Genomic DNA, 41,142 nt, shown 5'->3' with positions numbered 1-41,142 from the left:
TTTATCTTACCACAGAGGAACTCGTTTGTCAAGAACTTTTTTCAAAGTTTTTTCGGAGTTCTTACTGGCCGCTTTCATCGGAACCGCTGTCCCTCAAGCGCTTGCATATAATATCAGACCATACTGTAAATGTCAACACCTTTTTTCGATTTTTTCGACAATTTTTTTCCTTGTCTTTTATGCGTCTCTCCCAAAGCACTCCTTGACGCCTTATGGTATACTCAACAGTAGTATTGCGCAAGGAGGTTCCCTTTATGACGGAACGTGAAAAATGCGACGCTGGTCTGCTCTACGACACCACCACGCCGGAACGGGCCGACGCCCACCATCGCTGTGCCGATCTCTGTTATGAGTTCAACCACACCCGCCCCTCCGATCTCTCCCGCCGGGAACAGCTGCTGCGGCAGATTTTCGGCAAGCTGGGCAAGAATCCCTATGTGGAGCCTACGCTCTTCTGCGGCTTCGGCTTCAACATCGAGGCCGGGGACAATTTCTTTGTCAACAACAACTGCGTCTTTGTGGACCCTGGAAAAATCACCTTCGGCCACAATGTCTTTATCGCCCCCCAGTGCGGTTTCTACACGGCGCTGCATCCGCTGGACGTGAAACGGCGCAACGCCAAACTGGAAGCCGCCTACCCCATTACCGTGGGCGACAACGTTTGGTTTGGCGGCGGCGTCCGGGTCCTGCCCGGCGTCACCATTGGCAGCGGCACGGTCATCGGCGCGGGCAGCGTCGTCACCCACGACATCCCCGCCGGTGTTCTGGCCGTCGGCAACCCCTGCCGGGTGGTGCGGCCCATCACTGAGGCGGACAAGCGCCGCTATGAGACGCCGGAATACCCCAGATAGCAAAAAACGGACGAATTCCCCAAGCGGGATTCGTCCGTTTTTCTTTAAATCTCCTGGCGGCCTTCCAGCGCCCGCAGCAACGTCACCTCGTCGGCGTACTCCAGCTGGGAGCCCATGGGAATGCCGTAGGCCAGCCGCGTCACCTGCACGCCCATGGGACGCAGGAGCCGCGACAAATACATGGCTGTGGCCTCGCCCTCCGTATCGGGGTTGGTGGCCATGATGACCTCCCGCACCGAACCATCAGCCACCCGGGCCAGCAGCTCCTTGATGCGCAGATCGTCAGGCCCCACATGGTTCAGGGGCGACAGGACGCCGTGGAGCACATGGTACACGCCACGGTATTCCCGGGCCCGTTCCATGGCAATGACATCCTTGGGTTCGGCCACCACACAGATCTGTCCGTGGTCCCGCTCCTCGTCCGCACAGATGGAGCACTGCTCCTGGTCCGTCAGGTTCTGACAGATGGGACACGTCTTCACCGTGGCCTTGGCGTCGGTGATGGCGGCGGCAAACTCCGCTGCCGCCGCGTCATCCATACTCAGCACATGAAACGCCAGACGCTGGGCGCTTTTGCCGCCGATGCCCGGCAGACGGGCAAACTGCTCCGTCAGCCGTTCCAGGGCAGCGGGAAAGTAGCGCATCTTACAGCAGGCCGCTGAGGGCGCCCAGGTTCATGCCGCCGGTCATCTTGGAAACGGCGGCGGAGGTGGCCTCCTCGCCCATGCGGGTGGCCTCGTTGATGGCGGCCAGGATCATGTCCTGGAGCATCTCCACGTCCTCGGGGTCCACAGCCTCGGGCTTGATGGACAGGGCCAGCACCTGGTGCTTGCCGTTGACAGTAGCGGAAACCATGCCGCCGCCGGCCGTGGCGGTGTACTCCTTGGTCTCCATCTCCTCCTGCATCTTCAGCAGCTCCTGCTGCATCTTCTGGGCCTGCTTGATCATGGACATACCGCCCATGGACATACCGCGAAATCCGCCTTTCGCCATGATAAAATCGCTCCTTTTCTAAGTTTGGCATCGAAATGCCGTCATTTGAATTCAACTATATCTGGATGCTGCCGTCCAAAGTCCGCGATGCGGCCGAAGCCGTCGGCTCCGTCTACGCTCCCCGGCCCCTGTACGGCCAGCTTCACTGCCACCGGCCGTCCCAGCAGCGCCGCCGCCCGTTCCCGGATGGCTTGCAGGTACGCCGGTTGATCCAGCACTTGTTTGCCGAAGCCGCTGTCCGCCAGCAACAGCAGCGTGTCCCCTTGCAGCTGAGGCTTCACCTGTCGGGCCAAAAAGCTGCGATGCCCCGGCTGTACCTGGGGCAGCACCGTCTGCATGAGGTCTGTCCAGAATCCGACAGGCAATTCCCCGCCGTTGGGCGGCTGTTGGGATGGCTGCACCGGTGGTGGCTGCTGGGGCCCCATGGGCTGCGGCTGTACCGGCTGCGCCGGTGCGCTCTGCTGCGGCGCGGCCACGGCCTGGACCACCACTTTTCCGCTGGACACGGCTTCCTCCAGCTTGGACAGGCGGGCGTTGAGGGACTGCACATCCAGTTGCAGCTCCGGCGCGCACAGCTCCACCAGACACAATTCCATGTCCAGCCGCCGGTCGGCGCTGCGGGCAAATCCCGCCGCCGTCTCCTGCAATCGGTTGGTAATACGCAGCAGCGCCCCTGCCGACAACAGCTCCTGTAATCCCGCCAATTCCTGATCGGTGCAGACGCCAGACAGCATGGACATACCGCTGCGGGGCGCTGTCTTGAGGATCAGCAGGTCCCGGGCCAGAGACGACAGTTCCCCGGTCATGGCGGCTACGTCCTTGCCGCCTGCGTAGAGGTCGGAGAAAATCTCCAAAGCCGCCGGCGTGTCGCCCCGGGCAATGGCCTCCATCAGGGCCGCCGTCTTGCGGTCTCCCGCCAGTCCCAGGCACTGATAGACCCCCTCCGCCGTCAGCGTTCCCGCCGTGGCGGAGGCGCACTGATCCAGCAGGCTCAAACCGTCGCGGAGACCGCCGTCGGCCAGCCGGGCCAGCAGAGAAACGGCCTCCGGCTCAATGGCAATGCCCTCCTGATAGGCCACATAGTTGAGCCGTCCGCCGATGTCCTCCGGCAAAAGCCGCCGGAACGAATACCGCTGGCAGCGGGACAGGATGGTGGCCGGGACCTTGTGGAGTTCCGTGGTTGCCAGGATGAACACCAGGTGCTCCGGCGGCTCCTCAATGATCTTCAGCAGGGCGTTGAAAGCCGCCATGGACAGCATGTGGACCTCGTCGATGATATAGACGCGGCGGCGCACTTCCGATGGTGTATAAACCGCGTCCTCCCGCAGGGTTCGGACGTTATCGACACCGTTGTTGGAAGCGGCGTCGATTTCCAACACGTCCATACAGCCGCCGGAATCGATGCTCCGGCAGGCGGCGCAACAGTTGCAGGGGTTGCCGTCCTGCAAATTCTCGCAGTTGACGGCCTTGGCCAGAATTTTGGCGCAGGAGGTCTTACCGGTACCTCTGGTGCCGGTGAACAGGTAGGCATGGCTGAGCCGTCCCGTAATCAGCTGATTTTTCAGCGTCTCGGTGATGCTCCGCTGCCCCACCACATCGTCGAAGGTCTGGGGCCGGTATTTTCGATACAACGCCTGGTACATCCCTTCGCCTCCTCATTTGTTGTCACACACATTGGATTCCCACAGACACAGGAATGTTAATAAATTAAACACAGGCAGGTCCGCGCCGCCGGGACAAGAGCGCCCGGCGAGCAATTTGGCACCACAAAAAGATGTGGGTTCGCAGGAATACTTTGTGTATTTCAAGAACCCACAGCGCATTTGTGGGGTCAAAGGGCCGTCGCGCGCCGCTGTCCCGGCGGCAAGGCCCTGCCCGAAAAGCATCGGCCCGTGACAAGATCGCACACCCGACTTTGAATCATGCGCTATATCCGTAACCCATACAGCCGGCTCAGAAACGGCTACCTCACGGCACACGAGAAGGTCCGCTTAATGCTGCTCGGTTCCCCGCCTGACATGGTTCACGGGTTCTCGTTGCGTAAGACCGGCTCCTCATCACCACTTGCATGGGTCAGACGATACAGTGCACACCCTCGGCCGGGAATTCATCCCCGCTGCAGCGGATTGCGGGTGACAGGGCACCGCTAACTCCCCGACTAGTGCGACCTTGTCACAGGCCGATGGCGTGTGACATACGTTTAATTTTACAACAAGCTGCCCCATTTGGCAACTGTGAATTTTAACCGGCCTTGCTCTCGGCGAAATCGGCCAGTTCGCCGACGGTGGTCAGCTTCTCCTCGGTCTCCAGCTCCACGCCCAGCTCTTCCTCCAGGTCCATGACCATTTCGACCATGTCCAGGGAGTCGATGCCCAGGGACTCAAAGGTGGTGTCCTTGTGGATGTCGTCCACGGAAATGTCCATCTGCTTTGCCAGATATGCGGCGATTTTCTCAAACATGTTGTATTCCTCCGAAATTTCAGTTTCGTTTCAATACGCACGGCCCCACGGCCAGTGCGGAACAGTCACAGATTATCATACGGATTTTTTCCCGATTGTCAAGGGAAAAGATTACAAAATGTTTTCAATTTAAAAAGTCTCGCAGCAGCTTGGACCGGGACGGATGGCGCAGCTTCCGCAGGGCCTTGGATTCGATCTGCCGAATCCGCTCCCGGGTGACGTTGAATTCCTTGCCCACCTCTTCCAGCGTATAGGGGCGACCGTCCACCAGGCCGAAGCGCATCCGCAGCACCGTGGCCTCCCGGGGCGACAGCCCTTCCAGCAGCTTTTCCAGCTGCTCGTGGAGCAGGTTGAACGAGGCCGCCTCGGCGGGCTCGGCAATTTTCTGGTCCTGGATGAAATCGCCCAGATGGCTGTCGTCCTCCTCGCCCACCGGCGTCTCCAGCGACACAGGCTCCTGGGCCATTTTGAGAATCTCGGCCACCTTTTCCACCGGCATGTCCATCTTCTTGGCGATCTCGTCGGCGGTGGGGTCCCGGCCCAGGTCCTGGACCATGGCATGGGCCGTCCGCAGGACCTTGTTGATGGTCTCCACCATATGGACCGGAATCCGAATGGTCCGGGCCTGGTCGGCAATGGCCCGGCTGATGGACTGGCGAATCCACCAGGTGGCATAGGTGGAGAATTTATAGCCCTTGGTATAGTCGAACTTCTCCACAGCCTTAATCAGCCCCATATTGCCCTCCTGGATCAAATCCAGCAGCTGCATCCCCCGGCCCACATACCGCTTGGCGATGGACACCACCAAACGCAGATTGGCTTCGGCCATCTGGTGGCGGGCGTCTTCATCGCCATCGGCCATGCGCTTGGCCAGCTCCAGCTCCTTCTCCGGCGTCAGCAGGGGAATTTTGCCGATCTCCTTCAGGTACATCCGCATGGGGTCGTCCATCTTGAAGGTCTCGGCCAGTGCGTTGGGGTCCTCCACCACCACCTCGTCGGCGGTGTTTCGCAGCTCCTCCTCCGTGGGCGTCAGCTCCAGGGGTTTGCCCAGAACCTCCATGACGTCGCTGACGTCGATCTCGATGCCAGCGTTCTCCAACTGCTCATAAATCCGGTCCGACAGCTCATCATCGGCGCCCATGGCGTCCAGTGTGTCAATGAGTACCTTGGAGGACAGTTTGCCCGCTGCCTTTCCCTGCTCCATCAGGGCGTCGATTTTCTTGCGCTGCTCGGGGGTCAGCTCCTGCAGGGGCTGCTTCTGTACGGAATCTGTCATTGTTCTGTCCCTCCAAAACCCTTTTTCCGGCGGAGCCGCTGTCCCATGGCCAGCAGGTCCTCTGTGTCGGCCACATGGGCCTTTTCATATTCCTCGTCGATGACCGATAGATAGTCGTCCAACGCCTGTTCGTTCACCAGTACGTCGCCCTTTTGGGCCACCGCCGTCAGATGGCTCATCTCCTGGGCCGTCAGCCGGTCGCCCAAGGCTCCCAGCTGCACCGTCAGCCCTTCCTCGTACTGCTGCCGCAGCAGGTCCAGGACCTTTGCCAGCAGCGGCGAGGAAAACCGCTGGGACACCGCTTCGGGACACCGGTCCAGCAGGGCCGGCTCCTTGAGGACCAGCTGCAAGACCCCCTCCTCGGCCCTGGCCGAGCGGACGTTGTCATACCGGATTTCCCGGACGCCGGGCTGGGCTGCGGCGGCAGGGGCCAGCGCTTTCTGGTCCCACTGTTTCTTCTGGCGGCTGCGCAGCTGTTTGGCGGCCTTCTCCGTCTCCAGCTTCATGGCCTCTTCGGAGATGCCACCCATCTGGGCGGCCTTGGCCCCGTAGATTTCCCGCTCCACGGCGTTGGGCAGGGAGGCCACCAGATAGGCAGCCTGTTTGAGAAATTCCACCCGCTGGTCATCGGCTTGGAGGTCGTATCTGCGCCGCAGACTGTCCAGCCGGTAGAGGACGTGGTTTTCCGACTGCTCCAACAGGAGCCGGAACCGGTCGGGACCGAATTTTTTCAAAAATTCGTCCGGGTCCTTGGCCCCCTGCATCCGCAACACCTTCACCTGGACGCCGGTCTTTTCCAGCAGGTCGATGGCCCGCCGGGTGGCGTTCTGTCCGGCCTCGTCGCCGTCGTAGGTGATAACCACCTGTTTCGTGTACTTTGCCAGCAGGTTGGCGTGTTCCTCCGTCAGGCTGGTGCCGAGAGACGCCACGGCGCAGTCGAAGCCGTACTGATGCAATGCGATGGCGTCCATATAACCCTCGGTCAGGATGATGCGGCCCTGCTTACTCTTTTTTGCCACGTTTAGGGCAAAAAGATTCTTCCGTTTGTTGAAAATCACCGATTCCGGCGAATTTAAGTATTTCGGCGTAGAATCGTCCAGGACCCGGCCGCCGAAGCCGATGACGTTGCCCCGGACGTCGATGATGGGAAACATGACCCGGTTGCGGAACCGGTCGTACAATCCGCCCTTTTGGGAGCGGACCACCAATCCCACCTCCAGCAGCTCCTCCTTGGAGTAGCCCTGGGCCGTCATGGCGTCGATGAGATTGGACCACCCCTCCGGGGCGTAGCCCAGGCCGAAGCGGGTGACGGTCTGGCGGGACAGGGCCCGTTTCATAATATACTGCTGGCCCGGCGTGCCCGCCGGGGAAAAGAGCTGTTCCCGAAAATACCGGGCCGCCTGACGGCACAGCTCCCGCAGCCGCTCCTGACGCTTGTAGCCGGACCCGGCGGCCCGGTCGTCGGGGACCTCCATACCAGCCCGTTTAGCCAGGTATCGGACGGCGTCGGGAAAATCGAGATTTTCCTGTTCCATGATAAACTGGACCACGCCGCCGCCCTTGTGGCAGCCGAAGCAATAGAAAATCTGTTTGTCCGGGGCCACGGAAAAGGAGGCCGTCTTTTCGGAGTGGAAGGGACACAGGCCGAAGAGGTTGGACCCCTTGCGGGTCAGGTTCACATACTGGCCCACCACCTCCTCGATGGGATTGCGGGCGGCCAGCTCGTCAAGAAACGCCGGAGAAAAGGCCATGGATTCCACCTCCTATGTACAAACTGGGGACAGCGGTCAGCGGACCTGCCAGCCCTGGGGAATAAACAGTTCTGAAAACTGGTCAATGGCATATTTATCGGTCATACCGGCGATGTAGTCGCAGACGGTGCGCTCCATGCCGTCAAAATCCATCTGGGGCCGGAAATGCTCCGGCAGCCGGTCGGGATGGGCCATATAGTAGTGGTACAACTGCTGCAAAATGGCCCGTGCCTTGTCCTCCTGACTTTTGGCCACGGGGTTGCAGTAGACCCGCTCAAACATAAAAGACCGCAGCTCGTTCATGGCGTCGGCCACCGGCGGCTCCAACCCCACCAGACCCGTATCCGATGTGGTGCAGATAAGGTTTTCCACCAAAAAGTTGATGCGTCCCTTGTGGGAATGGCCCAACACCGCCCGCAGATGGCGGGGAATGTCCGCCTCTGTCAGAATCCCGGCCCGAATGGCGTCGTCGATATCATGATTGATGTAGGCAATGCGGTCGGCAAACCGGACGATCTGCCCCTCCTGGGTCTCGGGGATTCTCGGGCCGGTGTGGCCCAAAATGCCCATGCGGGTCTCATAGGTCAGGTTCAGGCCGTCGCCGTCCTTTTCCAGCAGATCCACCACCCGCAGGGATTGCTCGTTATGGTGGAAGGGTTTCCCTAAAACCTCGCTCAAGGCCCGCTCCCCGGCGTGGCCGAAGGGCGTATGGCCCAGATCGTGGCCCATGGCGATGGCCTCGGTCAAATCCTCATTGAGCCGCAGGCCCCGGGCCGCCGTCCGGGCGATGCGGGCCACCTCCAACGTGTGGGTCATGCGGGTGCGGTAGTGGTCCCCCTCGGGCTTGAGAAAGACCTGGGTCTTGTGCATGAGCCGCCGGAACGCCTTACAGTGGAGAATCCGGTCGTTGTCCCGCTGGTAACAGGTGCGCACCGCCGATTCTTTCGTACCGGGACGCAGACGGCCTTTCGTCTCGCAGGCCTTGGCCGCCGTGGGCGCCAGCCGTTCCAGCTCCTCCCGCTCCAATCCCTGGCGAATGGTTTCTTCCTCCATACACAACACCACCTATTTAGTATATACGCAATTCCTTTCCCAAATCCTCTGTCAAATTTGTGAAAATTTTGTAAAGATTTCGTCAGCGCACAGGAAACGCCCGGAATTCCTCGCCGGTGACGGCGGCTTCGATACCGCCGTTGGTCAGTTCCGTCAATTCCGCCTGAAACGGTTCCAACACGTCCTGGGCGAACATGGCTTTCAAAATCACGTCGGCGCCGTACTCGGTGTCGGTGATAACGCCGCCCTGGGCTTCCACCAGGAGCTTGACGCGCTCATAGAGCCGGTAGGGGCAGGGCACATCCACCAGCTTCCACAGCCGTTTGACGGAGATGCCCGCCGCGTCCAGTCCATCCTTGGCCCCCTTGGCATAGGCTCGGGTCAGTCCTCCGGCCCCCAGAAGAATGCCGCCGAAGTACCGTGTCACGACGCAGAGGACGTTCGTCACGTTCTCCCGCTGGTAGACGTTGAGCATGGGCTGACCGGCGGTGCCCTGGGGCTCGCCGTCGTCGGAGTAGCGCTCCACGCCCCCCTCCTTTAACCGGTAGCACCAGCAGTGATGGCGGGCATCATGGTGCTTCTTCCGCACGGTTTCCAGAAGCGCCCGTGCTTCCTCCTCCGTCTCCACGGGGAACACATCGGTAATGAAACGGGAGCGTTTCTCCACAAACTCCGATTGCGCCTGCTGGGTCGGCACAAAATACTCCGGCGTCATAGGCCCTCCTCCTGGACGTATTGGCGCAATCTGCCGTAGAGGGCTTCGTCGCAGATGGCCTCCACCAGAATTCCCTCCCCTGCATAGTCCACATTCAACACCCGGGCCTGGGTGTGCAGCGTGTCCAGCTGACCGCCCATGCTGTAGGGCAGCAGCAGTTTCACATGGTGCAATCCCCGGTTGAGATTCTTTTCAATGAGTTTTAACAGGGCCTCCACGCCCTCGCCGGTCTTGGCGCAGAGGGGAATCCGGTTCTCACCGCGGGGCAGCAAGTCCGGGTCGGCCAAATCGGCTTTATTGTAGCACTCGATGACCGGCGTGCCGGGCTTTGCCAACTGGGCAATAAGCCGTTCCACCACCGCAATGTGGTCGTCCCGGTTGGGGTCCGACGCGTCAATGACGTGAATCAGCAGGTCGGCGTACTCCAATTCCTCCAGCGTGGCCTTGAATGCCTCCACCAGATGGTGGGGCAGCTTGGCGATGAATCCAACGGTGTCGGACAGCAAAACTTCCAGCGTGTCGGACACCTGAAGCCGCCGCGTGGTGGTGTCCAGGGTGTCAAACAGGCGGTTGTTGCCGGGGATGCCCGCACCGGTGACACAGTTCAAAAGGGTCGATTTTCCGGCGTTGGTGTAACCCACCAGAGCCACCACAGGGACGGCGTTTTTCTGCCGCCGCTCCCGCTGGACGGCCCGGACCTTGCGGACCTCTTTCAATTCCTGTTCCAGTCGGGTGATGCGGCTGCGGATGATGCGTCGGTCCGTCTCCAGCTGGGTTTCACCGGGGCCGCGGGAGCCGATGGCGCCCTCCTGGCGCTCCAGGTGGGTCCACATACCGGCCAGTCGGGGCAGCAGATATTTATATTGGGCCAGCTCCACCTGCAAGCGGCCCTCTTTCGTCTTGGCCCGTTGGGCAAAGATATCGAGAATCAAGGCGCTGCGGTCCAGAACCGTGACGCCCAGGAGTTTTTCCAAGGCCCGGTTCTGGGACGGAGACAGGTCGTTGTCGAAAATTGCCATGGTGGCCTCGGTGGTCTCCAGGAGCTGTTTGACCTCGTCCACCTTGCCCTCGCCGATGAAGCTGTGGGGGTCGGGGGTGTGGCGGTTTTGGAGCACCTTGGCGGTACACTGGCCGCTGGCCGTTTCCAGCAGCGCTTCCAGCTCGTCGAGGGTGGCGTCGGTGGCCGTCTCCTCCTTGGGGAATACGTCGGCGTTGAGACCCACCAGGACCGCTTTCTCGATGGCAGCCTGTTCAGATTTCAGCATAAAATACCTCCTTTATGGGAGTTTTTTCCGAGGTTTTTTGTCGTAAAATTCAAAAAAGCCCGCACCGAATCGGTGCGGGCTTTGGGTGCGGATTACTTGAGGCCGAACTTCTTGTTGAAGCGCTCAACGCGTCCACCAGTGTCAACCAGCTTCTGCTTGCCGGTATAGAAAGGGTGACACTTGGAGCAGATTTCAACCTTGATGTCCTGCTTGGTAGAACCTGTCTCGATCACTGCACCGCAAGCGCAACGAATCGTCGTCTGCTCGTAGTTGGGATGGATACCTTCCTTCATTTTGTTCACCTCTTTCTGGATAATCGTAAAAGGACATACAGCCCTTATCTTGTCATGCCTAGCTATGATAGCACAAGTATTCCCGTTTTGCAAGTGTTTTTTACAATCTTTTTTCGTACCAGATTCTGCCCCGTTCCTCCCCGCCCACGGGCCATTCCTCCGACGCAGCGAACAGGCTGTACAGGTCGGCGGCCCGGCACTCTATTTTATAATAGTCTCGGTCCGGCGGCGTGGACCCGGCGTTGCACAGGGGCAAGGTCCCCGTCTTCCGGGCCTTGCGCAGCACCTGCCGCCCCCGGTCGTCAAAGGCCAGCACTCTTGCATAGGGCGCAGGCCCCTTTAAATCCTCCGCCGTCAGCCCCAGATAGGCGCACAACACCATCCGCTGAATCCGGCTGTAGGCGTACCGTTTGGATTTGACGCCATTTAAAATCCCCGCCACCGTGGACTCCGTCTTGCAGGCCCGGGCCAATTTGCTCCACAGTCCCTCGGAGCCGTAGGGCACTGTCCGGAAGTCGTCGTATTCCATCCCCCGCAGCCGGGCCAGAACGGCCCGTTCTCCATGGGCCAGATCGTGGCACACCGCATCCCGGAAAATGGGTGCCGCCGCCGCCGGGATATACGGCGCAAGATCCTCCCCCGCCGCCAGCAGTCCCCGCAATGCCGTGGCCGATGGATGGTCGGGATGGGGCGCCGTATCGTGGTAGCCGCCGGGGCGGTGGACGGCATGGGGCGTCATGGCGCTGCCCCGCTTCACAATGGCCTTACAATATTCAATGGCCAGAATGTCGTTGGGCCGCCGCAGCAACTCCCCCCGTCCCCCCAATGCCTCCAGGGCCGCTGTCCGGGCGGCGGCATAGGACAAGCCCCGGTCCAGTTCCCGCCGCAGCAGGTCATTCATGGCCGGGTCCAGCAGGCGCTTTGCCGTCTCCAGCAGCGCCGCCGTCTCTCCGTCCTCGCTGCCGAAACAGAGGGCGTCCACGCAGCCCAGCCCGTCGGCCACGGCCACAGCGCCGTCGGCAAACCCCTCCGCCGAGGAAAGCGCCGCCGTCAGGGGCAGCTCCAGGACCAGGCTGGCCCCACAGGCCACGGCGGCCCTGGCTCTTACATATTTATCGTAGACCGCCGGTTCTCCCCGCTGGACGAAGTTGCCGCTCATAATGCAGACAATGGCGGCGTCGGCGCCGAACGCCTGCCGCACCAGCCGCAGCTGCCGGGCATGGCCCCGGTGCAGGGGATTGTATTCACAGACAATGGCCACAACCGCCGCCATAGTTCGCCTCCTATAAAAAAATCCGATGAAAAAACAGGAAAATGCCCTTGTGTATTTCCAAAACGTATTGTAGAATACTAAATGGTATGTAAGAGTTTAGCACAAACTCACGCAAAAGAAAACATTAGTTTTAGGAGATGTGACACCAATGAAGATTCTGGTTATCAATGCCGGCAGTTCTTCCCTGAAGTATCAGTTCATGGATTCTGTTACCGGCGACGTCTATGCCAAGGGCCTGTGCGAGCGCATCGGCATCGACGGCCGTCTGACCCACAAGGTCCCCGGCCGCGACAACGTGACCCGCGACATCGCCATGCCCACCCACGGCGAGGCCATCCAGGCGGTTCTGGATATCATGGTGGACCCCCAGTACGGTGTTATCAAGTCCGTCGATGAGATCGAGGCTGTGGGCCACCGCGTCCTCCACGGCGGTATGGCCTTCACCGAGAGCTGCATCATCGACGACGCCTGCATTGCCGCCATTGAGAAGTGCATTCCTCTGGGTCCCCTCCACAACCCCGCCAACCTCATGGGCATCCGGGCCTGCCAGAAGATCATGCCCAACACCAAGCAGGTGGCCGTGTTCGACACCGCGTTCCACATGACCATGCCTGCCAAGGCTTACACCTACGCCATCCCCTATGAGTACTATGAGAAGGACGACGTCCGCCGCTACGGCTTCCACGGCACCTCTCACCGCTTCGTCTCCGCCCGTGCCATCGACATGCTGGGCAATCCGGAGCACAGCCGCATTGTCTGCTGCCACCTGGGCAACGGTTCTTCCCTGTCCGCCTGCGTGGACGGCAAGTGTGTGGACACCACCATGGGCCTTGGCCCCCTCGCCGGCGTTCCCATGGGCACCCGCTGCGGCGACATCGACGCCACCATCCTGGAGTACCTGATGGGCCGTTATGGCTACGACATCAAGGAGATGCTGAACATTCTGAACAAGAAGTCCGGCGTTCTGGGTATTTCCGGCGTTTCCTCCGACTTCCGCGACCTGGAGAAGGCCGCCGAGGAGGGCAATGAGCGTGCCGCTCTGGCTCTGGAGAAGTTCCGCTACGAGGTCTGCAAGAGCATCGGCGCTTACGTTGCCGCCATGGGCGGTGTGGACGCCATCGTGTTCACCGCCGGTGTGGGCGAGAACGACGCCGGCCTGCGCGCCGCTCTGTGCCGGCAGCTGAGCTACCTGGGCATCACCATCGACGAGGAGAAGAACAGCAAGCGTGGTCAGGAGCTGGAGGTTTCCGGCCCCGATTCCAAGGTTAAGGTCTTCGTCATCCCCACCAACGAGGAACTGATGATTGCCATGGACACCGCTGCTCTTGTCGAGGGCAAGTAATTCAAAGTGTTTTTGGGGGTGTGCCGCAAATGCGGCACGCCTCTTTTTTGGACCACCGCATGAAAAAAGGCCGCCGTCCACCACCCGCCTTGGGGTGGGGACGGCGGCCTTACGGCTGACGCCGTGGGGATTGCGCCATCTGCGGATGGCGCTTTGGGACGATGGGGGATTTCGCCCACTGCGGCGGGCGGGTGTTTCGCACCGTGCGCGGCGCGGGAATTTCGCTGGCTGCGGCCAGCGACCAGAGGCAGCGCCTCTGGTCTCCGCGATTTTTGGAAAAAAAATCGAGTAAAACTTTTAATTTTTGGGCAGTTCAGCGTTTGGAGCCCAGGAAGAACAGGGCTACCGTACCGGGGCCGGAATGGGCGCCGATGACCGGTCCAATGGGATTGAGAATAATATTCCGCGTCCCCAGCTTCTCCTGAATCAGCTTTTTCACGTACTGGGCGTCCTCAACACAGTCGCCATGACTGATGAACACCGTCTGATTCTCCGGGTCCGTGGCCGTGGCCTCCATCTCCTTGACCAGCTGATTCAGCGCCGCCTTTCTGCCCCGGACCTTGGCCACGGGAATCAGATGGCCCTCATCATCCACATGGAGCACCGGTTTGATTTGCAGCATGGTACCCACCAGCGCCGCCGTGGAGGACACGCGGCCGCCCCGCTTGAGAAAATACAAATCGTCCACCGTGAACCAATGGCACAGCTGCAAACGGATGGACAAGGCGTACTCCTTCGTCTCTTCCAGCGTCGCGCCGCTCTGCCGCTTCCGGGCCACATGGTAGCAGAACAGTCCCTCGCCCATGGACGCGCACAGGCTATCCACCGCTTCGATTTTCCGGTCCGGAAATTCCTCCCGCAGCTCCTCCGCCGCCAGGCAGGCCGACTGATAGGTGGTGCTCAGTCCCGAGGAAAAGGCCAGAATCAGAATGTCCTTGCCCGCCTCCAGATGGGGCCGGGCCAGTTCGCTCCACTGGGCCGGATTGACAGCCACGGTGGTGGCCACCTGTCCGTCCCGCAGATTGTCATAAAACACCCGGTTGGACAGCTCCCGGTCATCGGGGTAGTTCTGGTAGTCCTTGCCGCCCAGATGGAACAGCATGGGGAACACATCCAGTTCCAGCTGGGTGATCAGCGCCGGCGACAGGTCGCCGCAGGAATCGGTAAGAATCTTAAAATCGGCCATAGCGCCACCTCGTTCCTTTAGTTGTTGTGTCTCTTGATCATAGTATGCCCTGGGGCATGGGGTTTTTCAACGGCAGATTTCACAGAACTCAATGCTCTCGCCGTCGGGGCCTTCGGTCTTGAAAAACCGGATGCCCTTGTCCCAGAACGGCAGGGACTCGATGCCGTTGGTGGTGATGGGATACCCGGCGTTTTTCACATCCGCATACAGTTCCTCAATGTTGACCGCGTCCAGGGCGATGTGGTCGATGGCGCCGGCCTTGCCCACGGTGTTGTCGTCCTGCCAGCACTCCAGCACGCAGCTGGCCAGCTTCAGAAAAATCACCGGCACCCCCTCCGGCGTAGCCGTGCGGTGGATGACGGAAAAACCCAGTCCCTCATAAAAACGGATGGTGTTGTCGATGTTTTTCACCGGCATACCGATGTGCTGCAATCCGGTGATATTGGATGTATTCATGTCGCATCCCTCCTATGGGCCAAGTATACTACAAATGGGTAAAAGATGCAAAAAATTTTCCGGCGGCTGCAACGTCCGCCGGCATTTTCCGTCTGAAGAGGTGAACGACCAAATCCACCGAAAGGAGATATGATCCATGAAAAAGCAATCTCGCTTTCTTGCCCGCTTCCTGTCTGTCCTGTTGATGCTCTCCACCCTAGCGGCCTGCGGCGCCAAGAGCAGCGACGCCGTCGCCACCGACTCCGCCCAGAGCACCGGCTCCGCCGCCATGGAAAACGGCATGGGCATGGACATGAGCACCACCACGGAAGCCGCGCCGGAAGCCCCGGCAGAAACCATGGAAACCACGGAAACCACCGACAGCGGTGAGGCCGGCGGCTCCACATCGGCCCAGCCGGACCTGTCCGAACAGAAGATCATCTACAGCGCCGACGTCACCGTGGAGACGCTGGAATTTGACAAGGCGCTGGACGCCCTGGACCAGATGATCACCGACCTGGGCGGCTTTGCCGAAAGCGCCAACGTCAGCGGCAACAGCCGGTACGGCAGCGACGGGGCCGTGCAGATCACCGACCGCGCCGCCTACTACACCATCCGCATCCCCGCCGACCGGTTCCGGGAGGCCCTGGACCGGACCGGCTCCATCGGCAATGTCATCAGCACCACCGAGGACGCCCAGAACGTCACCTCCCAGTTCATCGACCAGGAGGCCCGCCAGGCGTCCCTGGAGGTCCAGGAGCAGCGGCTTTTGGAGCTGCTAGCCCAGGCCGCCGATGTGGATACCCTGGTGACGCTGGAAGCACGATTGTCGGAGGTCCGGTACGAAATCGAGTCCATCGAACGCAATCTCCGCAACATGCAGAACCAGGTGGACTACTCCACCATTACCCTGTCCCTCTATGAGGTGGCCGTCTACACGCCCACAGCATCGGTCCAGCGGACCTTCGGCCAACGGGTGTCCGACGCCCTTTCCGGCGGCTGGTCCAATTTCACCCGCACCATGGAGGACCTGTTCATCGGTATCCTCTATTCCCTGCCCGCGTTGCTGCTGCTGGCCGTCATCGTGGTTGTAATTGTGGTGGTGGTCCGCCGCGTCCGCCGCAAGCGCCGCGGGAACCGGCTGCCCCCGGTGGACAAGGGCGACGGCGATCAGTCCTCCCAGAACTGACGGAACGCCGTAGGCAGTCCCACTTCCTCCCGGATTTCCTCCGCCGTGACCCATCGGAACGGCCCCGCCGGTTGGCCGCAGGTCAGATAGACCCCGGTCATGTCCCACCGGACATGGGTAAAGATGTGGGATTTCTCCACGATTTTCAATAACTCTTTGGGATGCACACCCCAGGCGGCCGCCTGATCCAGCGCCGCCTGGGGGCTTTGTTTGCCGTCCACATGGGGAAAGGCCCACAGACCCGCCAGCAGGCCCGTCTCCGGACGGCGGGCCACGGCATATTGATCGCCGCACCGCATCAGAAACACCGTTTTTTCCTCCACCCGTCGTTCCTTTTTGGCCGCTTTCACCGGTAACTCCATCTGACAGCCCGTTGCATAGGCCCGGCAGAAGTTCCGGCAGGGGCAGACATCGCAATGGGGCGCGCCGTTGGGGCCGCAGACCGTGGCCCCCAGCTCCATAAGGCTCTGGGTGAAGTCGCCGCAGCGGCCCGCCGGATAGACGGCGGCCAACCGGGATGCCACGGCCTTTTTCGTTTTGGCGTCGGTGATGGGGTCATAACAGGCGTCCACCCGGGACGTTACCCGTAATACATTCCCGTCCACCGCCGGGGTGGGCTGTTCAAAGCAGATGGAGCAGATGGCCCCTGCCGTATAGTCTCCGATACCCGCCAGGGACAGGACTTCCCTGTGATCGGTGGGAAAGACGCCGCCGTGGTCCTCGAGAATTTGCCGGGCGGCTTTCTGGAGGTTCCGCACCCGGGTATAATACCCAAGGCCCTCCCACAGCTTGTGGAGCAGGTCCGGCTCCGCATGGGCCAGGGCGTCCACCGTGGGCAAGGCGTCGAGAAACCGCAGATAGTACCCCTTGACCGCTTCCACACGGGTCTGTTGCAGCATGATCTCCGACAGCCAGACGTGGTACGGCTCCCGGTCCCGCCGCCAGGGCAGGTCCCGCCGGTGGGACTGGTACCAGTCGGGCAGCACCTGGGCCAGCTTTGCAAATCGTTCTTCCATGGACGCCTCCTATCCAAACCAAATCTTAACAGATTTCCTATATCCTTTTTGCACAGCATGGAGTATAATACAGACTGGCTTGGTATGACAAGACCTTTTTTATTTTTAAAGGATGGGTACGCTGTATGGCGGTTTTTTCCGGTTTGTTCTATGGGCTTTTGGCCCTGTTTCTTCTGTATCTGCTGCTGTTGCGGTGCAAGCGGCGGCTGCGCCGTTGGCCCCTGCTGACCCAGTACCGCTATGCCCATCGGGGACTCCACGACGATGCGGCGAGCATTCCGGAAAATTCCCTGACGGCCTTTCGCCGGGCCGCCGAGCTGGGCTACGGCGCGGAACTGGACGTACATTTGACGCGGGACGGCCGTCTGGCCGTGATTCACGACAGCGACTTGACCCGGCTGTGCGGTGTGGCGCGGCAGGTGGAGGAGATGACGGCGGCGGAGCTGTCCGGCCTGCGGCTGCGGGGCACGGAGGAACCCATACCCTTTCTGGAACAGGTGCTGCCCCTGTTTGCAGGCCGTCAACCCCTGGTCATCGAAATGAAAGTTGCACGAAACAGCGTTCAGCTGGTGGATGCCCTGTGCGCGGCGTTGGAGGGTTACACCGGCGATTACTGTGTGGAGTGCTTCGACCCCTGGGCGCTGTACGTTCTGCGGCTGCGCCGTCCCGACTGCATCCGGGGCCAGTTGTCGAAGAAGTTTTCTGGCGACAAGAACGTTCACCCGCTCCTGGGCTTTCTGGCTGGGAATCTGCTGTTGAATTGGCTGTCCAAACCGGATTTCATCGCCTATCGTTATCGGGACCGCCGGAATCCCAGTCTGCGGCTGTGCCGGAAGCTGTACCGAGTCCAGGAGTTCAGTTGGACCATCACCGACGCACAGCAGCAGAAGCAGGCCGAAGACGACGGGGCAACCATCATTTTCGAGGGATTTCTCCCCCAATAAAGTATCGGTATCATTATGATTGATGATTGAATTATATGCGGATGCTCTGGTGTTAATCTACAAATAGACCTTATGTGGTAGGTGATTCTATGAAAATTCTTTACGGAACTACCAATCAAGCGAAGTTACAAGCTATGCGCAATGCTATTGAAGCTCTTGACATCAGCATTATTGGTTTAAATGATATAAACAGTAAAATTCCAAAAGTTAACGAATGTGGAAAAACGCCGTTGGAAAATGCCGAACTCAAAGCAAAAGCATACTATGAGACATTTAAAATACCTGTATTTTCTTGTGATAGCGGTCTTTACTTTGATGAGTTAAAAGATGAAGAACAACCAGGCGTGTATGTAAGAAGAATACATGGCAAAGAGTTGTCGGATGATGAAATGATTGCATACTATTCGTCTTTAGCTAAGCGATATGGCGGACAGATAATCGGTCAATATCGAAACGCCATATACTTCATATTGGATGAAAATCACTGCTATTGGAGTATGGATCAATCCATTGCTACAGAACCATTTATACTATCCGCAGTTCCACACCCTAAAAGAGTAGCTGGATTTCCTCTCGATTCTTTATCCATTGATATTGCAAGCGGCCAGTATTATTATAATCTCGATTTAAAAGATGTCAGTTCTTCCGTAGAGGATGGCATAAAAGCTTTTTTTAAAGAATCTTTATCGAATTTCAGCAATAAGTGATTCTTCTGAAAAGGGTACCCTTTTCCTATACTTGTTTCCAACTTTTACAAGGAATGGAAAGCCCTTAGAAAGTTTCCATCTATAAAAACAATAAAAGTTTTACTCGATTTTTGGAAAAAATCGAGTAAAACTTTTATTTTGTGGTTAACTATTATTTTTCAACAGGCCGTACTTGATATCCCACAGCTTCTGAGACAAGTCCACATAATAATTATGAGGATTGTCAAACCGCTTGACCTCGTCCCACAGGGTATCCACCTGCTGGAGACAATAGGTCCGGATATCGTCCAGAGCCGGTTTTTTGTAAACCAACTCGCCGTTCTTGAAAATGGGCACCTGCAATTCCCGCGCCGTGAAATTGGTGATCTCCTTGGCCTTCCAGGTGGCGTCGGGGTCGAAGAGCCGCAGGGGTTTCGATTCGTCCACCGTCTCGTCGTACACCGTCAGATAGTCGGCAATGGCCTTGCCTGTATCGTTGCCGAACAGACGGTAGACCTTTTTAAAGTGGGGATTGGTGATCTTGCCCACGTTCTCACTGATCTTGATTTTAGGAATCACATTGCCCGCTTCATCCTCCACGGCGGCCAGCTTATAGACGCCGCCGAACACCGGTTCACTGCGGGCGGTAATCAACCGTTCACCCACGCCGAACAGGTCGATTTTCGCCCCCTGGCGCAGCAAATCCTGAATCAAATACTCGTCGAGAGAGTTGGACACGGAGATTTTGCAGCTCTCCCATCCGGCCTCGTCCAGCATTTTCCGGGCCTTGCGGGTCAGGTAGGCCATATCGCCGGAGTCGAGACGGATGCCGCAGTCCCGGATGCCCAGGGGCTTCAGCACATCGTTAAACGCCCGGATGGCATCGGGAATACCGCTTTTCAGCGTATTATAGGTGTCCACCAGCAGCACGGCGTTATGGGGATACGTCTCACAATACGTCTTAAAGGCTTCATACTGGGTGTCGAACATCTGGACCCAGGCATGGGCCATGGTGCCGCCGGCGTGGACGCCGAACAGCTGATCGGACACGGTGCAGGCCGTGCCGTGGCAGCCGCCGATATAGGCGGCGCGGGCGCCCAGAATGGCGCCGTCGGCGCCCTGGGCCCGACGGGAGCCGAATTCCAGGACCGTCCGGCCCTCGGCGGCCCGGACCACCCGATTGGCCTTGGTGGCGATGAGGCTCTGGTGGTTGATGGCCAGCAGCAGGAACGTCTCAATGAGCTGGGCCTGGATGGCGGGAGCCCGCACCGTCAACAGCGGTTCCTTGGGGAACACCGGCGTCCCCTCGGGGACGGCATAGATATCGCCGGTAAACCGGAACTCCTTGAGATAGGAAAGAAATTCCTCGTCAAGCAGCCCTCGGCCCCGGAGATATTCGATATCCTCCTCGGTGAAATGGAGGTTCTGGATATAGTCGATGACCTGCTCCAGACCGGCGGCAATGGCAAAGCCGCCGTTATCGGGCACACTGCGGAAAAAGACGTCAAAATAGGTGATACGGTCCTTATAGCCGTATTTAAAGTAGCCGTTGCCCATGGTCAGCTCGTAGAAGTCACAGAGCATGGTCAGGTTGAGATTGTCCCGTTTCAGTGTCATGGCGCACCTCGTTCGTATTCCCCTGCGGGGGCGTTCTTGTTCTCTATTATACTGCATTACAGTGAATTTGCAACGATTTTCTATTGACAGTCAGATTAACACCGTACTTTACAGTCCCTGGTGTCTCTTGACAGGGCCCGGTCCGTTTCTTAGAATGAAAGAAAATACTGCATTGTGAGGAATGACCATGGACCGACAACAACTGGAGCAGCGGCTGGCGGCGCTGCCCCTGTTTCAATATGAATGGATCGCGCCGGAGGAGCTGACCTTTTCCGACCGCATCCGCCATGTGTGCGAAAGCGAATGTCCCATGTACAATACCACCTGGGCCTGTCCCCCGGCGGTGGGAACGGTGGAGGAATGCAAAGCACGCTGTCTCTCCTTTCCCCACGCCCTGATGATGACCTCTGTAGCCGAGGTCCAGGATACGGCCAACATGGCCGAGACCCTGGCCACCCGCGGTCCCCATGAAGCCCTGACCCATCAGGTGGAACAGCTGCTCCGCGACTGCGGCGCGACGGAAACCTACGTCCTGTCCACGGAAGCCTGCGCCATCTGTGAACAGTGCGCCTACCCCGACGGACCCTGCCGCCACCGGGATAAAATGTATCCCTGTGTGGAAAGCCACGGCATTGTGGTCACCGAGATTGCCGAACGGTACGGCATCGACTTCCTCACCGGCTGCGCCGTGGTGTGGTTCTCCCTGCTGTTCTATCGATAAGGAGGGTGTCGTATGAACGAAGCGTTTTTACAGAATTTGTTTCGCATTGCCGAAGCGCTGTCCCAGGCCGGTTGGGCCGAGGCCAACGCCGGCAACATCTCCATCCGGCTGCGGCGCGAGGAAGCTCCCACGGACCCGGCGCCAGGTCCATGGCAGCCGCTGGCCATCGCCATTCCGGCGCTGGCCGGGGAGCAGTTCCTGGTGACAGCCAAGGGCTGCCAGATCCGCAACATTCCCCACTTTCCCCGCCGGGACTGCGGCGTGCTGGAGCTCAACGGCGACGGCACCGCCTACCGGGTGGTGTGGGGGTTGGAACGCAGCGTCCCCACCAGTGAATTTTTTGCCCATCTGCTCTCCCATGCCGTCCGCAAGGAGCGCTCCGGCGGCACGGAACGGGTCATTCTCCACACCCACCCGGTGACGCTGGTGGCCCTGTGCCATGTGATGGAGCTGGATTCGGCCAAGCTGACGCGGCTCCTGTGGAGTATGCACCCGGAGGGCGTGGCCCTGTTCCCCGGCGGCATCGCCTATCTGCCCTTTGCCCTGCCGGGCAGCCGGGAAATCTCCGCCATGACCTGCGAGGCGTTCCAGAAGTTCTCCATGGTGCTGTGGGAATATCACGGCGTCTTTGCGTCGGGCCGCGATCTGGACCACGCCTTCGGCATGGTTCAGGCGGCGGAGAAGTGCGCCAACATCTACAAGACCGCCCGTGCGCTGGGCGGTGTGACCCGAACCCTCCGCGACGACGACATCGCCGCCATTGCGGGGTTTCTGGGTCTGACCCCCGCGCCGGGGATTCTGCATCTGTCGGGAGGAACCAACCATGCGCTTTGACGCCCAATGTATCGACTGCCTTGTACGCCGCCAGCGGAATCTGGCCGACGCGCAGGGCGAACCGGAAAAAAGCTACCTGTTTATGCGGGACGTGCTCCAGGCCATACTGGACGCGCCGGAGGGCGTAGCAGCCCCGTATCTCATTCCCAAATTTGACGAGGCGTTCCAGAAATACTGGCCCGGCACGGACCCCTATGCCGCGTTGAAACGGGCATCCAACGACTTTATGATGGCGCGGCTGCCCAAGCTGCGGGCCATGGTGGAAGCGTCGGCGGACCCGGTGCGGACGGCGCTTCAGCTGGCCCAGGTGGCCAACTACATCGACTACGGCGCGCTGTCGGAAAACGTAGACCCGGAAAAGCTGGACCGGATGCTGTTCTCCGCGCCGGACAATCCGGTGGAGGAAACGACCTACCGCCGGTTCCTCGCGGACCTGGAGGGGGCGCAGCGGCTGCTGTACATCGGCGACAACGCCGGAGAGATCGTGGCGGACCGGCTGCTGCTGGAAGCGCTGATGCAGCGGTTCCCCCATCTGTCCATCACCTACGGCGTCCGGGGCGGCCCGGCCCTCAACGATGTGACCCGGGAGGATGCCGCCGCCGTGGGTCTGGACCAATTGGTGCCCATTGTGGACAACGGCACCCGGATTCCCGGTACGGAACTGACGCACATCGGGCCGGAACTGCGGCAGGTGCTGGAAGAGGCCGACGTGATTTTGTCCAAGGGACAGGCCAACTTTGAAACGCTGGTCACCAGCGGCCGGAACGTCTATTATATTTTTCTCTGTAAATGCGTCCGGTTCACGCGGCTCTTTGATGTACCCATGCTGACAGGCATGTTCTGCCGGGAACGGGACCTGCACATTGAAACGCCTTTTTATTGAGTTGAAAAGCAGAACAATCCGATAAAAGTTTTACTCAATTCTTTTCAAAAAATTGCAGGGGTCCAGGGGCAGCGCCACCGGTCGCCCGTCGCAGCGGGCGAAACACCCGCGCCGCGCACGGCGCGAACTCCCCCCATGGTCCCAAAGCGCCATCCGCAAATGGCGCAATCCCCGCGGCGTATGCCGCAAGGCCGCCGTCCCCACCCCATCGCGGGTGGTGGACGGCGGCTTTCTATTGTGTCCCGTTGAGTGGTGGCACGGTGTGCGGACCGACGCTCCAGGGTGTGCGCTTTTCCTCCAACAAGCCCACTGCCGGTGGGCACTCCATACGCCCCGGCCCATTGGGCTTCGTGGGCCATTGCGCAAATTGGTTTCTGCTGCAATCACTTTTTTGTATTAGGTGCATAAAATAAATCGAATATTTTTTACAGCCTTGACAATTTGATGGATTTCCGGTATTATGTAGCGTGCTACCGAATATACGTAGCGTGCTACATAAAAAGGAGGCGGTTTCCCATAGAACCGGTTAGCCGTGATGCCCTGGGGCTGCAAATCAAGATCGTCGCCAAGCTGCTGAAACAGGCGGTGTCCGACAAGATCGCGTCTCTCGATTTGACCAGCTCCCAATCCTTTGTGCTGGGCTACCTGTGTTACCACGCGCAGCAGGGCGAGGCAGTCTATCCCCGGGACATTGAAAAGCACTTCGATTTCACCCACCCCACCGTATCGGGTCTGCTGCAACGGATGGAGGCCAAGGGCTTCGTCCGCATGGAGCCATCGGCAGAGGACCGGCGCTGCAAACGCATCGCCGTCACCGACCGTGCCATGCAGGTCAATCAGCAGGTTCTGGAACAGCTGGACGCCGCCGAACGGCTGATGATCCGCGATTTCTCCGCCGAGGAAGTCGATCAGCTCCACAACCTGTTCGCACGCATGATCCACAATCTCTCCCCTACCACTGACGAAGGAGGCATAAACCCTTGATTAAAAAACTCATGCGAAGCATCCGGGAATATAAAAAGGACACCATCCTTTCCCCGGTCTTCGTCACCTGCGAGGTCATTCTGGAGGTTTTGATCCCCTTTCTGATGGCAAAGCTCATCGACAACGGCATCACCCCCGGCAACATGGGCTATACCATCCGCATGGGCCTGGTGCTGGTCGTCTGCGCTGCCGCCTCCCTGGGCTTCGGCGCGTTGTCCGGTCTGGCCGCCTCCCGCGCCTCGGCCGGTTTCGCCAAGAACCTGCGCAAAGATATGTTCTACCATGTCCAGCACTTCTCCTTTACCAACATCGACCATTTCTCTACGTCCAGTATCGTCACCCGTCTGACCACCGACGTGACCAACATCCAGAACGCCTTTATGATGGTCATTCGTATCGCCGTCCGCGCCCCCATCATGCTGATTCTGTCCATGTTTATGGCGTTCCAGGTCAACAGTGAGCTGGCGCTGGTGTTCCTGTGCGTGGTGCCGATCCTCGCCATCGGCATTTACTTCATCATGACCCGCTCCTATCCCATCTTCCACCGGGTCTTTGAGACGTACGACAAGCTGAACAATGTGGTGGGCGAAAACCTCCACGGCATCCGCGTTGTCAAGTCCTTCGTCCGCGAGGAAAAGGAAAAGCAGAAATTCGGCGACGTGTCCCAGGCCATCTATAGCGACTTCTACCGCGCCGAACGCATCATGGCGTTTATCATGCCGCTGATGCAGCTGAGCATCTACACCTCCATGATCCTGCTGTCCTGGTTCGGCGGCAAGCTGGTCATCACCACGGCCATGACCACCGGCGAACTGATGACCATGTTCTCCTACGTCATCCAGATTCTGATGAGCCTGATGTTTGTGGCCATGATTGCCACCATGGTTTCCATCTCCAAGGCCAGCGCCGAGCGTGTGACGGAGCTGCTGGAGGAGCAGAGCGACCTCCACAACGGCTCCAACCCCGTCATGGCCGTTCCCGACGGCTCCATCGAGTTCCGGGACGTCAGCTTCAGCTATGCGGGCAAAGCCGACAAGCTGTGCCTCAGCGATGTGAACCTGTCCATCCGCTCCGGCGAGACCATCGGCGTCATCGGCGGCACCGGTTCCTCCAAGTCCACCCTGGTGCAGCTGATCCCCCGACTCTACGATGCCACCCTGGGCAGCGTCCTCGTCGGCGGCATTGACGTCCGCGACTACGACGTGGAGACGCTCCGTAACGAAGTGGCCATGGTGCTGCAAAAGAACACCCTGTTCTCCGGCTCCATCAAGGACAATCTCCGCTGGGGCAACCCCAACGCCACCGACGAGGAAATGCAGCACGCCTGCCATCTGAGCCGGGCCGATGAGTTCATCGCCACCTTCCCCAAGGGCTACGACACCCACATCGAGCAGGGCGGCGCCAACGTCTCCGGCGGTCAGCGCCAGCGTCTGTGTATCGCCCGGGCCCTTTTGAAGAAGCCCAAGATTCTGATTCTCGACGACTCCACCTCCGCCGTCGATACCCGCACCGACGCCATGATCCGCCAGGCCTTCCTGGAGGAGATTCCCGACACCACCAAGATCATCATTGCCCAGCGCGTTTCTTCTGTTCAGGACGCCGACCGCATCATCGTTCTGGACAACGGCCGCGTCAACGCCGTGGGTACCCACGAGGAACTGCTGGCCTCCAACCCCATCTACCGCGAAGTCTATGAATCCCAAGTGAAAGGAGACGACGACAATGCCCCCGCTGCCCAATAAATCCTCCGGCCACAAGCCCAAGCAGGTCAAAACCACCGCCAAGCGGCTCATGAACTACATTGTAGGCCAGTACCGGGTCCGCTTTATCCTGGTGGTCTGCTTCATCCTCATGAGCTCCATTGCCAACGTCTCATCGTCTCTGTTCCTGCAAACCCTGATCGACGACTACATCACCCCCATGCTGGGTACCAGCGCCCCCGATTTCACCCCCCTGCTGAAAATCCTCGTCACCATGGGCTCGGTGTATGCGCTGGGTGTTCTGTCGGCCTTTGCCTACACCCGCATGATGGCCCGCATCTCCCAGGGCGTCCTCAAGGACATCCGCGACGAGATGTTCAACCACATGCAGACGCTGCCCATCCGCTACTTCGACACCCACTCCCATGGCGACATCATGAGCCATTACACCAATGACACCGATACACTACGACAGATGATTACCCAGTCCATTCCCAACGTCATCTCCTCCGGCTCCATGATTATCGCCGTCTTCTTCTCCATGCTGAAGATGAGCGTCTGGCTGACCATCTTCGTTCTGGTGTTCCTGATTCTGATGATGAACGTCATGAAAGCCATGGCCGGCCGCTCCGCCAAATACTTCATTAACCAGCAGAGAGCCCTGGGCGACGTCAACGGCTACATTGAAGAAATGATCAACGGTCAGAAGGTTATCAAAGTCTTCTGCCATGAGGAAGCCACCAAAGAGGAATTTGACCGCAAAAACGATGAGCTCTGCGCCCACGCCACCCTCGCCAACGGCATTGCCAACATTATGATGCCCGTTATGATGAACCTGGGCAATTTGCAGTATGTGCTCATTGCCATCGTCGGCGGTGCACTGGCCATTGCCGGTGTGCCCAACCTGACCCTGACCGGCGTCGGCACCATGACCCTCGGTACCATTGCTTCGTTCCTGACCCTGTCCAAGAGCTTCACCCAGCCCGTCAGCCAGATTTCCCAGCAGATGAACTCCGTTATTATGGCTCTGGCCGGTGCGGAGCGTATCTTTGAGCTGATGGACGAGGAGCCGGAGCAGGACAACGGTTATGTTACGCTGGTCAACGCCAAGTACGACGAGAACGGCGAGTTGACGGAGACCAATGAGCGGACCCACCTGTGGGCCTGGAAACATCCTCACCATGACGGCACCCTCACCTATACGAAGCTGACCGGCGACGTGCGGTTCTTCGATGTGGACTTCGGCTACACGCCGGAAAAGACGGTGCTGCACAATGTGACGCTGTACGCCAAGCCCGGCCAGAAAATCGCCTTTGTCGGCGCGACGGGCGCAGGCAAAACCACCATCACCAACCTGATCAACCGGTTCTATGACATTGCAGACGGCAAGATCCGCTATGACGGCATCAACATCAACAAAATCAAAAAGCCCGATCTGCGCCGCTCCCTGGGCATCGTGCTCCAGGATGTAAACCTGTTCACCGGCACCATCATGGACAATATCCGATATGGCAAGCTGGACGCCACCGATGAAGAATGTATTGCGGCGGCAAAGCTGGCCAACGCCCACGATTTCATCACCCGTCTGCCGGACGGCTACAACACCATGGTCGAGGGCGACGGCGGACGGCTGTCCCAGGGCCAGCGGCAGTTGCTTTCCATTGCCCGTGCCGCCGTGGCCGATCCCCCGGTTATGATTCTTGATGAGGCCACATCCTCCATCGATACCAGAACGGAAGCCATTGTTCAGCGGGGTATGGACCAGCTGATGCAGGGCCGGACGGTGTTTGTCATCGCCCACCGGCTGAGTACCGTCAAGAACTCCGACGCCATTATGGTGCTGGAGCAGGGCCGTATCATCGAGCGCGGCTCCCACGACGAACTGATTGCTCAGAAGGGCAAGTATTACCAACTGTACACCGGCGCGTTCGAGCTGGAATAACCCAAAGTAAAAGTTTTACTCGATTTTTTTCAAAAAATCGCAGGGGTCCAGGGGACAGCGTCCCCGGTCGCCCGCCGCAGCGGGCGAAATCCCCGCGGCATATGCCGCAAGGCCGCCGTCCCCACCCCATCGCGGGTGGCGGACGGCGGCCTTTTTTGCAACATTTTCCCGTTCCGGGGCATCCTAGTAGTCATACAAAATTCACAAATCTGTCCTTGCCTTTTCCGGGCGGTATGGTATGGTATAGACAGAAGCGCTGCACACGCTGGAAAAGGAGGCCCCATGAAACATCACCAGAAGCTCCATCTGCACATCGGTCTGCGGATGTTCAAAACCGCCCTGGCCGTCACCATCGCGCTGGCCATTGCCCGGCTCTTCCAGTCCTACAGCCCCATCTTTGCGGGCCTGGGCGCCGTGGTCGCCATGGCCCGGACGCTGCGGGAATCATTGGATGCCGCCAAAACCCAGTTTGTCGGCGTCATCCTGGGCGGCCTGGTCAGTATGCTGCTGCTGGTGGTGGACCCCAACCCGTCGGTGCTGCTCATCGGCGGCGGCGTCCTGGTGGCCCTGGTCCTGTGCGGTATGTTCAAGCTCTATTATGCCGTGTCTCTGACGGCAATTATCGTGCTGTCCGTCTGTGTCAACACCGGCGGCGATCCGCCGCTGGTGGCCCTGGGCTTCCGGCTCATCGATACGTCCATCGGTCTGATCGTAGCCCTGGCCGTCAATATGCTGATCAAGCCCTACAACAACCGCCACCGGGTGACCAATCTCCTGCACAAACTGGCCGATGCCGTTCCCGGCTGTCTGGAACAGCGGTTTGTCCACGACCTGACGCCGGACCTGACGCCCCTGGTGACGGACCTGCGGGCGCTGGATGTGGAACTGGACATTTTCCGCCGTCAGCACTTCCGCCGCCGGGAGGCCCATGACCGGGATGTTTGTTTTCTGCGGGGCCTGCTCCAGCTGGCCGACCGCATGGAACAGGAGCTGTCGGCCCTGTGTACCCTGGACCTGCCGGGCATCCCCGACGCGGACAACCGCCGCCGTCTGGAAGCGCTGGGTCTGACGCTGCCGGACAATACCGGCCGCAAGAGCACGGAGGAAATCGATTTTGTCTGCAATTACCACCTGAAAACCGCCCTACAGGCCCGGGACTATCTGCTGGAACTGCTGGAACTGCCGCCGGACCGGGATTGAGGGCTTGTAAAAGCGCGCAGAATATCGTATACTAAGGAGAATGTTGGAAACAGCACTGCGGCGCGCTGCTGCGCTGCAAGTTTTTGTCAAAGGGGTACCGATTATGAGCAAACTGACCATCCCGCAGGGATACCGGCCCCCGCTGTCCGGCTATGAGATGCAGCGGGCCATCGAATTCATCAAGAGCACCTTTCAGCAGAATCTCTGCAACGCCCTGAATCTGCGCCGCGTGTCCGCGCCGCTGTTCGTGGAGGAAAATTCGGGCCTCAATGACAATTTGAACGGCGTGGAACGTCCCGTGGCCTTCGACATTCCCGACGTCCACGCCAACGCCCAGGTGGTCCACTCCCTGGCCAAGTGGAAGCGGCTGGCGCTGCTGCGCTACGGCTTCCGGGAGGGCAAGGGCCTCTATACCGACATGAACGCCATCCGCCGGGATGAAGAGGTGGACAACCTCCACTCCATCTATGTGGACCAGTGGGACTGGGAAAAGGTCATTACCGCCGAGGAACGGACCATCCCCTATTTGCAGTCCACAGTGCGGGCCATTGTGGCCGCCATCTGCGACACGGCCGACTCCCTGGGCGTGGCGTTCCCCAGCCTTCACACCACCATCCACCGGGAGGTGACCTTTATCACCACCCAGGAACTGGAGGACCGGTATCCGGACCTGACCAGCTCCGAACGGGAAAGCGCCTTCGTCAAAGACCATCCCACCACGTTCCTCATGCAGATCGGCGGCAAGCTGAAGTCCGGCAAACCCCACGACGGCCGCGCCCCCGACTATGACGACTGGCAGCTCAACGGCGACCTGCTGGTGTGGAACGACGTTCTGGGCCGGGCCTTTGAGTTGTCCAGCATGGGCATCCGCGTCAGCCCCGAATCCCTGGATCGTCAGCTGACGCTGGCCGGCTGCGACGACCGCCGGGAGCTGCCTTTCCACAAGATGCTGCTGGAGGGCAAGCTGCCCCTGACCATGGGCGGCGGCATCGGCCAGTCCCGTCTGTGCATGCAGCTCATCGGCACCTGTCACATCGGCGAGGTCCAGTGCAGCCTGTGGGACGAGAAAACCCGTAAGGGCTGCGAAGCCGCAGGTGTGACATTGCTGTAAAAAATTATTACGAAAGTAAGGGTATATACTATGGAACAGTTGATTTCTGTCCGTGAATTATTTAAAAACACGGAAGCCTATGCCGGTAAGACCGTCAGTGTCGGCGGCTGGGTCCGCTCCGTCCGGGCCTCCAAGGCCTTTGGCTTTATCGTCCTCAGCGACGGCACCTTCTTTCAGCCGGTGCAGGTGGTATACCACGACACCATGGAGAATTTTGCTGAGATCTCCAAGACCAATGTAGGTGCGGCCCTGATTGTCCGCGGCACCCTGACCCTGACCCCCGAGGCCAAACAGCCCTTTGAGATTCAGGCCGACGAGGTGGTTGTGGAGGGCGCTTCCACCCCCGACTATCCCCTGCAAAAGAAGCGTCACACCCTGGAGTATCTGCGGACCATCACCCATCTGCGGCCCCGGACCAACACCTTCCAGGCCGTGTTCCGCGTCCGCTCCCTGGTGGCCTACGCCATCCACAAGTTCTTCCAGGAGCGCGACTTTGTCTACGCCCACACCCCCCTCATCACCGGTTCCGACTGCGAAGGCGCAGGCGAAATGTTCCAGGTGACCACCCTGCCCCTGGACCGTCTCCCCGTCACGGAGGATGGTCAGGTGGACTACAAACAGGACTTCTTCGGCAAGCCCACCAATCTGACCGTGTCCGGCCAGCTCAACGGCGAGACCTTCGCTATGGCGTTCCGCAACATCTACACTTTCGGCCCCACGTTCCGGGCGGAAAACTCCAACACCACCCGCCACGCCGCCGAATTCTGGATGATTGAGCCGGAAATCGCCTTTGCCGATCTGGAAGACGACATGCGTCTGGCCGAGGACATGATCAAGTTCATCATCTCCTATGTGCTGGAGCATGCTCCGGAGGAAATGGCGTTCTTCAACCAGTTTATGGACAAGGGATTGCTGGAGCGGCTCAACCATGTGATGAACTCCGAGTTCGGCCACATCACCTACACCGACGCCATCAAGATTCTCGAGGAGCACAACAGCGAATTCGAGTACCCGGTCCACTGGGGCAGCGATTTGCAGACGGAGCATGAGCGGTATCTCACCGAGCAGGTGTTCCAGCGCCCCGTGTTCGTCACCGACTACCCCAAGGAGATCAAGGCGTTCTATATGAAGCTGAACCCCGACGGCAAGACCGTGGCCGCCATGGACTGCCTGGTGCCCGGCATCGGCGAGATCATCGGCGGCAGCCAGCGTGAGGACAACTACGACGTACTGCTGGAGCGGATGCACGAGCTGGGCCTGAAGGAAGATGACTACGGCTTCTACTTGGACCTCAGAAAGTACGGCTCCGCCCGTCACGCCGGTTTCGGTCTGGGCTTCGAGCGGATGATTATGTATATGACCGGCGTGAGCAATATCCGCGACGTGCTGCCCTTCCCCAGAACTGTGGGAACGTGTGAGCTCTAAGGCATCCATGGGGGCGCTGCCCCCATACCCCCGCGATTTTTTGAAAAAAATCGAGTAAAACTTTCAATATAAAAGTTTTTAGTCAATTTTTTTACAAAAAAATTGTGGGGTCCAGGGGCAAAGCCCCGGTCGCCCGCTGCAGCGGGCGAAACTCCCGCGCCGCGCACGGCGCGAAATCCCCCATCGTCCCAAACCGCCATCCGCAGATGGCGGAACCCCCGGCCGCAAGGCCATGGCCCCCGGGCCCGCCCTTGTGGGGCGGTGTCCGGGGGCCATCGTCATTTTCCCCCCAATGAAAGGAGCCAATTCCATGCCCACCCTTGCCGAAATCCAGGAATTTTTCAAGGCCGACCGGTTCGCCTCCGAGGTCACCGGCGTGACCATCGTAGACGCCGCCCCGGGCCGGTCCGTCTGCCAGCTGCGTTTGGAGCCCCGCCACTGCAATGCCGCCGGAACCCCCCAGGGCGGCGCCATCTTCACGCTGGGAGACCTGGCCTTTGCCGTGGCCGCCAACAGTTTCGCCGAGCGGGTCACCATCTCCCTCCAGCACGATATTACCTATTTTGCCCCGGCCCGGGGCAAAATCCTGACGGCTACGGCCTCCTGTGTCCGCTCCGGCCGCACCACCTGCCACTACACCGTCGATTTCACCGACGATGTGGGCACCCATGTGGCCGCCATGACCGTCAATGGCTTTATTACCGAAAAAAAGACAGAGAATTTCTTTCCAGGCCATTGACTTTAGCAGGTAAATGTGATAAAGTCAATCTAATAGCAAAACGCAATGATGAAGCAAAGTACCCCTTCGGAGGACCGTCCAGAGAGCTGCCGTCTGGTGCAAGGCAGCCGGGAGCCGTTGGGGGAATACCCTTCGGAGCGGCGGTGTCGAACAGTTTTTCAGGTCAGTAGACGCCGACGGGTCGCCCGTTACAGCGCAGGGGCCTGCGGGGCTCCATGAGGCCGTCATGAACGGTAAATTGAGGTGGTACCACGGGATTTTCTCGTCCTCTGCTCTTGCGGCAGAGGGCGTTTTTTGTTCTCTGCCGGAACAACACTGGTAAGGAGACGAAAACTTATGGTCATTACGGAATTTTTGGAGCGAAACGCACGGCTCTACGGCTCCGAGGTCTCTCTGGTGGAGATCAACCCCTCGGAAGAACGGGACAAGGCCGTCACCTGGCGGGATTTCAGCCTGATCGAAAGCGCCCGCCCCGACGCCCCCTACCGGCGGGAGATGACCTGGCGGGACTTTGACCGCAAGGCCAACCGCTTTGCCAATCTGCTGCTGAGCCGCGGCTTGCAGAAGGGTACAAAAGTCGGCATTCTGCTGATGAACTGCCTGGAATGGCTGCCCCTGTACTTCGGCATTCTGAAAGCCGGGTGCATTGCCGTTCCCATGAATTTCCGCTATTCCAGCGATGAAATCCAGTACTGTCTCGATCTGGCCGACGTGTCGGTGCTGGTCTTCGGTCCCGAGTTTGTCAGCCGCATGGACCCCATCATTGACAACATTCCCGGCGTCAAGCTGCTGTTCTATGTGGGCCGGGATGTGCCCCAGTACGCCGAGGACTGCTGCCGTCTGGTGACGTTCTGTTCCTCCAGCGCGCCCCCGGTGGCCCTGGACGAGACCGACGACGCGGCCATCTACTTTTCCTCCGGCACCACCGGCTTTCCCAAGGCCATTTTACATAAGCACAAAGCATTGGTGGCCGCCTGCCGCACGGAACAGGCCCACCACGGCCAGACCCGGGACGATGTGTTCCTCTGCATCCCGCCCCTGTACCACACCGGCGCAAAGATGCACTGGTTCGGCTCCCTCTACTCCGGCAGCAAAGCCGTACTCCTGCGGGGCGTCAAGCCCGAGTGGATTCTCCGGGCCGTCACCGAGGAAAAATGCACCATTGTCTGGCTGCTGGTCCCCTGGTGCCAGGATTTGCTGGAAGCTATCGAATCGGGCCGCATCGACCTGAACCACTACATGCTGGACCAGTGGCGGCTCATGCACATCGGCGCACAGCCGGTGCCGCCCAGCATGATTCACCGGTGGATGAAGCTGTTCCCCCATCACCAGTACGACACCAACTACGGCCTTTCGGAATCCATCGGCCCCGGCGCGGTCCATCTGGGCGTGGAGAACATCGACAAGGTGGGCGCCATCGGCAAGCCCGGCTTCGGCTGGGAGGCCCGCATCGTGGACGAACAGGGCAACGACGTCCCCGACGGCGAAGTGGGCGAACTGGCCCTCCGCGGCGATGGCGTCATGGTCTGCTACTACAAGAACCCGGAAGCCACGGCGGAAGTCCTCCACGACGGCTGGCTGTGGACCGGCGACATGGCCCGGAAGGACGAGGACGGCTTCTACTATCTGGTGGACCGGAAGAAGGACGTCATCATCTCCGGCGGTGAAAATCTCTATCCGGTGCAAATCGAGGATTTTCTCCGTCAAAACCCCAAAATTTCCGACGTGGCCGTCATCGGCCTGCCGGATCACCGCCTGGGCGAAATCGCCGCGGCCATCGTCCAGGTGGCCGACGGTCAGACCTGCACCGAAGACGAACTCAACGCCTTCTGCGCCGAGCTGCCCCGGTACAAACGGCCCAGACGCATCATCTTTGACAAGGTTCCCCGCAATCCCACCGGCAAAATTGAAAAGCCGGTGCTCCGGGAGCGATATTGCAGCAGCCGTCTCGTAGAGGAACAAACGACCCATTAAACGAAACGATTGCTTGATCGCTCTTGGAGGTACTATTTATGGATTTATTGATTAAAGTTGCCATGCTGGCCGTCTTCTTCGCCGTCATGATCTACATCGGCCTGTACTGCCGCCGCCACACCACCGACGTCAGCGGCTTCGTGCTCGGCGGCCGCTCCGTTGGCCCCTGGCTCACGGCTTTCGCCTACGGCACCAGCTACTTCTCCGCCGTGGTCTTCGTGGGCTACGCCGGACAGTTCGGCTGGAAATTCGGCGTGGCCGCCACCTGGGCGGGCATCGGCAACGCTCTTTTGGGCTCCCTGCTGGCCTGGGCCGTTCTTGGACGGCGGACCCGCATCATGACCCAGCATCTGGACAGCGCCACCATGCCCCAGTTCTTCGCCAATCGGTTCCACAGCCGAGGGCTGAAGCTGGCGGCGTCGGCCATCATCTTTCTGTTTCTGATTCCCTACACCGCGTCCCTCTACAACGGCCTGAGCCGTCTCTTTGGCATGGCCTTCCACATCGATTACTCCATCTGTGTCATCGCCATGGCCGTTCTCACCGGCGTCTACGTCATCGCCGGCGGCTACATGGCCACGGCCATCAACGATTTCATTCAGGGCATCATTATGCTGGTGGGCATTGTTGCCGTGGTGGCCGCCGTGCTCCAGACCCAGGGCGGTTTCCTGGAAGCGTTGGACGGCCTGGCCCGGGTCAGCGACCCGGCCACGTCGGAGACCCCCGGCATCTTCGCCTCCTTCTTCGGCCCCGACCCGGTGGGGCTCCTGGGCGTGGTGCTGCTGACGTCCCTGGGCACCTGGGGACTGCCCCAGATGGTTCAGAAGTTCTACGCCATTCAAAGTGAAAAGGCCATCGACAAGGGCATGATCATCTCCACACTGTTCGCCCTGGTGGTCTCCGGCGGCTGTTACTTCCTGGGCGGCTTCGGACGGCTCTTCTCCACGCCGGAGCTGGTGGCCCAGAACGGCTACGACTCCATCATCCCCACCATGCTGGAGGGTTTGCCCACCATCCTCATCGCCCTGGTGGTGATCCTGGTGCTGTCGGCCTCCATGTCCACCCTGTCCTCCCTGGTGCTCACGTCCAGCTCCACATTGACGCTGGATTTCATCAAGCCCATCTTCAAAAAGAACATGGGAGAAAAACAGCAGATTTTCCTCATTCGCCTGCTGATCGTGGTGTTCATCGCCATTTCCGTGGTGCTGGCCATTATCCAGTACCGCTCCAGCGTCACATTTATTGCCCAGCTCATGGGCGTCAGCTGGGGTGCGCTGGCCGGCGCGTTTTTGGCCCCGTTCCTCTACGGTCTCTACTGGAAGCGCACCACCAAGGCCGCCTGCGCCGTCAGCTTTGCCTTTTCCACAGTGGTCATGCTGGCCAACATCTTTTTCGGCAAAGCCTTCCCCACCCTGCTCCAATCGCCCATCAACGCCGGCGCGTTCTGTATGCTGGCGGGGCTTGTCATCGTCCCGGCGGTCAGTATGCTGACCCGGCCGCCCCTCCAACAGCACGTGGAACAGGTCTTCGCCTGCTACGAGCAAAAAGTGGTGGTCACCGCCAAGGACTCCATCGGAAACCCACGCGAAACTGTAAAGGAGGAACTGTAACCATGAAAACGCTGATGCTGGGCAACGAAGCCGTTGCCCGCGGCCTCTACGAGGCCGGATGCAGCTTCGTCTCCAGCTACCCCGGCACCCCCAGCACGGAGATCACCGAGGCCGCCGCCAAGTATCCGGAGATCTACGCCGAATGGGCCCCCAATGAGAAGGTGGCCATGGAATCGGCCTTCGGCGCGTCCCTGGCCGGTCACCGCAGCTTCTGCGGCATGAAGCATGTGGGCCTCAACGTGGCCGCCGACCCGCTGTTCACCATTTCCTACACCGGCGTCAACGCCGGTATGGTCATCGCCGTGGCCGACGACGCAGGCATGCACAGCTCCCAGAACGAGCAGGATTCCCGCCACTATGCCAAAGCGTCCAAGATTCCCATGCTGGAGCCTGCCGACTCCGCCGAGGGTCTGGCCTTTGCCAAGCTGGCCTATGAATTGTCGGAGCGGTTCGACACGCCGGTGCTGCTGAAGATGTGTACCCGCGTATCCCACTCCCAGAGCGTTGTGGAGACGTCCGACCGGGTGGAAGCCCCCGCAAAGCCCTACGAAAAGAACGGCGCCAAGTACATCATGATGCCCGGCAACGCCAAGCGCCGCCACCCGGTGGTGGAGCAGCGGACCGCCGATCTGACGGCCTGGGCCGAAACCGCCGAGATCAACCGGGTCGAAGAGGGAACCGATCACAAAATCGGCATCATCACCGGTTCCACCAGCTATCAATATGTGAAAGAGGTCTGCGGCGACACCTACCCGGTACTGAAACTGGGCATGATCTGGCCTCTGCCGGTCCAGAAGATCCTCGACTTCGCCGCGTCTGTCGAGCAGGTGCTGGTGGTGGAGGAGCTGGACGGCTTCCTCGAAGACCATTGCCGTAACATCGGCGTGGAAGTGGTGGGCAAGGAGCGCTTCTCCTGCATCGACGAGCTGAGCCAGAACATCGTGGCGGAAAAGCTGGGCCGGGCTCCCAAGGCAGGCCCCGTTCTCGACGAACCCATTCCGGCCCGTCCTCCGGTCATGTGCGCCGGATGTCCCCACCGGGGCCTGTTCTATACGCTGAAAAAGAACAAGCTGACGGTCATGGGCGACATCGGATGCTATACCCTGGGCGCGGTGGCCCCCCTGGCCGCCATGGACGCCACCATCTGCATGGGCGCGTCCGTCTCCGGTCTCCACGGCTTCTTAAAGTCCGGCGGCGACAGCAAAAACACCGTGGCTGTCATCGGCGATTCCACCTTTATGCACTCCGGCATGACGGGTCTGGTCAATGTGGCCTACAACGAATCCAATGCCACGGTCATCATTCTCGACAACTCCATCACCGGCATGACCGGCCACCAGCAGAACCCCACCACGGGCTTCAACCTCAAGGGCGACCCGGCCACCAAGATCGATCTGGAGACCCTGTGCCATGCCATCGGCATCCGCCGGGTCCGGGTGGTGGACCCCTACAACCTCAAGGAATGTGACGAAGCCGTTCGGGAGGAACTGGCCGCCGATGAGCCGTCGGTGATTATCTCCCGCCGTCCCTGCGCCCTGTTGAAGACCGTCAAGCACGGCAAACCCCTGTTTGTGGACGCCGACCAATGCAAGGAGTGCGGTATGTGCATGAAGATCGGCTGTCCCGCCATCAGCATGATCGGCGGCCCGGCCAAAATCGACAACACCCTGTGTACCGGCTGCGGCGTGTGCCAGCAGCTGTGCAAGTTTGACGCCCTGCAGCTGCCGAAGGAGGACTGAACATGGAAACGAAAAACATTATGATCGTCGGCGTGGGCGGTCAGGGCAGCCTCCTGGCCTCCAAGCTCCTGGGCCGGCTGCTGCTGACCCGGGGCCACGACATCAAGGTGTCGGAGGTCCACGGCATGAGCCAGCGGGGCGGCAGCGTCGTCACCTACGTCCGCTTCGGCGACAAGGTGTACTCCCCCATCATCGACAAGGGTCAGGCCGACTACATCGTGTCCTTTGAGCTGCTGGAAGCCGCCCGTTGGACCGAATACCTGAAACCCGGCGGCACCATCGTCACCAACACCCAGCAGATCAACCCCATGCCGGTCATCACCGGCGCGGCATCCTATCCGGAAAACCTGGTGGCCAAGATGGAAGCCAAGGGATTAAACGTGGACGCCATCGACGCATTAAAGCTGGCGGAGGAAGCGGGCAGCGCCAAGGCCGTCAATATTGTGCTCATGGGCCGTCTGTCCAAGTGCTTTGATATGCCCCTGGAGGATTGGATGACTGCCATTGAGCACAGTGTCCCCGAGAAATTCCTGGAACTGAACAAAAAGGCGTTCACCCTGGGCCGCAACGCCTAATCAACCGGAAAGAGAAAGGAACGAACCGCCCCCATGGAACGATATTATCAGCCCGAAATGGAATGTGCCAGCCGGGAAACCATGCTGGCATTGCAGAATGAGCGCCTGGTGAAGCAGGTGCGCCATGTCTGGGACAACGTCCCCTATTACCGCAAAAAGATGGAGGAGAAGGGCGTGACGCCCGACGACATTCAAAGCGTCGCCGACCTCCACAAGCTGCCTTTTCTCAGCAAGGACGATCTGCGCGACGCCTACCCCTACGGCCTGTTGGCCAAACCGCTGAAGGACTGCGTCCGCATCCAGTCCACCTCCGGCACCACCGGCAAGCGGGTGGTGGCCTTCTACACCCAGCCCGACATCGACCTGTGGGAGGACTGCTGCGCCCGGGCCATCGTGGCCGCCGGCGGCACCGACGAGGACGTGTGCCAGGTGTGCTACGGCTACGGCCTGTTCACCGGCGGCCCCGGCCTCAACGGCGGCAGCCATAAAGTCGGCTGCCTGACGCTGCCCATGTCCTCCGGCAACACGGACCGGCAGCTGCAATTTATGGTGGATTTGCAGTCCACGATTCTCTGCTGTACCCCCTCCTATGCGGCCTATCTGGCCGAATCCATCCACGAGCGGGGCCTGCGGGACCAGATCAAGCTGAAAGCCGGTATTTTCGGCGCGGAAGCCTGGAGCGAGGAAATGCGCCGGGACATTGAAAAGCAGCTGGGCATCAAGGCCTACGATATCTACGGTCTGACGGAGACCTCCGGCCCCGGCGTGGCCTTTGAGTGCAGCGAACAGACGGGTATGCACATCAACGAGGACCACTTTATTGCCGAGATCATCGACCCCAACACCGGCGAGGTCCTGCCCGAGGGCACCAAGGGCGAACTGGTGTTCACCTCCATCACCAAGGAGGCGTTTCCGCTGCTGCGCTACCGGACCCGTGACATCTGCGTGCTGACAAGAGAACAGTGCTCCTGCGGCAGAACGCTGGTAAAGATGAGCAAGCCCATGGGCCGCAGCGACGATATGCTCATCGTCAAGGGCGTCAACGTGTTCCCGTCCCAGATCGAAGCCGTCCTCATCGAGCAGGGCTATCAGGCCAACTACCAGATCATTGTGGACCGGGTCAACAACTCCGACACCCTGGACGTACTGGTGGAGATGACGCCGGAGAACTTCTCCGACTCCCTGGGCAAGATCACCGAGATGGAAAAATCCCTGGTGGCGGCCCTCAAGGCCATGCTGGGCATCTACGCCCGGGTGAAGCTGGTGGCCCCCAAGACCATCGCCCGCAGCGAGGGCAAGGCCGTCCGCATCATCGACAAGCGCAAGATTTAAGGAGGTTGTCCCATGTCCATCCATCAGATCTCCGTATTCCTGGAAAACCGTGTGGGCCAGCTGGCCCAGATCACAAAGATTCTGGCCGATCACCGCATCGACCTGCGGGCCCTGTCCATTGCAGAGACCACCGACTACGGCATCCTCCGCATCATCGTGGACCAGACCCAAACGGCCACGGACATTCTCCTGGAGCAGGGGTTCATTTTGTCCAAGACGCCGGTGCTGGTGATTTCCGTTCCCGACGCCCCCGGCGGTCTGGCCAAGGTGCTGGCCCTGCTGGCCGAGGGCCAACTGGACATCGAATATATGTATTCCCTGTTCACCAACCAGAACGGCAACGCCTATATGGTGTTCCGCGTCTCCGACGAGGCCAAGTTCACTGCCCTGCTGCAATCCCACAACATCGCCATTGCCACCAGCGACGAGCTGGGCATCCACTGAATTTCCAAGAAAGAGGTACCATATCATGCAACCACTCAGCCGTAAGTGCGATCTGTTCACCGACTCCGTCATCCGCCGCATGACGCGTATTTCCCTGGATTGCGGCGCCATCAACCTGGCCCAGGGCTTCCCCGACTTTGATCCCCCCAAGGCCATGCTGGACCGTCTGGCCGAGGTGGCCTACCAGGGGCCCCACCAGTACCCCATCACCATGGGCGCCCCCAATTTCCGCGCCGCATTGGCCCGGAAGTGCGGCCGGTTCATGGGCCGCACCCTGAACCCCGACACGGAAATGGTCGTCACCATCGGCTCCACCGAGGCCATGGTGGATACGCTGTTTGCCCTGACCAACCCCGGCGACAAAGTCGTTATGTTCTCCCCCTACTTTGAAAACTACCGGGCCCAGGCCATCTTCGCCGACTGCGAACCGGTCTTCGTGCCCCTGACGCCTCCCGCATTCAACTTCGACGCCAATGTGCTGGAGGACGCCTTCAAGCAGGGAGCCAAGGCCATCATCATCTGCAACCCCTCCAACCCCAGCGGCAAGGTGTTCACCGAGGCAGAACTGAAGCAGATTGCAGAACTGTGCATCAAGTACGACGTCTACGCCATCATGGACGAGGTCTACGAGCACATTGTTTACGAGGGCCACAAGCACACCTATATGAACTCCATCCCCGGCATGTGGGAGCGCACCGTGTCCTGCTCCTCCCTCTCCAAGACCTACTCCATCACCGGCTGGCGTCTGGGCTACGCCATCGCCCCCAAGGAGATCATGGACAAGATCAAGCAGTACCACGACTTCAACGCCGTGGGCGCGGCCTCTCCCCTGATGGAAGCCGCCATTGTGGGTCTGGATATGCCCGACAGCTACTATGAGGAGTTCGGCGCCCACTACGCCCACATGAAAAAGCTGTTCACTGAGGGCCTGGACCGCATCGGCATCCCCTACACGGACCCCCAGGGCGCGTATTTCGTCCTGGCCGATATCGGTCCCTTTATGAAGCCCGGCCAGTCCGACGTGGAATTCTGCGAGCAGATGGCCCGGAAGGTCGGCGTTGCCGCCGTACCCGGTACCTCCTTCTTCAAGGAGAACGTCAACAATATCGTCCGGCTGCACTTTGCCAAGGTGGACGAGACCCTCAACGAGGCGCTGGAGCGTCTGTCCAAAATCCGCGAGAAAATGGGCTAACCCGCACCAAATCGATAAAAGTTTTACTCGATTTTTTTCAAAAAATCGCGGAGTCCAGAGGCAGCGCCTCTGGTCGCCCGCCGCAGCGGGCGAAATCCCCGCTGGCCGCAGCCAGCAAAACACCCGCGCCGCGCACGGCGCAAAATCCCCCATCGTCCCAAAGCGCCATCCGCAGATGGCGCAATCCACGCGGCGTATGCCGCAAGGCCGCCGTCACCACCCCATCGCGGGTGGCGGACGGCGGCCTTTTGTCCGCAGCAGCATTTTTCCACCGGAGCAGCCGCAGATGTCAAGAGTAAATGCGAAAAAATGATAAAAAATGATAAATGATATCATTAACTGTTATATGAGAGTGGCAATACATTCTTGGAAGCGCATTTCAGCAGTTTTCC

37 protein-coding genes, 1 other RNA gene and 1 other annotated feature are annotated in these 41,142 nt (G+C 59.7%); of the genes, 22 read left to right on the top strand and 16 right to left on the bottom strand.

The features are described 5' to 3' along the window. The first annotated feature begins 254 nt into the window (after window positions 1–254). Window positions 255–851, top strand: coding sequence for a sugar O-acetyltransferase (locus tag ACTQ33_RS14740; RefSeq protein ID WP_441465297.1), 597 nt, complete (start codon window positions 255–257; stop codon window positions 849–851). 44 nt (window positions 852–895) lie between these two features. On the opposite strand, the gene recR is transcribed toward ACTQ33_RS14740, so the two are convergent. The 12 genes from recR to ACTQ33_RS14680 form a co-directional block, all read right to left on the bottom strand. Next, complete coding sequence (gene recR, locus ACTQ33_RS14735) at window positions 896–1,495, bottom strand: recombination mediator RecR (protein ID WP_441465296.1); 600 nt, start codon at window positions 1,493–1,495, stop codon at window positions 896–898. Between the two features lies 1 nt (window position 1,496). After that, complete coding sequence (locus ACTQ33_RS14730) at window positions 1,497–1,844, bottom strand: YbaB/EbfC family nucleoid-associated protein (protein ID WP_441465295.1); 348 nt, start codon at window positions 1,842–1,844, stop codon at window positions 1,497–1,499. Between the two features lie 41 nt (window positions 1,845–1,885). Further along, complete coding sequence (gene dnaX / locus ACTQ33_RS14725; protein ID WP_441465294.1) at window positions 1,886–3,487, bottom strand: DNA polymerase III subunit gamma/tau; 1,602 nt, start codon at window positions 3,485–3,487, stop codon at window positions 1,886–1,888. Window positions 3,488–3,745: 258 nt separating this feature from the next. Further along, window positions 3,746–4,011: signal recognition particle sRNA large type (gene ffs, locus ACTQ33_RS14720), an RNA gene on the bottom strand. Window positions 4,012–4,085: 74 nt separating this feature from the next. Then, window positions 4,086–4,304 (bottom strand): acyl carrier protein, encoded by a 219-nt coding sequence (locus ACTQ33_RS14715; RefSeq protein ID WP_441465293.1) that lies wholly within the window; start codon window positions 4,302–4,304, stop codon window positions 4,086–4,088. A 124-nt stretch (window positions 4,305–4,428) separates the two neighbouring features. Then, complete coding sequence (gene rpoD, locus ACTQ33_RS14710; RefSeq protein ID WP_441465292.1) at window positions 4,429–5,580, bottom strand: RNA polymerase sigma factor RpoD; 1,152 nt, start codon at window positions 5,578–5,580, stop codon at window positions 4,429–4,431. Then, entirely contained in the window at window positions 5,577–7,331 is a 1,755-nt protein-coding gene (gene dnaG, locus ACTQ33_RS14705) for a DNA primase (RefSeq protein ID WP_441465291.1), read from the bottom strand. Before dnaG ends, rpoD begins: the two co-directional genes overlap by 4 nt. Window positions 7,332–7,367: 36 nt before the next feature. Further along, window positions 7,368–8,384: a deoxyguanosinetriphosphate triphosphohydrolase gene (locus tag ACTQ33_RS14700; RefSeq protein ID WP_441465290.1), complete on the bottom strand. Its 1,017-nt coding sequence runs from the start codon at window positions 8,382–8,384 to the stop codon at window positions 7,368–7,370. Window positions 8,385–8,466: 82 nt separating this feature from the next. Next, on the bottom strand, window positions 8,467–9,099 hold the full coding sequence (locus tag ACTQ33_RS14695) for a YigZ family protein (protein WP_441465289.1): 633 nt from the start codon (window positions 9,097–9,099) through the stop codon (window positions 8,467–8,469). After that, on the bottom strand, window positions 9,096–10,364 hold the full coding sequence (gene hflX, locus ACTQ33_RS14690; protein WP_441465288.1) for a GTPase HflX: 1,269 nt from the start codon (window positions 10,362–10,364) through the stop codon (window positions 9,096–9,098). Before hflX ends, ACTQ33_RS14695 begins: the two co-directional genes overlap by 4 nt. 92 nt (window positions 10,365–10,456) lie before the next feature. After that, window positions 10,457–10,657, bottom strand: coding sequence for a 50S ribosomal protein L31 (gene rpmE, locus ACTQ33_RS14685; RefSeq protein ID WP_441465287.1), 201 nt, complete (start codon window positions 10,655–10,657; stop codon window positions 10,457–10,459). 100 nt (window positions 10,658–10,757) lie between these two features. Next, a complete protein-coding gene (locus ACTQ33_RS14680) occupies window positions 10,758–11,930 on the bottom strand; it encodes a tRNA(Met) cytidine acetate ligase (RefSeq protein ID WP_441465286.1) in 1,173 nt (390 codons plus the stop codon). Window positions 11,931–12,078: 148 nt separating this feature from the next. On the opposite strand from ACTQ33_RS14680, the gene ACTQ33_RS14675 reads away from it, so the two are divergent. Continuing rightward, a complete protein-coding gene (locus tag ACTQ33_RS14675) occupies window positions 12,079–13,272 on the top strand; it encodes an acetate/propionate family kinase (RefSeq protein WP_441465285.1) in 1,194 nt (397 codons plus the stop codon). 313 nt (window positions 13,273–13,585) lie between these two features. On the opposite strand, the gene ACTQ33_RS14670 is transcribed toward ACTQ33_RS14675, so the two are convergent. Beyond that, entirely contained in the window at window positions 13,586–14,458 is an 873-nt protein-coding gene (locus ACTQ33_RS14670) for a DegV family protein (RefSeq protein ID WP_441465284.1), read from the bottom strand. Window positions 14,459–14,524: 66 nt separating this feature from the next. Next, the gene (locus ACTQ33_RS14665; protein ID WP_441465283.1) at window positions 14,525–14,914 is read right to left on the bottom strand and encodes a VOC family protein; all 390 of its coding nucleotides are present in this window, start codon (window positions 14,912–14,914) and stop codon (window positions 14,525–14,527) included. Between the two features lie 136 nt (window positions 14,915–15,050). Here ACTQ33_RS14665 and ACTQ33_RS14660 point away from each other — a divergent pair, with 136 nt between their 5' ends. Further along, on the top strand, window positions 15,051–16,082 hold the full coding sequence (locus ACTQ33_RS14660; protein ID WP_441465282.1) for a DUF4349 domain-containing protein: 1,032 nt from the start codon (window positions 15,051–15,053) through the stop codon (window positions 16,080–16,082). Here ACTQ33_RS14660 and mutY read toward each other — a convergent pair. Beyond that, window positions 16,064–17,098: an A/G-specific adenine glycosylase gene (gene mutY, locus ACTQ33_RS14655; RefSeq protein ID WP_441465281.1), complete on the bottom strand. Its 1,035-nt coding sequence runs from the start codon at window positions 17,096–17,098 to the stop codon at window positions 16,064–16,066. The two genes, ACTQ33_RS14660 and mutY, sit on opposite strands and share 19 nt — an antisense overlap. 125 nt (window positions 17,099–17,223) lie before the next feature. Between mutY and ACTQ33_RS14650 the strand changes: the two genes are divergently transcribed. Together ACTQ33_RS14650 and ACTQ33_RS14645 are read left to right on the top strand one after the other, a co-directional pair. Next, a complete protein-coding gene (locus tag ACTQ33_RS14650) occupies window positions 17,224–18,042 on the top strand; it encodes a glycerophosphodiester phosphodiesterase family protein (protein WP_441465280.1) in 819 nt (272 codons plus the stop codon). Window positions 18,043–18,131: 89 nt separating this feature from the next. Continuing rightward, window positions 18,132–18,749 (top strand): non-canonical purine NTP pyrophosphatase, encoded by a 618-nt coding sequence (locus ACTQ33_RS14645; protein WP_441465279.1) that lies wholly within the window; start codon window positions 18,132–18,134, stop codon window positions 18,747–18,749. Between the two features lie 144 nt (window positions 18,750–18,893). Here the strand turns inward: ACTQ33_RS14645 and ACTQ33_RS14640 are convergent, their stop codons facing one another. Then, entirely contained in the window at window positions 18,894–20,345 is a 1,452-nt protein-coding gene (locus ACTQ33_RS14640; protein ID WP_441465278.1) for a nicotinate phosphoribosyltransferase, read from the bottom strand. A gap of 187 nt (window positions 20,346–20,532) precedes the next feature. Here ACTQ33_RS14640 and ACTQ33_RS14635 point away from each other — a divergent pair, with 187 nt between their 5' ends. The 17 genes from ACTQ33_RS14635 to ACTQ33_RS14555 all read left to right on the top strand — a co-directional run bounded on the left by ACTQ33_RS14635 (window position 20,533) and on the right by ACTQ33_RS14555 (window position 40,750). Beyond that, entirely contained in the window at window positions 20,533–21,066 is a 534-nt protein-coding gene (locus tag ACTQ33_RS14635; RefSeq protein ID WP_441465277.1) for a DUF2284 domain-containing protein, read from the top strand. A gap of 12 nt (window positions 21,067–21,078) precedes the next feature. Further along, the gene (gene rhaD, locus ACTQ33_RS14630; protein WP_441465276.1) at window positions 21,079–21,900 is read left to right on the top strand and encodes a rhamnulose-1-phosphate aldolase; all 822 of its coding nucleotides are present in this window, start codon (window positions 21,079–21,081) and stop codon (window positions 21,898–21,900) included. Beyond that, a complete protein-coding gene (locus ACTQ33_RS14625; RefSeq protein ID WP_441465275.1) occupies window positions 21,890–22,783 on the top strand; it encodes a damage-control phosphatase ARMT1 family protein in 894 nt (297 codons plus the stop codon). Before rhaD ends, ACTQ33_RS14625 begins: the two co-directional genes overlap by 11 nt. Before the next feature lie 444 nt (window positions 22,784–23,227). Further along, on the top strand, window positions 23,228–23,767 hold the full coding sequence (locus tag ACTQ33_RS14620) for a MarR family winged helix-turn-helix transcriptional regulator (protein WP_441465274.1): 540 nt from the start codon (window positions 23,228–23,230) through the stop codon (window positions 23,765–23,767). Beyond that, window positions 23,764–25,509 (top strand): ABC transporter ATP-binding protein, encoded by a 1,746-nt coding sequence (locus tag ACTQ33_RS14615; protein ID WP_441465273.1) that lies wholly within the window; start codon window positions 23,764–23,766, stop codon window positions 25,507–25,509. Before ACTQ33_RS14620 ends, ACTQ33_RS14615 begins: the two co-directional genes overlap by 4 nt. Beyond that, on the top strand, window positions 25,490–27,409 hold the full coding sequence (locus tag ACTQ33_RS14610) for an ABC transporter ATP-binding protein (RefSeq protein ID WP_441465272.1): 1,920 nt from the start codon (window positions 25,490–25,492) through the stop codon (window positions 27,407–27,409). Before ACTQ33_RS14615 ends, ACTQ33_RS14610 begins: the two co-directional genes overlap by 20 nt. A gap of 282 nt (window positions 27,410–27,691) precedes the next feature. Then, window positions 27,692–28,609 carry an FUSC family protein gene (locus tag ACTQ33_RS14605; protein ID WP_441465271.1) on the top strand — a complete coding sequence of 306 codons (918 nt, stop codon included), beginning with the start codon at window positions 27,692–27,694 and terminating at the stop codon, window positions 28,607–28,609. A 103-nt stretch (window positions 28,610–28,712) separates the two neighbouring features. After that, window positions 28,713–29,720: an aspartate--ammonia ligase gene (gene asnA / locus ACTQ33_RS14600; RefSeq protein WP_441465270.1), complete on the top strand. Its 1,008-nt coding sequence runs from the start codon at window positions 28,713–28,715 to the stop codon at window positions 29,718–29,720. 30 nt (window positions 29,721–29,750) lie between these two features. Continuing rightward, window positions 29,751–31,145, top strand: a complete 1,395-nt coding sequence (gene asnS / locus ACTQ33_RS14595) for an asparagine--tRNA ligase (protein ID WP_441465269.1) — start codon at window positions 29,751–29,753, stop codon at window positions 31,143–31,145. A 310-nt stretch (window positions 31,146–31,455) separates the two neighbouring features. Further along, a complete protein-coding gene (locus ACTQ33_RS14590) occupies window positions 31,456–31,884 on the top strand; it encodes a PaaI family thioesterase (RefSeq protein WP_441465268.1) in 429 nt (142 codons plus the stop codon). A gap of 36 nt (window positions 31,885–31,920) precedes the next feature. Further along, window positions 31,921–32,157 (top strand) — a binding site (T-box leader). A gap of 63 nt (window positions 32,158–32,220) precedes the next feature. Beyond that, a complete protein-coding gene (locus ACTQ33_RS14585; RefSeq protein WP_441465267.1) occupies window positions 32,221–33,858 on the top strand; it encodes an AMP-binding protein in 1,638 nt (545 codons plus the stop codon). A 38-nt stretch (window positions 33,859–33,896) separates the two neighbouring features. Beyond that, on the top strand, window positions 33,897–35,468 hold the full coding sequence (locus tag ACTQ33_RS14580) for a sodium:solute symporter family protein (protein WP_441465266.1): 1,572 nt from the start codon (window positions 33,897–33,899) through the stop codon (window positions 35,466–35,468). 2 nt (window positions 35,469–35,470) lie between these two features. Next, window positions 35,471–37,207: an indolepyruvate ferredoxin oxidoreductase subunit alpha gene (iorA, locus tag ACTQ33_RS14575; RefSeq protein ID WP_441465265.1), complete on the top strand. Its 1,737-nt coding sequence runs from the start codon at window positions 35,471–35,473 to the stop codon at window positions 37,205–37,207. A gap of 2 nt (window positions 37,208–37,209) precedes the next feature. After that, complete coding sequence (locus ACTQ33_RS14570) at window positions 37,210–37,782, top strand: indolepyruvate oxidoreductase subunit beta (protein ID WP_441465264.1); 573 nt, start codon at window positions 37,210–37,212, stop codon at window positions 37,780–37,782. A 33-nt stretch (window positions 37,783–37,815) separates the two neighbouring features. Further along, entirely contained in the window at window positions 37,816–39,114 is a 1,299-nt protein-coding gene (locus ACTQ33_RS14565) for a phenylacetate--CoA ligase family protein (protein WP_441465263.1), read from the top strand. Window positions 39,115–39,126: 12 nt separating this feature from the next. Then, window positions 39,127–39,558: an ACT domain-containing protein gene (locus ACTQ33_RS14560; RefSeq protein ID WP_441465262.1), complete on the top strand. Its 432-nt coding sequence runs from the start codon at window positions 39,127–39,129 to the stop codon at window positions 39,556–39,558. A gap of 25 nt (window positions 39,559–39,583) precedes the next feature. After that, window positions 39,584–40,750, top strand: coding sequence for a pyridoxal phosphate-dependent aminotransferase (locus ACTQ33_RS14555; RefSeq protein ID WP_441465261.1), 1,167 nt, complete (start codon window positions 39,584–39,586; stop codon window positions 40,748–40,750). Window positions 40,751–41,142 lie beyond the last annotated feature (392 nt).

Source organism: Candidatus Avoscillospira sp. LCP25S3_F1, from assembly GCF_052117125.1.
In the GTDB taxonomy this organism is placed as follows: domain Bacteria; phylum Bacillota; class Clostridia; order Oscillospirales; family Oscillospiraceae; genus Avoscillospira_A.
The sequence above is the reverse complement of the archived record's forward strand: the minus strand, read 5'-3'. Positions and strand labels throughout refer to the sequence as shown.

Coding starts and splice junctions, on each gene's coding strand:
- recR (WP_441465296.1), bottom strand. CDS start 1,495: ATGCGCTACTTTCCCGCTGCCCTGGAACGGCTGACGGAGCAGTTTGCC.
- ACTQ33_RS14730 (WP_441465295.1), bottom strand. CDS start 1,844: ATGGCGAAAGGCGGATTTCGCGGTATGTCCATGGGCGGTATGTCCATG.
- rpoD (WP_441465292.1), bottom strand. CDS start 5,580: ATGACAGATTCCGTACAGAAGCAGCCCCTGCAGGAGCTGACCCCCGAG.
- hflX (WP_441465288.1), bottom strand. CDS start 10,364: ATGCTGAAATCTGAACAGGCTGCCATCGAGAAAGCGGTCCTGGTGGGT.
- ACTQ33_RS14665 (WP_441465283.1), bottom strand. CDS start 14,914: ATGAATACATCCAATATCACCGGATTGCAGCACATCGGTATGCCGGTG.
- ACTQ33_RS14555 (WP_441465261.1), top strand. CDS start 39,584: ATGCAACCACTCAGCCGTAAGTGCGATCTGTTCACCGACTCCGTCATC.
- dnaX (WP_441465294.1), bottom strand. CDS start 3,487: ATGTACCAGGCGTTGTATCGAAAATACCGGCCCCAGACCTTCGACGAT.
- ACTQ33_RS14635 (WP_441465277.1), top strand. CDS start 20,533: ATGGACCGACAACAACTGGAGCAGCGGCTGGCGGCGCTGCCCCTGTTT.
- ACTQ33_RS14670 (WP_441465284.1), bottom strand. CDS start 14,458: ATGGCCGATTTTAAGATTCTTACCGATTCCTGCGGCGACCTGTCGCCG.
- ACTQ33_RS14660 (WP_441465282.1), top strand. CDS start 15,051: ATGAAAAAGCAATCTCGCTTTCTTGCCCGCTTCCTGTCTGTCCTGTTG.
- ACTQ33_RS14610 (WP_441465272.1), top strand. CDS start 25,490: ATGCCCCCGCTGCCCAATAAATCCTCCGGCCACAAGCCCAAGCAGGTC.
- ACTQ33_RS14625 (WP_441465275.1), top strand. CDS start 21,890: ATGCGCTTTGACGCCCAATGTATCGACTGCCTTGTACGCCGCCAGCGG.
- rpmE (WP_441465287.1), bottom strand. CDS start 10,657: ATGAAGGAAGGTATCCATCCCAACTACGAGCAGACGACGATTCGTTGC.
- ACTQ33_RS14700 (WP_441465290.1), bottom strand. CDS start 8,384: ATGGAGGAAGAAACCATTCGCCAGGGATTGGAGCGGGAGGAGCTGGAA.
- ACTQ33_RS14560 (WP_441465262.1), top strand. CDS start 39,127: ATGTCCATCCATCAGATCTCCGTATTCCTGGAAAACCGTGTGGGCCAG.
- ACTQ33_RS14640 (WP_441465278.1), bottom strand. CDS start 20,345: ATGACACTGAAACGGGACAATCTCAACCTGACCATGCTCTGTGACTTC.
- asnA (WP_441465270.1), top strand. CDS start 28,713: ATGAGCAAACTGACCATCCCGCAGGGATACCGGCCCCCGCTGTCCGGC.
- ACTQ33_RS14715 (WP_441465293.1), bottom strand. CDS start 4,304: ATGTTTGAGAAAATCGCCGCATATCTGGCAAAGCAGATGGACATTTCC.
- ACTQ33_RS14645 (WP_441465279.1), top strand. CDS start 18,132: ATGAAAATTCTTTACGGAACTACCAATCAAGCGAAGTTACAAGCTATG.
- ACTQ33_RS14675 (WP_441465285.1), top strand. CDS start 12,079: ATGAAGATTCTGGTTATCAATGCCGGCAGTTCTTCCCTGAAGTATCAG.
- iorA (WP_441465265.1), top strand. CDS start 35,471: ATGAAAACGCTGATGCTGGGCAACGAAGCCGTTGCCCGCGGCCTCTAC.
- mutY (WP_441465281.1), bottom strand. CDS start 17,098: ATGGAAGAACGATTTGCAAAGCTGGCCCAGGTGCTGCCCGACTGGTAC.
- ACTQ33_RS14605 (WP_441465271.1), top strand. CDS start 27,692: ATGAAACATCACCAGAAGCTCCATCTGCACATCGGTCTGCGGATGTTC.
- ACTQ33_RS14585 (WP_441465267.1), top strand. CDS start 32,221: ATGGTCATTACGGAATTTTTGGAGCGAAACGCACGGCTCTACGGCTCC.
- ACTQ33_RS14740 (WP_441465297.1), top strand. CDS start 255: ATGACGGAACGTGAAAAATGCGACGCTGGTCTGCTCTACGACACCACC.
- ACTQ33_RS14650 (WP_441465280.1), top strand. CDS start 17,224: ATGGCGGTTTTTTCCGGTTTGTTCTATGGGCTTTTGGCCCTGTTTCTT.
- ACTQ33_RS14565 (WP_441465263.1), top strand. CDS start 37,816: ATGGAACGATATTATCAGCCCGAAATGGAATGTGCCAGCCGGGAAACC.
- ACTQ33_RS14620 (WP_441465274.1), top strand. CDS start 23,228: ATGGATTTCCGGTATTATGTAGCGTGCTACCGAATATACGTAGCGTGC.
- dnaG (WP_441465291.1), bottom strand. CDS start 7,331: ATGGCCTTTTCTCCGGCGTTTCTTGACGAGCTGGCCGCCCGCAATCCC.
- ACTQ33_RS14580 (WP_441465266.1), top strand. CDS start 33,897: ATGGATTTATTGATTAAAGTTGCCATGCTGGCCGTCTTCTTCGCCGTC.
- rhaD (WP_441465276.1), top strand. CDS start 21,079: ATGAACGAAGCGTTTTTACAGAATTTGTTTCGCATTGCCGAAGCGCTG.
- ACTQ33_RS14695 (WP_441465289.1), bottom strand. CDS start 9,099: ATGACGCCGGAGTATTTTGTGCCGACCCAGCAGGCGCAATCGGAGTTT.
- ACTQ33_RS14570 (WP_441465264.1), top strand. CDS start 37,210: ATGGAAACGAAAAACATTATGATCGTCGGCGTGGGCGGTCAGGGCAGC.
- asnS (WP_441465269.1), top strand. CDS start 29,751: ATGGAACAGTTGATTTCTGTCCGTGAATTATTTAAAAACACGGAAGCC.
- ACTQ33_RS14590 (WP_441465268.1), top strand. CDS start 31,456: ATGCCCACCCTTGCCGAAATCCAGGAATTTTTCAAGGCCGACCGGTTC.
- ACTQ33_RS14680 (WP_441465286.1), bottom strand. CDS start 11,930: ATGGCGGCGGTTGTGGCCATTGTCTGTGAATACAATCCCCTGCACCGG.